At 38.5% G+C, this 57,671-nt stretch carries 29 protein-coding genes (2 of these 29 running past the window's edge); 9 read left to right on the top strand and 20 right to left on the bottom strand.

From position 1 onward, the window contains the following. A protein-coding gene (locus BMY21_RS10550) for a vitamin B12 dependent-methionine synthase activation domain-containing protein (RefSeq protein WP_083379833.1) crosses the window boundary here: on the top strand, nucleotides 1–360 show its 3' portion. Its footprint begins 276 nt before the window's first position; the window shows 360 of its 636 coding nt (coding positions 277–636); its start codon lies beyond the left edge, outside the window; it ends in the stop codon at nucleotides 358–360. On the opposite strand, the gene BMY21_RS10545 is transcribed toward BMY21_RS10550, so the two are convergent. The 6 genes from BMY21_RS10545 to BMY21_RS10520 form a co-directional block, all read right to left on the bottom strand. After that, nucleotides 352–1,854, bottom strand: a complete 1,503-nt coding sequence (locus BMY21_RS10545; RefSeq protein WP_074643908.1) for a phosphohexomutase domain-containing protein — start codon at nucleotides 1,852–1,854, stop codon at nucleotides 352–354. The genes BMY21_RS10550 and BMY21_RS10545 overlap by 9 nt on opposite strands. Nucleotides 1,855–1,916: 62 nt before the next feature. Beyond that, complete coding sequence (gene mnmE / locus BMY21_RS10540; protein WP_074643907.1) at nucleotides 1,917–3,359, bottom strand: tRNA uridine-5-carboxymethylaminomethyl(34) synthesis GTPase MnmE; 1,443 nt, start codon at nucleotides 3,357–3,359, stop codon at nucleotides 1,917–1,919. A 20-nt stretch (nucleotides 3,360–3,379) separates the two neighbouring features. Beyond that, nucleotides 3,380–5,719, bottom strand: a complete 2,340-nt coding sequence (locus tag BMY21_RS10535) for a putative glycoside hydrolase (RefSeq protein ID WP_074643904.1) — start codon at nucleotides 5,717–5,719, stop codon at nucleotides 3,380–3,382. Between the two features lie 35 nt (nucleotides 5,720–5,754). Beyond that, nucleotides 5,755–7,212 carry an HD-GYP domain-containing protein gene (locus BMY21_RS10530; RefSeq protein ID WP_074643902.1) on the bottom strand — a complete coding sequence of 486 codons (1,458 nt, stop codon included), beginning with the start codon at nucleotides 7,210–7,212 and terminating at the stop codon, nucleotides 5,755–5,757. Beyond that, on the bottom strand, nucleotides 7,199–8,326 hold the full coding sequence (locus BMY21_RS10525; protein WP_074643900.1) for a hypothetical protein: 1,128 nt from the start codon (nucleotides 8,324–8,326) through the stop codon (nucleotides 7,199–7,201). Before BMY21_RS10525 ends, BMY21_RS10530 begins: the two co-directional genes overlap by 14 nt. A 14-nt stretch (nucleotides 8,327–8,340) precedes the next feature. Beyond that, nucleotides 8,341–14,385 (bottom strand): Ig-like domain-containing protein, encoded by a 6,045-nt coding sequence (locus BMY21_RS10520; RefSeq protein ID WP_074643897.1) that lies wholly within the window; start codon nucleotides 14,383–14,385, stop codon nucleotides 8,341–8,343. A 137-nt stretch (nucleotides 14,386–14,522) separates the two neighbouring features. On the opposite strand from BMY21_RS10520, the gene BMY21_RS10515 reads away from it, so the two are divergent. After that, nucleotides 14,523–15,266: an NAD-dependent protein deacylase gene (locus BMY21_RS10515; protein WP_074643895.1), complete on the top strand. Its 744-nt coding sequence runs from the start codon at nucleotides 14,523–14,525 to the stop codon at nucleotides 15,264–15,266. Here BMY21_RS10515 and BMY21_RS10510 read toward each other — a convergent pair. Genes BMY21_RS10510 through BMY21_RS10500 form a run of 3 tightly spaced genes read right to left on the bottom strand, consistent with a single transcriptional unit; the run spans nucleotide 15,263 to nucleotide 20,849 of the window. Further along, a complete protein-coding gene (locus BMY21_RS10510) occupies nucleotides 15,263–18,391 on the bottom strand; it encodes a hypothetical protein (protein ID WP_074643893.1) in 3,129 nt (1,042 codons plus the stop codon). The two genes, BMY21_RS10515 and BMY21_RS10510, sit on opposite strands and share 4 nt — an antisense overlap. Next, nucleotides 18,363–20,096: a putative ABC transporter permease subunit gene (locus tag BMY21_RS10505; RefSeq protein ID WP_074643891.1), complete on the bottom strand. Its 1,734-nt coding sequence runs from the start codon at nucleotides 20,094–20,096 to the stop codon at nucleotides 18,363–18,365. The genes BMY21_RS10510 and BMY21_RS10505 overlap by 29 nt, the downstream gene beginning before the upstream one ends. 9 nt (nucleotides 20,097–20,105) lie before the next feature. Next, complete coding sequence (locus BMY21_RS10500) at nucleotides 20,106–20,849, bottom strand: ABC transporter ATP-binding protein (RefSeq protein WP_074643888.1); 744 nt, start codon at nucleotides 20,847–20,849, stop codon at nucleotides 20,106–20,108. A 180-nt stretch (nucleotides 20,850–21,029) separates the two neighbouring features. Between BMY21_RS10500 and BMY21_RS10495 the strand changes: the two genes are divergently transcribed. Further along, nucleotides 21,030–21,929: an RpnC/YadD family protein gene (locus tag BMY21_RS10495; protein WP_074643887.1), complete on the top strand. Its 900-nt coding sequence runs from the start codon at nucleotides 21,030–21,032 to the stop codon at nucleotides 21,927–21,929. A 155-nt stretch (nucleotides 21,930–22,084) separates the two neighbouring features. On the opposite strand, the gene BMY21_RS10490 is transcribed toward BMY21_RS10495, so the two are convergent. The 4 genes from BMY21_RS10490 to BMY21_RS10475 form a co-directional block, all read right to left on the bottom strand. Further along, the gene (locus BMY21_RS10490; protein ID WP_074643884.1) at nucleotides 22,085–36,313 is read right to left on the bottom strand and encodes a hypothetical protein; all 14,229 of its coding nucleotides are present in this window, start codon (nucleotides 36,311–36,313) and stop codon (nucleotides 22,085–22,087) included. A 242-nt stretch (nucleotides 36,314–36,555) separates the two neighbouring features. After that, nucleotides 36,556–38,385, bottom strand: coding sequence for a dihydroorotate dehydrogenase (locus BMY21_RS10485; protein WP_074643882.1), 1,830 nt, complete (start codon nucleotides 38,383–38,385; stop codon nucleotides 36,556–36,558). An 81-nt stretch (nucleotides 38,386–38,466) separates the two neighbouring features. After that, the gene (locus BMY21_RS10480; RefSeq protein ID WP_074643880.1) at nucleotides 38,467–38,937 is read right to left on the bottom strand and encodes a GNAT family N-acetyltransferase; all 471 of its coding nucleotides are present in this window, start codon (nucleotides 38,935–38,937) and stop codon (nucleotides 38,467–38,469) included. 405 nt (nucleotides 38,938–39,342) lie between these two features. Further along, a complete protein-coding gene (locus BMY21_RS10475) occupies nucleotides 39,343–39,645 on the bottom strand; it encodes a helix-turn-helix transcriptional regulator (RefSeq protein WP_074643877.1) in 303 nt (100 codons plus the stop codon). 260 nt (nucleotides 39,646–39,905) lie between these two features. Between BMY21_RS10475 and BMY21_RS10470 the strand changes: the two genes are divergently transcribed. Both BMY21_RS10470 and BMY21_RS10465 read left to right on the top strand, forming a co-directional pair. Further along, nucleotides 39,906–40,445 carry a hypothetical protein gene (locus tag BMY21_RS10470; protein ID WP_074643875.1) on the top strand — a complete coding sequence of 180 codons (540 nt, stop codon included), beginning with the start codon at nucleotides 39,906–39,908 and terminating at the stop codon, nucleotides 40,443–40,445. Continuing rightward, a complete protein-coding gene (locus tag BMY21_RS10465) occupies nucleotides 40,445–41,248 on the top strand; it encodes a helix-turn-helix transcriptional regulator (protein ID WP_074643873.1) in 804 nt (267 codons plus the stop codon). The genes BMY21_RS10470 and BMY21_RS10465 overlap by 1 nt, the downstream gene beginning before the upstream one ends. Here the strand turns inward: BMY21_RS10465 and pyrF are convergent. Further along, complete coding sequence (gene pyrF / locus BMY21_RS10460; RefSeq protein ID WP_074643871.1) at nucleotides 41,238–42,176, bottom strand: orotidine-5'-phosphate decarboxylase; 939 nt, start codon at nucleotides 42,174–42,176, stop codon at nucleotides 41,238–41,240. The genes BMY21_RS10465 and pyrF overlap by 11 nt on opposite strands. A gap of 100 nt (nucleotides 42,177–42,276) precedes the next feature. On the opposite strand from pyrF, the gene BMY21_RS10455 reads away from it, so the two are divergent. Next, nucleotides 42,277–43,419: a DUF4932 domain-containing protein gene (locus BMY21_RS10455; protein ID WP_074643868.1), complete on the top strand. Its 1,143-nt coding sequence runs from the start codon at nucleotides 42,277–42,279 to the stop codon at nucleotides 43,417–43,419. A gap of 17 nt (nucleotides 43,420–43,436) precedes the next feature. Then, on the top strand, nucleotides 43,437–45,077 hold the full coding sequence (locus BMY21_RS10450) for a S41 family peptidase (RefSeq protein WP_074643865.1): 1,641 nt from the start codon (nucleotides 43,437–43,439) through the stop codon (nucleotides 45,075–45,077). 47 nt (nucleotides 45,078–45,124) lie between these two features. Here BMY21_RS10450 and ppdK read toward each other — a convergent pair whose 3' ends face one another. From ppdK to BMY21_RS10435, 3 genes are all read right to left on the bottom strand, one after another. Continuing rightward, nucleotides 45,125–47,815 (bottom strand): pyruvate, phosphate dikinase, encoded by a 2,691-nt coding sequence (gene ppdK, locus BMY21_RS10445; RefSeq protein WP_074643863.1) that lies wholly within the window; start codon nucleotides 47,813–47,815, stop codon nucleotides 45,125–45,127. Nucleotides 47,816–47,977: 162 nt separating this feature from the next. After that, a complete protein-coding gene (locus BMY21_RS10440) occupies nucleotides 47,978–49,180 on the bottom strand; it encodes a BMP family ABC transporter substrate-binding protein (protein WP_074643860.1) in 1,203 nt (400 codons plus the stop codon). Between the two features lies 1 nt (nucleotide 49,181). Next, nucleotides 49,182–52,724: an HD domain-containing phosphohydrolase gene (locus BMY21_RS10435; RefSeq protein WP_074643858.1), complete on the bottom strand. Its 3,543-nt coding sequence runs from the start codon at nucleotides 52,722–52,724 to the stop codon at nucleotides 49,182–49,184. 95 nt (nucleotides 52,725–52,819) lie between these two features. Between BMY21_RS10435 and BMY21_RS10430 the strand changes: the two genes are divergently transcribed. Both BMY21_RS10430 and BMY21_RS10425 read left to right on the top strand, forming a co-directional pair. After that, the gene (locus tag BMY21_RS10430) at nucleotides 52,820–54,310 is read left to right on the top strand and encodes a hypothetical protein (RefSeq protein WP_074643856.1); all 1,491 of its coding nucleotides are present in this window, start codon (nucleotides 52,820–52,822) and stop codon (nucleotides 54,308–54,310) included. Nucleotides 54,311–54,318: 8 nt separating this feature from the next. Beyond that, nucleotides 54,319–55,401 (top strand): SGNH/GDSL hydrolase family protein, encoded by a 1,083-nt coding sequence (locus BMY21_RS10425; protein ID WP_074643853.1) that lies wholly within the window; start codon nucleotides 54,319–54,321, stop codon nucleotides 55,399–55,401. Here BMY21_RS10425 and argA read toward each other — a convergent pair. The 3 genes in view from argA to BMY21_RS10410 are tightly spaced (at most 1 nt apart) and all read right to left on the bottom strand, a layout consistent with a single transcriptional unit that may run on beyond the window. Then, the gene (gene argA, locus BMY21_RS10420) at nucleotides 55,376–56,689 is read right to left on the bottom strand and encodes an amino-acid N-acetyltransferase (RefSeq protein WP_074643850.1); all 1,314 of its coding nucleotides are present in this window, start codon (nucleotides 56,687–56,689) and stop codon (nucleotides 55,376–55,378) included. The two genes, BMY21_RS10425 and argA, sit on opposite strands and share 26 nt — an antisense overlap. Next, nucleotides 56,686–57,354, bottom strand: a complete 669-nt coding sequence (locus tag BMY21_RS10415; RefSeq protein WP_074643849.1) for an epoxyqueuosine reductase QueH — start codon at nucleotides 57,352–57,354, stop codon at nucleotides 56,686–56,688. The genes argA and BMY21_RS10415 overlap by 4 nt, the downstream gene beginning before the upstream one ends. 1 nt (nucleotide 57,355) lies before the next feature. Continuing rightward, nucleotides 57,356–57,671, bottom strand: partial view of an alpha/beta hydrolase family protein gene (locus BMY21_RS10410; protein ID WP_074643847.1) — the end only. Its footprint extends 1,325 nt past the window's final position; only the last 316 of its 1,641 coding nucleotides appear in the window; the start codon falls outside the window, past its right edge; it ends in the stop codon at nucleotides 57,356–57,358.

The following is a 57,671-nucleotide window of genomic DNA, read 5'->3' as shown; positions in this document are numbered from 1 at the left end:
ACAAATCTTAAAGACTGCTCAAAGGTTGCACTTGTGGCAGCAACTATCGGGCCACAGGTAGATGCATTGATTCGCCGTTACAGTTCTACAGACTCTGTTTATGCAAGCATTCTGCAGGCTACCGGTGCTATGTATATAGAAGAAGTTGTTGATTTATTAAATACAAAAATAAAAAAAATCGCCGAAACTCAAGGACTAAAAACTCGTCCACGTTATAGTCCTGGCTACGGCGATGTTCCTCTTGATGTGCAGAGAGATTTTTTCCGGCTTCTGCCATGTACAAGAATCGGGCTTACACTTATGGACACCCTGATTATGGCACCAGAGAAGTCGGTTACGGCATTTATCGGTTTATACTAAACAGCTTCTATCCAATCTATCGAAACCGTCTGTTAACTGTTTTGCAATTTCTACGAGTTTTGCTAAATCACCTTTACGTGCGCCTTCAATGTTAAGAGGCATAACAGGATCATGCAGACTCAAACGTAAAAGCATCCAGCCCTGAACGTCTTCTCCCTTAAAACTGATTCGAACACCTTCATAAGATTCCGGCATTTCATACTCAGCCTCAATGGCACGTCTCTTAAACTCAGCAAGAACACTCTGTCCATATTCCTTAAAGTTTTCTCCGGAAATCTTAAAGCGGTATTCACCTTCTTCAACAAGTGGAGGAAGCTTTTCAATAAGGCTGTCGAGCTTTTTACCCTGTGCATTTGACTGAGCCAATGCAATTACAAGCTTTACAGCAAGGAAGGCACCGTCATCAAGGAAGTAGTTATCTTTAAGAGCTCCGTGTCCAGATGTCTCCATAGCCAATGGCGCAACTGTTCCTGCAGCATTCAATTCCTTCTGCTTGTTGATTACGTTCTTATAACCACGCATATAGCAAAGATGCTTAAGACCAAGAACATCCTGAAGGAAGTATGTAAGACGATCCGAAGTAACACTGTCTGTAATAATTGTTGAACCAGGATACTCAGGAGCAAGAATTGCAGCAATCATCGCAATAATTGAGTCACGGTTGATTTCGCTTCCATCACTCAAAACTGCAGACATGCGGTCAACATCTGTATCAAAAATCAAACCAAGATCTGCCTTATTTGCGAGCACAGCACTTCGGATTGCTTCCATTGCCTGTTTATTTTCAGGGTTTGGAATATGGTTAGGGAACATTCCGTCCGGCTCAAGGAACTGGCTTCCAGTTGTATCAGCACCGAGCGGCTGAAGAATCTTATCAACAAAGAAACCAGAAGCACCGTTTCCACTGTCCACAACAATGTGAAGACCAGACAAAGGTTTATCACCTTTTCCAAGATCAGCCAGACCATCAGCAATCTTATTCTTAAGATATTCAGCATAGATTGAAAGAAGATCCAATTTTTCTACAGGTACATTGATTTTTGAAGGATTAAGGAAACCTGCAAGATTCAGGATTTCTGTAATATCTTCATGTTCAAGGCCACCATCATCATCAAAGAATTTAATACCATTTCTGTTAAACGGAAGATGGCTTGCGGTAATCATTGCAGAACCGTTGAAATTTGTCTCCGGGAAAACAATAGACATAAACATTGCCGGAGTTGTTGCCATTCCACAATCTGTGACAGTTGCACCAGCGCTCACCATACCGTCAATAAGAGCATCTGCAAGATCCGGACCTGTCACACGAGAATCGCGGCCAACTCCAAGATGAAGAGAAGTAGCATCTACATCAAGCTTCTTTGCAAGCCAGCTAACATAAGCACAACCAATCTGCTTTGCAATCTGTGGAGTAAGATTTACATTTTCTCCCTCAACTCCTTCAATTGCAACACCACGAATATCACTACCATTCTGCAGCTTCATCAAATCCATAATAATCCGTCCTTCGTAATCATTTTTTTCTTAATTATATTCTGATAACAATAAAAAGTCGATTATTTTCCAACACAGAAGTTAGCGAAAATGCTTCCGAGAACATCATCAGGAGTTACGTCGCCGGTTACTTCGCCAAGAGAGTCGAGAGCATCTTCAAGATCCTGAACTACAGCGTCGAGAGTGTAATTGTCGTCGGCACTTACAAGGGCATGTCGTACACTTTCGAGAGCCGCCGATACCGCTTCCTTCTGACGTGCCGAGCCCAAACCAGCCTGAGTACGCTCTGTTGAAAGGCCTGCTGTTAAAATGTCGGAAATTCTGGCAAAGAGCTCTGAAAGGCCGTCTCCAGTTTTTGAAGAGATTCGGCATACAGAAGGGGAAAGGCTTCCCCTCGCTCGCACTTCGTTGCTCGCTACCCCTTCCAGCGGGGACACCCCGCAACGCCCCGTATTATCCGGGCTACTCTTTTCAGGAGCTGCAGCCTTATCAATCTTAGTTTCAACCACAATAAGCGGTTCAGAACAGTTTTCTATGAATTCACAGTCCTCATCATTGAGCCCGCTCTGAGAATCTACAAGATACAAAACAACGTCCGCATCGTGAACAAGACTGCGGCTGATTTCTACACCCTGAGCCTCAATTACATCGCTTGTTTCGCGGAGGCCGGCGGTATCGAAAAGCCGAACCGGAATTCCGTTAATACTTGCCCAGCTTTCCAGCCAGTCGCGAGTAGTTCCTTCAATATCACTTACAATCGCGCGTTCTTCCTTTAAGATTGCGTTGAACAGTGAAGATTTACCGGCATTTGTACGGCCAGCAAGAACGACACGAGCTCCGTCCTGATACAGTTTTTCACCTCTCCAGGAATCAGCAAGCGCCTGGAGACGGCTCGCTGCAGCTTCTATGTCGCCGCGGTCAAAGGAGTCGGCGATGGTTTCTTCGTCCTCCGGGTATTCGATTTCAACTTCAATCGCGGCGAGCGTATCTATGATAAGCTTTTTAATAGAATCGATTTCGGAAAATAAAGAGCCCGCAAGCCGCCCTGCAGCATGAGAGCGCGACACATCTGTATGCGAATCGATAATTTCTTTTACAGCTTCTGCACGGGTAAGATCAGTTTTACCGTTAATAAAAGCACGGAAGGTATATTCACCGCGGTTCGCCTGTCGAAATCCAATCTTCAGCATAAGATTCTGAATTGCAGTAACAACGGCAGGTCCGCCATGGCAGAAAATTTCTACCATATCTTCACCGGTAAAACTTTTTGGTGCACGGTAAACGGCAAGCATGACTTCGTCTATTTTTTTATCAGCATCAAGAATCCACCCGTAAACCAGAGTGTTCCCCGGGGCCTCCAGCAATGCCTTAGATCTGCTGAATACCTTGCTTACCAGTTCAATACATCCCCTTCCCGAAACACGAACAATACCCAAAGCGGCTGGCGAAAGGGCTGTTGCAATTGATGAAATTGGTTCTTCTGGAGTGTATTGATTTGGTGTCATTTATTTTCCTTCTTTATGGTTTATGGCATTACCTTTAAGAATGGATTAAATCTTGTTGTTTCTTCTTCTCTGTACGGATACAAAATACTGTCCAGAATCGAAACATCAGAATCCACATAAAGCGGCTTCATCTTATCACCAATTGCCGGTTTACGGAATTCCCTGCTGGCTTCTGATGCAGTTCCAATAAAAGTTTCAGTTGCTTCAATATCAGGCGGAGTAGTCCCATATTCCCCGGAATTATTCCAGCACATATATCCGCGGTCCAGAGAATCTCGAACACCAAAGAACTGCTTCTTTATATAATCAGAATCATAATAAAGTCTGTCGTAGCTTACATTCAGATAGAATGACTGAACCCATGGACGAATAATTGCTCTGTTACGGCACAAAATTGTATTTCTGAACGAGCCGTAATAATAAATGCGATATGTACGGTCTGCAACAGGAGCATAGTTTAAGAATGTCTGCTCAAAATGACTTGGATAGAACATCGGACCAATTACATCAACATACTCAGCAAGCATTTCTGCGTCCTGACCAGTTCTTGTTCCACTACGATACCAGCCGTTTGCACCATAAATATCAATTCCAATCGGTGCTTTAATATTTGCACGTGCATAAGAAAGGAACGAAATCAAGGCAGATTCCTTATCCATTCCCTTATCCTGCCAGCGGTACTGTGCATTATAAAGATTCAAACCATCTGTCGGAAAGCGGATATAATCAAACTGAATTTCATCAAAACCACGTTCAATCAGTTCTTTTGCAATTGCTACGTTATATTCCCAAACCTCTTCGGAATACGGGTCTACCCACTGCTCATCATAATATGCAGTTTCTTTAGTGCCGGTAGGCTGCTCATTTTCATCAAGAACATCCTCGTAGCCTTTAATTCCCATCCACGGTTTGTTCAACTTTTTATCCCAGACAGCGTATTTTCCATTTTTGTATTTTGAGAGAGAGCGGTCTTTAAAAGTAACAATACGTGCTACCAGATAAACATTTTCGCTTTTGAATTCCTTAATAAATTTATCAAGGTCTTTTATTGCATAGCCAGAGGTAGAACATTTTTCCAGAACCAATGGATCTTTTGAATCATAACGAAGGAAGCCATAATCATCCTTCATATCAATTACCATTGAGTTCATATTGCGGTCTTTAATAATCTTCTTGAATTTCGCAACTCCTTCAGGGAAGCTGCACTGGTAAGCAGAGGCATAAATGCTCTTTCTACCGTTTGCAATTTCTGCATAAGGAGAGTTCACAGTTCCCGGATAAAGCAGCCAGAGTTCGTTCAATTGAAGTCCGCGTGCAAATCCGCTTCTAGACTGAGGAATCCAGGCAGTATTTATCATACCTGGTACAGAAGAAAATGCTTCATGCCAGTCTCGTTCCTGACTTGGAGTACCAGGACTTTGAAGACTATCCAAATCAATAGCGCCAAAACCTTCAAGCTTAGTATATAGAAGCACATTATCTATTGTAGTAAGCCCGTCTGTAACATCAGTTGGTTCAGAACCTGTATAAATCAGCTCACCCTTCTTTTCCTGCCAGTTGAGACGATAGATTCGCGGAATATAAGTCTGAGAAATATAGATTTCTGTATAAACTGAACCGTCTGCATTGGTTCGTACAACCGGAAGAATATCAGCAATTTCATCCGGAGATGTAAGGGAAGGCATTTTTTCAAAACCGGCATCAATATCTGTCCAGCCAGCCTTCTGTCTATCCGGGAAAATATAGGAAAGTCCAAAAATTGGATGCGCCATAAAGACTACAGTCTGATCATCGAGTGTGGCAACGGCAACAGCTTTCATTCCAGGAGAATTTTTACTCATAGAACCAAGGTCTTTCCAGGTAAGTCCGCCATCACGGCTGAAATAAACACTGTCCTTTGTAGCAGTTACAACCTCATTGTTATTAAGCGGATTTACAGAAAGGTCTTTGAGCTCCTGAATCTGAAGCGAAAGGGTTTTCTGTCCTTCTTTAAAGGTTTTTATAGTAAGGAAAGGAAGACCATTATCACGTTCTTCAAATTTCTTTAAATCCTGAGAATAAAAAACTCCTTTCTGAGTACGCATAAGCCAAGAAGGATGTGGAACTCCACTGCTATCTGCAATATTTACACGCAAAAGCTGATCTACACGAGCTTCTGTCCACAGAGGAATTGCGGAATTTCTGTTTGTTACGCGGAAAAGTCCGTTATCTGAACCTACGAGGAATACTTCTGTTTCCGAATCGTTATCCAGTGCACTTACAGGATTCTTTTCCGGAAGTCTATATAATGGTTTTACCTCGTCTGAAAAAGCAAGGACCGTTAAAAAAAACAAAGAGAGTACAAAAAGTGATTTTTTCATACTCTCTTTATCGGTAGATTTTGCTTAAATATTTACTACAGAATCTTATCAAGTGCTTCTACGACATCCTGATCGTACAAAGCAGACTGTTCTTTAAGTGTATTTATAGCAGATTCCTTATCCATAGCACCACGATAAGAACGCTTACTTGAAAGTGAAACGTAACTTTCTGCTACACGGATAAGACGTGCAATCTGTGGAATCTCGTCTCCAGAAAGCCCCTGTGGATATCCAGAACCATCGATATTCTCATGGTGCTTTGTTGCAGCATCTTCAAATACGCTCCAGTACTTCTTAGGAACAAACTCAAGATGTTTTTCTGCAAGATTAACGTGCTCGTTCAATGCATGCTTTTCTTCTTCTGTAAGCTGAGTTGCAACAAGAAGATCAGGATCAATTGCAAGGAATCCTGCATCGTAAATCATAGCAGCACAGAAGTTCAGCATTGCCATTCCCTGAGGAAGTCCAAGCTGAATAGAAAGCTTGTAAACCAGCTCGGAAACGTTCTTTGAATTATTCTTACGGCCTGTAACATTATCAATCTGCTGGCCAATTTCCTCACACTTAACAGCAAGCTGCTTAAGTTCTTCTTCATCCTCTTCAGAGAAAGTTACATCCGGAAGAGCCTGTGCCGGAGCCCATGTAGAAGAACCAGCAATTCTAAGTGAAGGGTTTCCACCATAGATATCTGTAATTCCACCAAGCATAAGGCGGTTTGTCTGGCTCTGATTCTGAGCAAGAAGCTTAAATGCCTGTGCGTACTGTTCCTGCTGCATGAGATTTGCCTTAGCAGCTCTTCTTATTATTACTATAATCAGCATTACAAGGAATGCGATTATGATTGCAATTCCAATAATTGAGAAAGCAATTACACGTGTAGAACGCTTTGTTTCTCTTGCAGTTTCAGAAAAGGCATTTCCCATATCCTTAAGACCAGATTCAAGGGCATTCTTAAAATCTTCCTGTCCTTGTTTTGTAGCTTCAGCCTGCTCCTTCATTGCTGCAGCCTGTTCTTTCATAGCCTTTGCCTGAGCTTCCATAGATTCCTGCTGAGCCTCAAAGCGTTCCTGCTCAACCTTGCGTTGTGCAGCAGTCTCAGCTTTTTGTGCAGCCTTTTCTTTATTAGCCTGATCGGTCTCTATCTGCTTAACAAGCTTTTTGATTTTAGAAGTCTCTACATTTGGATATTTCTCAAGATTCATCTTGATATCAATGAGAGCCATGTCATCATATTTCTTCTGAAGTGCCTGAAGCTTTGCAGCATAAACGGTCTGGGCAAAATAGAGAACATTTGCCTGAGAATCTTCATCCTTTGCAACTGCAAGGGCCTGATTTACATACTTGTAGGCATCCTCTACATTTCCATCCTCATAAGCTTCATTTGCTTTATCCAGAAAGCGAATAGCTAAATCGGTTGTTGCCGCAAAAGTTTGGGCAGTGAAGAAAACAACTAATAATGCAATTAAAATTCTTTTAAGCTTACCTAATAACATTTTCAACTCCAATAGCCAGAATTACACTCGCTCTATTTTCCATTCCATCATTCTTAAGGAAGAATTTATCCCTCAAACCAATATTGAAATTTAACTTTACTTTTTCCAATTCCGCAAATGGAATTGCCATATTCATAGCAAAACCTGCTGCCATTTTTATATTTTGATAAAATAAATGTCCTGCAAGCCAGTCAGCGCCAATATCCAACTTAAGCGAGCCAAGCGACAGATTTCCCATTTTTATTCCTATAAATGGAGAGAAGAAGTTACCAACGACAGTTTCTGTAAGTGGCGCAGTATCTGATTTTCCTGTAATTACAGCACCAAAACCAGCTCTTATAAACAGGTTCTTAGAAATATTAGCAAATGAATATTTTAATGCAGCTTCGAAATCACCAAGCAATGGAACCATCTTTTCTTCTTCCACTGGAATAGTGAGGAACTGAGCTCCTGCAAATGCATCTATACCAAGAACATTTTTATTCTCCATTGTATATTCATAATCAAAGTCTAAACAAATACCATAATGGAACGAATTTATTTCAGAACCCTTATCCATTAAATATGCAATATCTGCCATTCCAAGTTTTAACAGCCAGTTTGTACTTGTAAGCTTTGTTTCTTTTCCAGAAACATATACAGAACCTGTAGAAGTTTTTGTAGCTGCAACATATTCTTTTTCTACGTTACTGCGCTGTTTTTCCTTCTCCATTTCAATTCTTGCAAGTTCAAGTTGTCTCTGATGCTCACGCTCTGCTTCATGTTTACGCTGAATCTCATAAGCATCAGAAATTACACTGTACATTTCTACAGCTTCTTCGTTATCAAGATTATTCTCAATAAGAACAAGTGTAGCAGACATAGCAAAATCATAATCATTATTAACAATAAGACGTCTGATTTTCTTCTGAGTATAATTTTCCATTAAATAGTAATATCTGTCTTTTGTGTTTCTAGAAAGAATACTATTTAATTTACTATCATCTTTTGCAGAAAAGCAGGTATCAATCTGCTGATAAATGTCGCTTACATATTCCTCCAGAGCAAAGAGCTTGCCAGAAGAACACAGTAACAAAACTGCTAAAGATAATATTTTTATTTTCCTTCCAAACATTCTCACTCCTTTGCCTAGAAGATATTCGTTCTAAATCCAATTGCAATCTGAGGAATCAAATTATCAATTTTTGCTCCAGAAACGTCGGTAGGAATAAACCACAGAGCACCTTCAGTGTAAACTGAGAATGAACTAAAGGCCTTTACATTCTGCAATTTAATCTTAGGGAACTCAATCTGAGCCAGCAGAGATGAAAGAATCTGTGACTTTCCACTGTTCGTCTGTGTAAACATTGCAAATTCAGCACCTACACCAAAGCCTGCATACAACCAGTCCCAGTCGTGACCAAGGAAGAAGCTGAATGGAATAGAAGCAATACTTGCAATAATCTTAAGACTGTATACATTTCCACCGTAACGCATATCTGTAAGATCTTTCTTGAACAGATTAGAAACTGCATCACGCTGCTGCTGTGTAAACTGTCCGTAAGAAGCCTGTACCTTTACAACATCATCGAAGAAGGTAAGTCCGACACCTATAGAGAACAGTGTTGCACCCCACAGACGGAAGTCTAAGTACAAGCCCTGGATGAATGAAGGAACTTCGTAACTTGCTTTATCACCCTTACGTAAAGCAACAGTTACATCCTCAAGTTTTACATCATCATTTGAAAGACCTGAAGCATTAAGTACCTGGTTATAACGACCACCATTTATTGGAGCAATCAGGCGGATTGAAGGTGCAGTATTATCAACCTGAATGATTGTTCTTGTGATAGCTGTTTCACCGTTCTTCATCGTAGCGCGGATGAGGAAGAAGTGATATCCTTCTGCAATATCCTGATTTTCTATACGGTACATCCACTTTTCATTCTTAGAAAGCTCTGTGAATGTCTTACCGTTATCAAAACTCAATTCAATCTTAGCAACCTTCTTAGCGGCTGTTGCAGCCTTCTGCTCAGGAGTTGCTTCCTTAGTTCTAGAGAAGAGGAGTTCATCTTCACTGATAGAGTAACCTGCCTGACCTCTGATGTAAGGACGGTTGATTGCAAAGTCACCGTAAGTAAAGTTATCAATCTTAATCCATGGTCCAACAGGACTATAAGTAATAGTCTGTTCGCGAGATTTTACAATCTTTCCGTTAGCAAGAACAGAATCTACACGATAAGTGTGTACACCTTCTTCAATATCTTCTGGACCAAGATCAAACTTAAAGAAGCCGCAATCTGTAAGGGTTGTATCTGAAACCAGCTTATTATCAACATAGAGATTCAAGAGTGTAATTTCACTTTCAGAAGCAGCCTGTCCATAAACTGTGAACACACCGTTCTTATGTTCTCCGTTGAGTGGATACAAAATATCTACAGTTGCAGGAGCAATATTCTTTTCAAGGTGAATATTGCGGCTGACATTAGTTATGTTTCCAGCCTTATCTTTTCCAGTAAGTTCTACGTTATAGAAGCCGTCTGGAAGATCACGCATATCAATTGTTTCACCAATAATACGGTCAATCTTAATCTTACGGATACTTGGTGCACCACCTCTTTCAAGGTTTCTGATTGTAATGTAAAGGTCTGTAACCTCTACGTTATCATAAGTATTACCAGAGAAGAACAGCTGACCAGTTGTTGTAGAATCATCAAGCGGTAATTCAAGGTTCAGGTAAGGAGCATCGTTATCGATATTGATAAGGCTCGAGTAAAGTCCCTGAATACCATAGTTATCTGTTACCTTAAGGAAGACAACCTGAGTTCCACCAGGAATAGCGCGTGTATCTACTGTGTAGCTCCACTTTTCTGTTCCTACAGCCTCGTTATAACTGTTACCGTTATCAAGCGAAACCTTAACATTTGCAATTCCGTTCTTATCGCTTGCCCAACCAGAAATTGTAACAAGATTACGTACAGAAGTATCGATTGTAGGCTTTTCTACAGCACCCTTTGGTTCTTCAAGAGAAATACGATAAGTGCGTGAAACCTCAGGTCCCTTTACACCATTGATATCAACAGCATAAACAGTAACTGTATGCTCGTTATCTACCATTGTATCAAGAGGTACATCAATTGAGAAACTTGTATTAAGCTTGTACTCTGCGTCTGCATTAGTCTGCTTGAATACTTCTTTTGTTGATACCTGCTTGTATGAACCGTTATCAATCTTATAGAAGATTGAAGATTCACCATCATCATCGTAAACAACACCCGAAATTGTAAAGTCGCGGGTAATTACCTGCATATCTTCCGGCACATGAATTTCTGCACGGGGAAGGTCAGATTCATTATCAATACTGAACAGCCATGATTCTACCGGAGTTGCATTTCCTGCATCATCAGTGAAGACAAATGACATTGCATCGCTGATAGGTGCTTCTGGTGTACCAACATGAGTATAGATAAGAGGATTCAATTCAATTGGCTGACGAACCTGTGCCCTACCCTTTTCTGGAGGAGCCAGATATTCAGCCTTAGCAAGAAGTCCGTTATCTGATACTTCAAATACAATGAGGTTATCACCGTTTACAACATCAATTTCCTGAGGCTCAACTACTCGAACTTCTGGAGGAGTAACATCCTTATAAGCTGATGTGTAAATATAGGTTTCGTGACCCGAAGTATCGCGGGCACGCATATTGATTCTGATAAGGCCATCAGGCAATTCAGAAATATTTACATCTTTAGAGAAGGTTACACCAACTCTGTTATTGTTTCTTGAAAGATCAAAACTAGACCAGTTTTCACCGTTATCGAGAGAGTATTCTACGGCTCTGATTCCAAGAGGATGAGCTGCAGTTCCCGAAAGTCTAAAGGTATTTCCTACCCACTGGAAAAGCTCTGGAGTTACAAAGTTGATTTCAGGTGCACTTGTATTTGCAATGAAGTTCAACGGAGAAGAATTGTGTGCATCACCAAAGCGGTCTGTAACTCTTACAACCACATTCTTATATACTCCGTCTTTTTCTGCATAGAGAGTAATAAGATTTCCATCAGCCTCAGCAACAAGACCTGCAGTTGAAGAAACCAGTTCTACTCTAAGAGGAGCATTGTAATTTACATAATAGAGGAATTTTGAGCCATTGCTCAAAACATAGTTATTATCAACTTCATCATATACAGTGCCAGTAGCAGGCATTGGATAGATTCCTTCTTTATCATTGATAAGTTCAGCCTCTGCCTCACGTACAACTGTGAAAGAACCTGTAACAGTCTGCTCAAGAGCACCAGCCTTAATTACAGCACTGAGTTTATTAACACGTGAAGGAAGATTTGTTGCAGGAATTTCTGCAATCCAGCGCATTGGCTCTTCTAGAGTAGGCTTTATAAGCTTTGCAGCCCCCTTCTGTGTAACAGAACCACCGGCAATTTCTTCACCTGTAATTTCGAAGTTTACAGAATTAACAACCGCGCCAGTATCAATATAAAGACGGATTGTTGCAATATCTTTTGAGTTGTAGCCAAGAACAATCGGCATACCACTCATATAATCAGTATCATTGATCTGTACAATGTGTGCAGAAAGAGAAGGCTTTTTAACAGCTGTATACTTTCCAGCAACAGGCTTACCATCTGTAGTTGCAGTATTAAAGCTTACAGGATTATTTCCTTCTACCATTTCTTCGCGGAAATAAGTCTGATAATCTGCTTCGAGTTCACCCTGATAAACTGCTACAGCATAAACATCAAAGCCATCTGCCCAGAATACTGCAGGTGCTTTTGGAACAGGCATCTTTCCATTCTGCTCTTCTACATCTGGAATATTCTTAACTGCAAATGCCTTGGCTTTTTTGTTTCCGCCGGCACTTTCAGCAATCAATTCTACGATATGAACACCGTAACCATAGTCTTCTGCATTAAAGGTAAATTTGAATGAACCGTCTCTTGAAACATCAATTGACTTAAGATCATCATTTGTAGAAGGAGCTGTTGTAGTTGCAATAATTCCCTTCTGAATATCTACCTTAGCAGACATTACTCTGTATTTAAGACCACCAACACCAGTTTCACAGGTAACTTTACCACTTACAGCAAAAGAACCTTCAAGTCCATTAAGTGCATTTGATTCTGAGTAATCACTAATTGTAATTTCAGGAAGAGCAGTATCGGCACGGAATCTCAAAGGACGAGATTCGATAGTCTTTCCCTTGTCTGTTTTGATTCTTACAACAACAGGATCTGAACTTCCAATTGCATTCTGTGGAATAAGGCGGATTAAATTGCCTTCAAGTTCAACCTTTGCAAACTTTGTTGATGGAACCAGTTCTGCACTTGCAGCATTTGCTCCAATCAGATAACCGGTAACAGGGAAGTCTGGATTACTGATGATTGAACCGTCTTCGTCTACAGTGCTGTCATCAAACACAACAACAGGCTCTTCACTCTTAACAACTGTAGTATTAGTTACATAGTAAAGTGCTCTATAAGTTGAAACACGACCAATCATATCTTCAGCTTCAATTGTAAGGTTCATTACACCCTTAGCACTTTCCGGAAGAATTGGAAGTGTATATGTATAAGAAGTTGCATTCTTAAGTTCTGTAGAACTTTCTGCAAGACCTTCTTTACCCCATTTAAGAGATGAAGAAACCCTTACAAGACCTACTCCAGAAGTAATTCCCAAACTGAAGGTACGTCCACTTTCCGGATGGATTTCCATACCGTTTACAAATTCGTTTCCGTCTTTTCCACCATTAAGTTTCGCTTCACCAAACTGAGGAGCAATTCCGCGGGAAACAATATTAACTACTACAGGATTTCCAACAACATCATTTACATCAACTGCAGTAACAGTTACTTTATGATTACCTGTTGAAAGAGCTTCTGCATCACAAAGATGATAGTAGAATACACCCTTTGTTTCCTGAATAATCGGTTCATTATTATCAAGCTGAATTCGAACTTCCTTTACACCATCAGGATCTGTTGCAATACCGCGTACAAAAAGCGGATCTGCATCACCAAAGTTCTGACCTTCAGCAGGTTCAGAAACCGATGTTACAGGCTTGTCATTTTCCTGATTTAAAGGAATATTGCGGCTTACGTCTACAATATTGCCTGCACGGTCTTTAGCATGAATTGTGAATTTTGTTGCTTTATCTTTGATTGCAAGTGTGTCTACATTAACGGCCCAGTAAGGGTTACCAGGAATAAGATCAAAGGTGCCAGACTGAGAACCGAATGTCCATGAAAGTTCTGTTACACCAATTGTATCCTTTGCATAACCGGCAACTGAGAATTTACCGTCCATAACCTGACCTTCTGCCGGATAAACAATTCCAACATCAGGCTTAGTATTATCTATAAAGTACAAGAATGAATACATTCCCACAGAACCAGCCATATCTATAGCCTTAAACCAGAGAACAGCAGGTCCATCATTAAATTTCTTTGTATCAACTGAAACTGTGAAATCACATAGAGACTTATTCTTGTTTCCGCCGAACTTAAGAGGTGTGAAGTTTTCGCCGTTATCTACAGAATAATAAAGCTCTTTAATTCCGTTTCCATCCGAAACAATACCGTCAAATTTAACATTTCCAGAAACAAGAATACCCATTGTCTTGTCCTGAACTTCTGTTACAGGCTGTTTACGGTCAAGCTGCCAGGTAAGCACATAAGGGGTGCTTACTCTTGGCTCTTCATTTATATCGTAACCAATTACTTTGATTGTATGGTCACCTTCTTCAAGGTCATTTGTATCGAGGTAGTAAGACCAGAATTCCTTTCCATCTGCAGTAACTCGTTTTTCAGTCTCTTTTCCTTCATCAAGAATGAGTTCAACCCGTGATACACCATCATCATCAACACATGTACCTACAATATTAAGGTTACCAACGACACGCATGTGAGGATACGGGTTTGTAATACCACAGATTGGAAGGTCAGATTTTGGATCCAGATAAAGGTTATGAGGTCCTTCAATATGAACATTACCACCAAGGTCACGGGCTGTAATCATAATATTGTACTTGCCCGGCTTGCGGCTATCCAGATCAAACTGTTCCTGCCAGCTGTTCATGTTTTCAACTGAAATTTCTTCAACATCACCTTTTCCGTGTGCAAAAGATAATCCTGCAACGAACACTGAGAAAACAGTAATTAAGAATACTTTTTTCATCTTATCCATGTAGCACCTCTATATATTTTTTGCAAAATCCTTTTAATTTAAAATCCCTCATTTTATTATCGGTAGGAATATACTATTTAATTAGAAAAAGTTAAGTTATAATATATTTAAGACTTTTTGAATCAGGAGAACATACTATGAGTACAACAGACATTTTCATTTTACAACAGATTATTGATAAAAGCAAAAAAATTGTATTTTTTGGTGGAGCCGGGGTTTCAACCGAATCCGGCATCCCGGATTTCCGAAGTGTGGACGGTCTGTATAATCAGCAGTGGAAATACCCGCCGGAACAGATTATAAGCCGCTCTTTCTTTTACCAGAACACTCCTGAGTTTTATAGATTTTACCGTGCAAAACTTTTACCGCAGGGTATTAAACCAAATGCAGCTCATTATAAACTTGCTGAGCTCGAAGCAGCCGGAAAACTGCTTGCTGTAGTTACTCAGAATATTGATGGACTGCATCAGCTGGCTGGAAGTAAAACTGTTTACGAACTTCATGGCAGCACATTAAGAAATTACTGTCTGGACTGTCATGCTTTTTACGATGAAAAGATTATTATTGAAAGCGAAAATACTCCTGATAAATTGCCTCACTGCCCAAAATGCGGAGGACTTATAAAACCTGATGTAGTTTTATATGAAGAAGGTCTGGATCAGAGAGTTATTGAAGGTGCTGTAAAAGCTATAAAGGCTGCCGACACACTCATTATTGGCGGAACTTCACTTACAGTGTATCCGGCAGCAGGTCTGATTGATTATTTCCATGGAGATAACCTGATTCTGCTGAATAAATCAAGCACACCTCAGGACAGAATGGCAAATCTTGTAATTCACGAACCAATTGGAGAAGTACTTTCTCAGATTTCGGTAAATTAAAAACCATTCATACTGAAGCCAAGCAAAAGTCTTATTCTCTCCTGCGGATTCAATTCTTTATAGGAATGAATTGTATAACTATAAATTACATACAATTCCATTTGATAATTTGGACTCGCAAAAAGTCCGACGTTTGGAGTCAGTTCAAGGCCGGTTTTTATATAAGCAGAATCCAGATAATAACCTCTGCCATCTGAAATTGCTCCAAAATACTCTGGAAGATGAGCTGCCTGAAATCCGTTTTTAGAAGCTGAACCTGCCGTTCCTGTCGCAGAATATCCAAGATTTATATAAAAATCATTCAGATAAATAGCCGTAATTCCTGGAAGTGCCTTCTGAATATCCATAGAAAAAGCCACGACTTCTACAGATGCATCAAAAACGGGATGGCCTATAGTAATTGCTGGTAATCCCTCTACCGGAATAGAGTCCTGTTCGATATCTACATAGCCGTAATTCGAAGAAGAAGGAAGCAGCGTAAAACCGGCAGTAAGAGGCAGGTTATAAGTAGAACCATATTTTGATTCAAAAGGAAGAAGATGAGATATACAAATCTTTAAGCCCGCAGAAACTACAGAAAGATCGAGCAGACTTTTATCCGGTGAATCAAGTGGCGCAATATAACGTTTTCCAAACCCGACCGCAACACCAAATCCTCCTCGTTCAAAACGCCCTGGTCCTGTCTTTCTGATATTTGAATACTGAAGTTTTAAAGTATCTGATACAGAAAAATTACTCTGACTGTTAAAAAGAGCTGTTGCAGTATTAGTAATTATAATAGAAGAAATCCTTCCGATTTCAATAACACTTGAAATGTCGGAAACAATACCACCATGCTGCCAGCCGTTTTTATTGAACTCTGATTTTATTGCTGTCTGAGATTTAAAAAGCGAAGTTTCAGTTCCTTTGTTGATTGTAAGAGAAACTCCAGTAGCCAGTGATACAGGATTAAAACCTGCGGTGAGAGTATATAAATCGTCAGTTCCGCTAGTCCACGGATTTGCAGTTATATAGGTAGCTCCAATCATAAAATCATATATATTTGAAGCATAAGTTTCCTTTGTACCAAAGTATTCTGATTGATAAGTGCTCAGAGGCATAAAAATGCCATGAAGTAAATATGGGAATGGTTTGTACGGTGTTGTCTCAAAAATTAAACTACCGATACTAGCCTCCCCGACATCGCCACCATTTTCCGCACCAGCAATATCTTCAACCGTGGCGGCGGCCTCCCCGCTTATTGCACCGCCCACTTCCATAATCTCCGCAGAGCCGGTTCCGTCCCTCAAACACAAAACGCGGTTCTGGCGCAAAAACTTTCCTATATAAACAATTTTCCCGTTCCACAAAACCGACTCAAATATTCCGCCGGAAATGTCCTGAGAACTCAGAATTAACCGTGCGGACATTTCCAACTGGAGGTGACCGACATCTCCCAAAGCGCCGTCCACCTCCAGTTTTCCGAGTCGTGGCAAAGTGCCTTTCTGGGTGTAGGAAAAATAGAAAGTTGCAGTGTCAGGTGAGAGGGTGGAGTTTTCTGAGATCTCCGCATACGACAGCGATCTCACCGCCATTCCCTCAGGGAAAACAAACTCGCTTAACAGAGCTCCGTCCAGGGAAGTCACGCAAAGGCTGTATGTGAGACGGTTTTTCTTTATCCATGCAAAAGCTCCGTTGTTCAGAGCCGTAAACGCAAACGGATTTATTTCTGCATCAAGTTTTATTTCTTTATGCAGTTCAGTTCCTTTTACCCGGCGGCCAGAATCCTCAAGTAAAAGTTTGTAAATTACAATTGAATAATTCTGGTCAAAATACTTCTGCGCCACAAGATAAAAGCCGCCGGCACCGTCCTTTACAACAACGCCGTCCTTAAGGCCTTTTTCTTTTACAGAATAAAAAGACTTTCTGTCAAAATCATATAACTTAATGCGAGCAACAGGCCCCGGCGCATTTTCACTCATATAACTCACAGCCAGAAAGCGGCCGTCGTTCGAAAGCCGCACCCCGCTTATTCCCTGCTGAGAGAAAAGCTTATGAACAGCTGGCGCCGGTGATTTGGAAGAACTTCGACCATCACTATAACCATCAGCTTCGAATACTCGTGATCCATATTTATCCAGCCAGACAAGCCGCCCAGCTGCAGAACTCAAAGAACCATAAAGAAAACCTGCATCATTTAATCTTGAAAAACCTGACCTCTCCGGTTCAAAAAAATCATAAACCAAACCAGCCTTTACAGGATTTGCTGCGACTTCCGGAACCTCATAAGCTTCTTCAAACTGAGTCCATGCAGTCCGTAACTTTACACCAAAAGATTTTTTGAAAGCCTTTGCAACAGTAAGATTTTTTCCATTTACAATGCGATACCAGAATTCCGCATAAGGCTCCATTCCATATTTTTCCTGAAGCCACTGATGAAAAGCCCCGTTAAAGAAATAAGGTACCCCACTCGGAGCATTATCGGCAGAGCCCGAAACATCATGATATGAAGGAAAAGCTCCTTCAATTTTTGCCTGTTTTACATAATGCTTTGCGTATTCATCATTAAGGCGGCCCTCGCCTGCAGCACTTTCACTTGTAACAGTTGCTCCCTCGGCCATTCCGGTTGTTACTGTAAGCATGCCGGGCGCCACACCATCACCAAAAATCTTTCCAACACCGCGCCAGAAACCGCTTTTCATATTGTAAGTAACAGCGTGAGTTAATTCGTGACGGAAAGTAGAAAGGAGAGTTTCACTAAAAACTGCAAGCTCGCTGGAACCTGCAACGGAAGTATCATAAATAGCAATATGATTATAAGGAATTGCAGTCCAGAACGCATTGAACTGTTCAACTGCTGGAGTTATGACAACCGGCATTCTAAACGAAGGGGTCAGTCCATATTGACCGGCAACCTCTTCGTACACCGTGTCGGCTTTTTCGTAAAGAATTACAGCACTTTTTTCACAGCGCTCAGGGTAAATAATATCAAACCATTGAGTTTTTGCTACACGAAGTTTTTTTTCACCCCAAAACATTCCGCTGTGCGCAGAAAGTTGAGTACATAATAAAAATACGGCAAGCAGAGAAATAAACTGCCTGCCGGTATTCAGTTTTTTACATATCCTGAAGTCTTTTTTCTGCATATCTGAAATATCCCGCTCCTACAGGTGCAGAAATTATAACATATAAGATGCTTAAAATCACAATTGAAATCATCTTCTTTGGCAGAACAAAAATAATCAGCAGCAAAAGAATCACAATTGTAAGCATAGAAATCAGCATTGACCACAGAACATTAAAATTCTGTTTAGTTGCAGCAATCGGATTTTCCCAGTTCAATTTTGGATTTATTGTATCAATAAACATATCAATAAAAATCAAAAATATAGAAACCGAAACCGAAAAAATCACCATCATAAAGCAGATAGCAATAAAATCTGTCAGCGAGAATGGAATCTTAAGGATAGCATAAGCTGCAGCCATAATATTTATCATTACGACATTCGAAATTCCTATATAAAGCAGAGCATGCCAGAACTTCACTTTTACAATCATATCAAACTTAACAGGCATTGCTTTAAGATCATTCAAAGACTTTCCTTCCCGGGAAAAAGAAGTAGTAGCAAGATTTGCAAAAGTTCCGCAGAAAATTACCAAGGCAGCTCCAATAAGCGCTGTATAATATTTGATAGAGTTTAAGTCTTCTGGAGTAAGCTTAGCAATTTTTGTTCTAAAAGAAACTAAAAGTCCATCGATAGATTCTCCAGCAGCTATAAAACCTATTCCAAAAGAGAGAAGAAAAATTACCGGAAAGAGATAAACAAAAAGCGGACCGTTAGCAAAGAAAGCTGGTTCTCTGACAACGTTTCTGAAATCGCGGACAAAGAGCGCATGAAAAACAGAACCCGAACGAACATCTTTTTTAATAACCTCTTCGGCCTTTTCTGAAGAAATCTTTTTAGTCTTTTCATCAGAAAAACCATTAAGACTTTTTACATACATTTTTCCAACTAAAGGAACAAGCACAAAAAGTTCAACACAGCCCAGAGCTGCAAGAATCAGAATAGGAATGATTTTGCCATTCAAAGCACCGGAAATATACATAAACACCGGAACCTTAGAACTGAACTCAAAAATCATATCGATTGAAGAGCCAATCTTTTCGCTTACAAACTCCGGATTAGAAAACGAAATAGATACAGAAGAATTCATAAAGCCATAGCACATACAGAACAAAATAAGCAGAACTGTGGCAACTCCCGTAAGCAGCTTCTTTTTTCTAAGCGCCGGTACAAAATACAAAATCAAAATAAAAAACAGATAGATTACAAAAACGGCAGTAACCGAAAATGCAATTGCCGAAACTAAAAAGCCCAGGTAAAACAGCGGATTTACAAGCAGCCCTTCATTATAGCCATATACAATTGAACTGATTGTAAACATTCCAACACCGAATATGGCATCAGCTATAAATGAAACTGTAAACTTTGCACCAAAAAACTGGCCGGGAGTAAGCGGAAGACTCATCAAAAATTCTTCACCCTTACCTGTATAATAGGAAGATGCTACAGAAGTAAAGCCAAAGAACATAATCACGGCAACTGCAACCATCATAGAAACAAAAGGCATCATATGCTGATTTCCATTGCCAGCCAGATAATTGTAAGTACCAGACATATAAAGATAATACATTCCAATCATTACACAGAAAATGTAGATTGCAACCAGAATAAGAAAAATGCTTTTTATGATACCCTTTGGCCCTTTCTTAAAGTTTTCCCGAATCTGGGTAAACACATTCTCATTTGTAACCAGAATCTTATAAAGTTTTAAAATCATAGAAATCATGGCGGCCTCTTACTGTGCTTTTGCAGTGCTGCCAATCATTTCCAGGAAGATATCTTCAAGTGACTGGCCGTCTTTTCCATGCTGTTCTTTGAGTTCACTCATAGTTCCCTGGAAAATCAGCTTTCCCTGTTTAATAATTCCAATACGGTCGCAAAGCTTTTCTGCAACTTCCATTACGTGAGTAGAAAAGAAAACAGTTTTTCCTGCATTAGCACGCTCGCGCATAATTTCCTTTACGATAAAAGCAGCCTCAGGATCCAGACCAACCATCGGTTCATCAAGAATCCAGTTCTGCGGATCTGTAATAAGGCTGGCAATCAAAAACAGTTTCTGCTTCATACCATGGCTGAAAGAAGAAATCTTATTATTCAAAACTTCTTTAAGCCCAAACTTTGTGCAATAGTTTTCTATACGTTCCTTGCGGATATCTGCAGGAACCTTATAAACATCACCAATAAAATTCAGATATTCAATTGCCTTAAGACGAGAAACAGTTTCCGGATTATCAGGAACAAACGCAAACTGACGCTTAGCGGCTACCGGGCGATCCTTAATTGAAATACCATCCAGCTCAAGAGAACCTTCATCCGGCTGAATTATGCCAGTAAGCATTTTTATAGATGTAGTTTTACCGGCACCATTAGGCCCCAGAAAACCAAAAATCTCACCATTATTCACAGTAAGCGAAAGCGAATCCACCGCCTTCACCCCACCCTTGGTATATGCCTTTGAAACATTTTTAATTTCAAACATTTTTTTCCTCCATTTTTTTTACTATAAATGATTGATGCCGTTTTTTCAAATTTAATCAGGATTATTTCTCAAATATTGCACTTTTCGTTCTGGTTTTACTAATTATATAGAGAGGAATTTCTATCAGAATCTTTATTCGGCGGAGGGAACAATATCTAAATGATTTTAAGAGGTGAACAAATGGAAAGTCAAGAAACAACACAGTATAATCGAGAATACAAAGACAGACTTTTTAAGTATATCTTTGGTAAAGACACAGAAGACAGTAAAAAATGGCGACTCCAGCTTTATAATGCGCTCAACGGCACAAATATTACCGATCCCGATGCCCTTAAAATCAATACTATTGAAAATGTAATTTACATCAGCATGCATAACGACATTTCCTTTTTAGTTGATACAGAAATAAATCTTTACGAAGAACAGAGTTCATGGAATCCGAACATGCCGCTCAGAGGGTTCTTATACTTTTCAATCCTGTATCAGTTATATCTAAAAGATAACAATCTATCCATTCTCAGTCGACATAAGGTAATGATTCCTCGTCCCAGATTTTTTGTTTTTTATCATGGAAAGAAAACAGATCCTGATACATGGAAACTTAAATTATCAGATTCATTTCTTGGGAACCAGAAAGAACATGGTGATTTTGAATGGACCGCTACAATTATAAATCTTCGTCCAGATGAAAATGTTCCACTTAACAAAAACTGTACTCCGTTGTATCATTATGTAAAGTTTGTCTCTATGGTAAGTTCAAACATGGATGCAGGCATGGACAAAAATAAAGCTATCGAAGAAGCTGTTGATGAAGCCATAAAAGAAAAACTTCTTGATAACTTTTTCAAAATCAATAAAGCGGAGGTAATTGGTATGTGTTTAACTGAGTTTGATGAAGAACTTGCAAAGCGCACATGGCGCAATGATGGCTACATCGATGGCCGTTCCGAAAAAGCAAAGGAAGCTGCCATTAACCTCTTAAAGATGAATATTCTTTCTCCAGAACAAATTGCACAAGCCGCCGGCCTCTCGTTAGAGGAAGTCCTCGAACTTCAGAAAAGCATTCTGGTAAAAGCCTAAAAAATTGCCCCGCCACAAAAGCTCTAACCAACGTGACGGGGCATAGTCTGTAAAGACTAACAACTACGGAGACAAGACGCTTGATTGCGAATGTCTCTTTCTTTTGTAACTAAAACACACCTTGTCGGGATTGGCAGGTGTGTTTTTATAACCTGTTAGTCTGTTTCTGGCAGCTGTTTACCAAACTCAATGTTGGTTGCAAGGTAGCCAACTACTGGATCTCCATCTTCATCGAAGTCGAGACAAACATTCTGGAACTTCGGATCGCCTCCCTGTGGTGGAGTAATAGCAGGTACTGTCATGTATTCCCAAACTCCTGTTGTATAACCATTTGAATCAACACCCTGAATAGCTGGATCTTTTTCCGTAGCAGAAGCAATATCGGTTATTGCACCAGTAAAATATGCAAGTTTGATAGAATCACGACCACCAGTTTCTGTTGAATTATAGTAAGCAATTACAGGCTTATTATAATATTTACTAGTTGCATGATCTGGATTTGTATCTATGCGAACCTGTGTCCAGTGACCTACAGAACCATACTGATCTACACGCACCTTCTTGAGAGCTGTTTGTGGTTTATGCTCTGTGCTATTCCAACCTACGTACATATAATACAAGTCTGAATCATTTGCATCAAAACCTGTAATATGTATTCCATTATTAGAATCAAGACCAAGTGATACATAGTTACCGACATATTCTGGGAAAGAAACGCCTGAATCATCAAAGTTTATCTGTTCTGTCGGATTACTACCAGTAACTTCAGATGTTGAATACATCAGCTTCAAAGCAGATGCAACCTCATCGTAATATACAATTACAATTCGATTGTCAGAAGTAACTTTCATGTCAAAATACTTTGACGGCTTAGTATCATCTGTTGTTTCAACAGCTTGTATACGACCTGTATTATATTGTAACTGCTCATTATAATTAGCTGTTGATGTCATATTATTTTCACTAAAGTTGACTGCTTGAGAATAAGTTTCCCCTGAAGAATCTTTGTGACTACTATCAAGTTTCATAGATTTTACAGAAGATCCAGATAAAGTCGCAATCGAATAAGTATTCATAGCATTTGTTCCAATATTTGGACTATTATTTATTCTGTAATATCCATAGGTATCATCACTACCATAATATGTAAGCAGATAATAATTATTATTATATTTAACATAATGCCCTGTTAAATTCTTTGTAGTAGAATAATAATAATAGATTTTGTTTTCATCGTCATAGATTCGTGTAAATTTAACAGAATTTCCATCCGAAACATAAGTGCCATCTGATTTACCAACCATAAAATTACGAACTAGTATCTCATGAGTGTTATCATCATAGTATGCAACATAAACAGATGCAGTTCCTGTTTTTGAATTACCACTTGCAACCATTTTTGGATACATATACCTACCAGTCATTAAAGAAGAATAATTAACTGTCTCTAATGCTAATCCATTATTTTCTGGAGATCCTAAATAATTCCAATTTGTAGCTCCATCCTCTTTAGTTATTCCAACACCTGGTGCCCAACCACTTCCTGTACCATATAACTCTGCATATCTATCATATACATACCACATAGCACACTTATCACGGTCAAATACAGAAATATGATGGAACCGACCACTAGCATCGCGGGCCATTCCAAATTGATTTCCTACAGAGTTCTTTGCAAGATATTCGATGTAAACTTCATCACCATTTTCATCAAATTTAGCACGTTGAGCCATTGCATATGATGCATAGTTTTTACCTGCACCAGTTCCCGCTGCTGTTCCGACATCTGAATTACGTCCACCACTCTGATTCAAATAACCAAATACAGGTTTATCTCCTTCCATTATTAAAGTAGGATAGTAACCATTACGGGTCTGATTACCAGTATCATGCATACTCCATACCATCAAATATCTGTCATCTGTAAGCATAACATTCTTTGTTGTATTAAAGTCTGCCTCGCGGTTATATGAATATTTATAATCATTTACCGTTGCTGTTGGTTTTCCGTTTGAATCTTTCTTGCCTGTAAGTGTGTATGAACCATAAGCATCTGTTGTATTAATGTTATTCAATGCACGAATACCATTTGTAAATACTTCAAGATAGCCACTATTTGACAAATCATTGCTTACAGTGAATCTAGTATAACCATCAGATGCTTCAGCTGAACGAGTTACTGTAACACCACTATCTTTTGTTACATCAGCATCATCTACAACATCAGAAGTTACGATACATATTTCATCTTCATCTGGATTTAGATTAAATCCTTCAATAAGTATAAAGGCATCTGTTGTATCCTTGATAATACTGTAGTTTCCACTCGCAGAGCGAATATTTGCATCTTTTAATCCGCTCTTCCTTCTATTTGGTGTAGAAATTTTACGGATATATGGCACAACATCCATTGAGTAAACCGGCTTGCTATACTTAGCATCGCTTGTTGCTGAAACATTTGAAGCACTAGCACTGTCTGAAGAAATCTTACCGGCGTGGTCTTTTGTTCTTATGCTCAAGGCTTTATCAATACCTACCTGACTTGTAATCAGAGCGGTATTAATACTCAGATACCAGTCTACCTTATGTCCTGTCTGGTCAAAGTAGATATCTGAAACATTCATTTCCCAGCCATCTGAAGCCATACTTGCAGATGCAGATTCCCACTTTGCAGTTTCTGGATTATACCAAGCTGCCTGAGCATAACCTGTCATTCCGGTAGCAGCATCATGGCCGGTTGCAGCAAGTGAGTTGGAAGCTGTAAAGTCGTCAAACTTGAACCAGATTGAGCTTAATCTTGTATCATCATAAGCAGTTCCGTGGAAGGTAATTTTTCCAGAAACTTTTGCATCTTCTCCAAGTGTATCAGTATCACCAACCTTAGTTTGTTTTATGAGATTATTATTTGCAACATCTGCTTCTAGCTCTATATGACCGTTTTCTTTAATTGTAGCATAAAGGCTGTTCTTTGGTGTAATAGTAACCTTAGTTGTTGTAATCTTTCCGTTTTCTATAACTGTTGTTTCTGTTGTACCCAGCTTCTGTCCGCTAGAAAGACTTTCCATTACATCTGTGACATCGCTCTTTTCGACCTCATCTTCGGTAACAATTGTACGAATTGTATAACCTGTACCAGTCCATTCGAATGGTTTGATTACACTTACCGGGTTGTTTCCATCAGTGAGATCCTGCTTTACTTTTGCATTAAGGATTGTCCAACCGGTGTCTGTTCCTGGTGTTGAATCTTCTGTTGAATCCCAGAAGGTAAAGCTATAGTAAACAACCTGATCTTCATAAGTTGCTGCATTAGTTGTTAAAAGAGCATCTGTTGCTTCAATTGCAAGTGAACCACCATAGTTCTGTACAGTTTCTCCGTCTACTTTATTTGAACTATATGACCAGGTTGCATTTTCATAAGACTCTCCTGATTCTGTAGTAACTTTGCGTACAATTAAGTCATTTGCACCAGAAGCTAACATTTCTCTTCCAGCATAAGAATCACTTGGAATAGTACCTGCTGAAGTAATCTTGTCTGATTCTCTGGACATCTGCCAGTAGAATGGGCCAACACCACCTACAAATTCTGGAATTACGGCAATACCAGATTTTACTTTCCAGTAAACAGGATTTCCATCTTCATCATCTGAGAATTCTTTTGATGTATCAAGATCCCAGTTCTGTACACCAGTCTTTGTAAGAGGTTTTCCATCATCATCTGTATCTTGGTAGAAAGTCTTAAATTCGCCAGTTCCATAATCAAACTTACCGTTTCCATTCAAGTCAGTTCCAAGCATTACCTTTGTAATTCTTGGAGCATTATTACTTGCACGAGTCTTAATATATCCATGTCCAACATTACCTGCCTTATCGAATGCAACTACATGAATCTCTATTGGACCATCTGGAATATTGGCAGAATTAAACTTAGCTGTCCAGTTATAACCGCTGCTCTTATTACCATCATAGGTTTCGTACATTTTATCGCCATCATCACTGCTGCTATTCAAAGAGCCATCTGAGTCTTCTCGTTCACCTTCGTGGTCTACTACCATTGCATAAACGAATTCTGCCGACATATCATCACCTGTATACTCTGGAGTAATTGTGATTTCTCCAGAAGTTCCGTCTATTGCAGTAATAGTTCTATAAAGGCCTCCAAGTTTTACAAGTCCACCAACACGAATATTTGGATTCATTGGCTGAGTAACTTCTTCTTCTCCTACAGTTACAGTTTTATCCTTGAGTTCGTTATTTGTAAACTTATCGTTATGATCAGTTACCTTGGAAAGCGTAAGAGTTCGAACAGGTAAGTTATCGCCATTTATTTTTACTGTAGTAATAGATGTACTTGATGATGCAATTGCAATTTTATTTGCCTGATTATCGGTGCCATGTGCTTCCATTACATTGTAAATTCTGGCATTTGCACCTATACCACGTTTGAAATAGAAGACAGCCTTATCAAATCCACTTCCTGCTTCTGTAATTTTTCCGGCAAGAATAAACTTAGAACCATTAGAATTCTGTAAAAGCTGGCTTGTATCATTTAACAATGTACTTGCCTTACCGTATTCATCGCGGTAGAGTTTGATTCCTAAGTCTTCTGTATCAGCTGGATCAGCCTTGTACATATCTGGGAACGATGGATTTGTATCATCTACAGAAACCTTAAATGATTCTGTAGACTGACCTCCAGTTCCAGAAGTGTTATCTTTTACTCTGACAGTAATATCCAGATTTTCACTAGAAACCGGAATCTTATATTTAAGAGTTTGCTGACCACTATAAGTTACAGTTGTTCCTGTTATAGTAGCAGGATTTGAATTTCCAGATGGAGGTGTTATACTTGTTTTATTTCCAGTCCAGAGATATGTTTCATTATTAAGTGTAATTTCAAATTCCTTCATGAAATTATCATCAACTGGTGTAGAAACTTCACCTTCCAGATACCAGGTATAACCATTTTCATTCTTTACGTAAATATCTGAATTATATTCACGACTAGGAACTGCAGTTGTACTTCCTGTCGCATAGCGATTAACATGATTACTTCCAAAGAATGGAATTGTATTATTTACCTTTATTTTGGTTACTGTTGACCAGGTACTTACCAGAGTAGCTTCCTCATCATTATCAACAGCTATAGCACGTACAAGCAATATTTCATCTGTATCAAAACTGCTGATATTTAATGAAAGTTTCCAGTTCTTTGTACCTGTAGCAAGCAAGCCTTTCCAGGTTTTGGTTGGAATAGTTTGTAATTTGTCACCACCTACAAGATTATTTTCTGCAAAAGTATTGTCTCCATTCTTTGCAATCTGTACATAAACAGCCTTTACGCCTTCATCATCTGTTGCAGTTCCAGAAATGGTTACATTACCACTCTTTAATACTCCTTCGTCCGTAGATTCAGGGTCTGTTATAACTACAGATGGTCTGTCTGTATTTGGGTTGAATCTGATTTTTATTTCTTTATCTTCAGCATTTTCACCCTTATCATACTTTCCTTTCCAGATATAACCTACATTACCTACTTCATCTGTTACCTTGAAACATACAGGAATATCATATACACCTGTGTCTAAACCATCCTGCTTAATATTATAGGCTTCATATTTCGAATCAATATGAGATTCATTATTACTTTCAATTGTATAATTTAACTGGTCAATTGCAAAATTAACAAAATCAACACGCCAAGTAGTTGAAACATCTTCTATTGAAGTCCAATCGTCACTTCCAGTCAATCCAGTCATGTATGATTTCTTCTGAGCATCTGTTTTACCATTCCAGCTTGAATAAGGCGGAATATGGTATGCCATTGCCTGGATAGATGACATAGAATCTTCTACTTCACCAGAGAATGTAAATTCACCTGTCTGCTCGTTTGCCAGCTTTGGACTTACGTTTTTGATTGTAATTTCAGCATTATTGTCTATAGTAACAGGTTTTTCTTTTGTGCCTGTTTTTGAAGCCATATCAGTTGCAACAAAGTTGAGTGTATAATTAGTTGTAAGTGCTGAACCCGATATTTTCTTGCTCAAATCATAAGGACCAAGTATATAAGTATAAATATTCGTATTTTCAGTATTAGCTATATAAACTTCAGATTGTCCCGATCCTACATCTTTGAATTGAGCAAGATAATTATCTTTCTCCTTCATAGGAGTTGTTGAATCCATTCCTGTTTCTTCAGTTACCTGGACTTTTACATACATAAGAGCCTTATCTTTACCAAATGAAATGTTATTCTCTGAACTCCACTGCAATTTTGGTGTTTGCTTATTCATGTATGCTTCAATTTCACTTGCTGAATAACGGACATTTGCTGTAGCAGCATCTTCATTATACAAATCTGTTTCAAATCTTATGAGTTGTACACTATTAATTTCTGGAGACTTTGTATCATATTTGAATGCTATTCCACTAGTATTGTCTTCTTTTTCTGTAGAATCTTTATAAGAAATATACGGTCGTTTAAGTTCAGATGCGGCACCTGTCCAGAATACATCATCATCACTAGCGGCATTTGCATCTGCAACTGCCCAATACCATGTTGTCTCACCTTCTCCTTCTGAAGAGTCTATCTGCCAGTTATTATTTTCTATAGTGCTCTTTGTTTCATCTGCACCAAATTCTACCCAACCTGTATTTTCACCATTTAATGATGGAGCAGAAGAAGGAGCTGTATTATTATTCTTCTTTGACCAGACCCAAAGCCTGCTAATCTGGTTATCATCATCTTTTATAGAACCGTAGACTGTTGTTGAAGTTATATATCCAGTTCCATCGCGTTTTACCTGATTCATCTTGATTTCAGGGCGGTCGCTATTCTGATTGATTTCTAATCCACCCGCAGGAGCTGTATATGGTAAGTTATATATATTACCAAAATTATCTTCTGCTGAAACAGAGAGTGTCAGTGCTTGTGCATCTGTTCCATTATAGAGATAAGTTGTATCCAGTTCTGCTGACCAGTTCTTATTATCAAAGAAAGTCAAAGCCTTTTGTGTTTGAGTAATTGAACCTGGTGTCGGATATTTGAACACTACCTCTTTCTCAGTATCTCCTGTTCCAGCTTTTGCAGTAAGTGTAATTTTGCTTATATTATTCTCATCTGTTGCTGTTCCAGAAATTATAGTCTTCTTTCCATTTACTTGAATTCCTGTAGCACTGTCTTTGTCATCTGGATTTGAAATTGTAAGTACAGGAAGTCCAAAATCAACCTTGATTGTCTTACTTTCAGATGCTGTTTTTCCAACCGCATCTTTAACAGTAAATGATAAACTTGGAGTACCTGTATCTTTACCACTCAAATCAAATGGTCCAACAATATATGTATATTGATTATTTGATGGAGTAACATTTCCTGCTGATATTGTTCCAAGATAACTGCAAGTAAGAGGTGTTGTTGCATCCATTGCAGTTTTTTCTGTTACAATAACCTTTGCATAAAGATATTTATAAGTTCCTCCGAATTCCAGATTATTTGTTGTTTCTGTCCAACCCTCAGTTGAAGCAGTAACAGTAGCAGTATTTACATTTGTTCGTAATAATGCTATTGAACTAATAACTGGAGCATTTGTATCTACCTTAAATTTAACAGGAGAACTGTTATCTTCTTTGCTAGCCTGATTATAATATTTAATATATGGTCTTAAATCAGCAGAAGTGACAAATACGCCCTTAGCTGCATCGCCAACGGCAAAATACCAGTTCTTCTGACCATCAACATTATCACCAGATAAGCTGCAAGTCCAAGAGGTTCCGTTTATAGGAATTTCGGTCCAGCCTGTTGCAACCCAATCAGTTCCTACATAAGATGGGGCTGCCGGTGCTGAGCCATCAGAATACCATAACTTCAATCCTGTTGTTCCATCATCATCTGAAATTGAGCCAAGAACATCTGTTGAAAGCAGAGTAGTTGAATTACTCTTTTCTATCTGCATAAGTGTAATCTGAGGACGATCTGTATCCTGATTTACAATAACTGCCTGAGGAGTTGAATAACCAATATTGCCAGATTTATCTTCGGTTGCAACCATAAAGTAAATTGGTGTATTGTCTGCTATAGCTGTAGAAGTTCCAGTTCCTTCAAGGTTTGCTGTATTAAGATTCGTAAATTCCCATGAAGCAGTATTTTCTGTAGTTCTTAAAAGTTTAAATTTTGATGCAGCAGTTTCTCCAATATCAGAAGTTGTAATTGCAGACGCTGCTTTTCCTCCAAGTGTTGAATCTTTTGTGTAATACAATTTAAGTGTCTTACTACCAGCTTCATCTACCTTGAGTCCGCTACCTCCAGATACATCTTCTGCAGTTCCTTTTAATGAGATTATTCCGTTAGCTTGAATTCCTGTTACAGTTGCATCTGCATCATTTATAGAATTTGTGTCTATAGTTACAGATGGAGCGGTAGTATCCTTAAAGATGTTTGCAACAACCTTATCCGATGATGTTTTCGCAATATCTGTTGCTGTCGCAGAAATTGTTACTGAATCATTATCTTTTAGAAGTGGCGCTACATCTGCAAACCAGATATCAGTTTCACCTGCAGCTGTAGATTTTGTACATGTTACAGTTTCATCATTACAAGACAATATTACAGACTTTATTCCAGAAGATGAATTTGTAATATTATCAACCTGTGGATCTGTAACTTTTATCCTTACAACATAAGAATCCTTTGCATATTTAATTGCTGTATCAGCTGGCGTATTCAATTCAATTTTTGGAGGTGTTGTATCCAGATTCATTGAGTAGTTAACGTATACGCGAGAGTCTGTAGCTGGATTATTATCATGGTCTATTGGATCTGAAGTATCCAGATAGTAATTTCCAACATTATCTTCAGCTACAATAACAAGATAGTTACAACCTTCTTCCAACTGTGGAATTGTAAAGGAATATGTTGATTTTATAAGTTTCCAGTATTTATAGAATTCTATAACATTTGTATCACCATCGCTGGCATCAATGAAAACTCCATTTTCAAGTTTCTTCTTCTCAACTACTGCAACTCCATTCTTCTTAAGCTGATTTCCTTCATATGGATCAGTATCGCCTTTCTTCACATTATAGAAAACACGCTTATATTCTTCTGTTGAAGAAGGAGCAAAATATTGATTTTTTCTGACAACATCTTCCACAAGCGCCGTTTTTTCATCGTCGTCCAAATTGTATTTCTCTTCGCCATTTTCAAAAATCAATGGATTATCTCGAGAATACAGTTTATAGAATACCTGCTTTAGTCCACTTCCTTTATCTTCAAAATCTCCGCGAACCTTTATAGTAGAAGTATTAGTAAATGAACCACCTGCATATTTTCCACCAGCAGCAGTATCTATATCAGTATAAGTTACATCATCATTAGTGTTTGTAGTTCCTTGTGTATCCGTATAAGAATTCCAGGTCAAAGAATAATCTGAAGCATTTGTTTCCTTAATATCTGTATTTTCTCCATCTCCAACACGGAATACTAAATCTTTTCCTGTTGAATCAACTTCATGAACACTTTCAGGTCCTGCATTATCAAATTTGATATCTGGCAAAGAATATTCTCTATAATTACCAGCGTAATCGTAAACTGTAATTTTTGCTGTCGCAGAAGTTACAAAATTACTCAAATCAATATTTGTAAAATATGCAGTATTAGATACTTTCGTAATTGTGTGAGGTGTAGGAGTAACAGAATCTTTTAATTCAAGTCTTATAAAGTCTACTCCAGAAGCAGGGCCTTCTGTAGAAGGAGCATTATCTGGTCTTGCATCATCAGCCTGACCCGTAATTATAAACGTACCCTGTTTGTTATTGATATAATATTCTTCTACCGTAGTATTATCAGCTGCCTTCTTGGCATATACAGAGTAATGTTCAGAATCTGTCGTGAAATTCAATTTATCAAAAGTAGGTAGTGTTGTATCACGGCTGATTGCAAACAGATTTTTATCTGATTGAAGTCCGTCTGCTCCAGCAGCGTTATAACCATATACTTTTAATGTATCTGTACCAAGCATATCATTTGTAAACTCTGCTTTCCATGATTTTATAGATAATCTGTTAGCATCTGTAAGCGTTTCAATAGAGTATGAATTATTTGTATCGCTGGCTTCTCCGGTTGAGTATTTTACTGTTGGCTGCTTTGGTTTATTATCAGTTCCGTTAGTAGTACCTTCAAAAACAAGAGGTCTTACACCACTCTGATCATCAGAATAATTTCCATAAACAATAAGTTTTGATGTATTATTTATGTAAACAGTTCCGCTTGCGGTCTTTAATGTACCATCGTCTCCAATCTTATACTTATAGACTTCAAGAGTTGGTGCTGATGTATCTACCTTTATAGTCTTAGTTACAGACTCAGCAATGTTTCCTGCTGCATCTTTTGCATTAAGCGTAATCGTTAATGAAGCTCCATCAGAAGCAAGTTGTGCAGAACCTGTCCAGTTATTATCTTCAGTTAGAGATAAAGGAGATACTCTATCTCCACCATCCTTGTTTAAGGTAATACACTGAACTGTTGAAACACCAGAAACACTATCTTTTACTACAACATCGAGTTTTAATGATTTTGATTCATACCATTTATTTTCATCATAAACTACATCGTTCAATTTTAATGTAGTAGTAATAGTATCATTATTATCAATATAATCAATAATTGGTGCTGTATAGTCTATTGTAATCTGTTTCTTTTCTGAACTTTGAGTTTTTCCGACTTTATCTGTAGCAACTACCCAAACTTCATATTTCCCTTCAGTAAGATAGTTAGCTGCGTTTGTATTTTCACTTGGACCAAATACAAATAGTTGTGTCCATACTCCATTATTTCCCGCAACACCATTTGTTATAGCAATATCAAATGATTTTGCATTCTCAGATTCTTTTTGCACATAAACCTTTAGAGATGCAAGACCTTGTGAATCTGTAGCCTTTCCATTTACAATAACCTGTCCCTTTCCACTCGTAAGGTTAGTTGAATTATAAACTGTCTTCGAAATTTCGAAATTTTCTATACTTGGAGCAGCAAAATCTATATCAAATGCTAGAGTTGCTACATCAGAAATATTTCCTCGTTCATTGTTAATCACATTTTCATTTTCATCATAATTTCCTGTTTCATCCTCTGCATAGACATGGAGATACCAGCTGCCTTCCTCAAGTTTACCGATCTTCTCACTCGCTGAGGCAGAAGCTTTTACAAATTCCTTATCAATTGTAAATGGTCCGTTAAAGGCTTCTGTTTTTTCAAAACCACCAGCTTCATAAAGTTCTCCAGGAGCAGAATCATGAGTAAACTTATACCAGATCCATGAAACTCCAGCCTTTTTATCATTTGTTTTTCCACTAAACTGTGTTGTTTCTGTAAGAGCATTTATTCCTGTTTTTCCTGCTATTGGTGATTTAATTTCTATTGTTGGAGGCTCATTATCTACCTTTAATACAACCGACTTCTGTACACTTGAATTTCCAATTTTATCTACAACCTTGTAATATACAGTTACATCTTTTGCTTCTTCACCTGGATAATAAGGGTCGATTTTAATTTTATCATCATATGTAAGTTGGGTATCGGAAATCTCTGCAACTTTCATGTACTGAGAATCATCCGTAGTTGAAGTAGAATCAATTGTATCATTATATGTTCCCCATTTATCATCTGTTCCTTTTTTTACAACCTGTCTATAAAGTTCATAAGGTCCTTCAGAAGGAGAAACTGTTATTGTATTTGTAAAATCATAACTGCTTTTTCCGTATTCTTTATCGCAAGTTACAGAAATTGATGCTTTGTCCTGTGTTATACGTACTAGGAATGGCCCTTTTATTGTCTTTTTAGAAGTATCAACAGTATCTGCTGCAATGATTGCATATTCATAGAAACCACAATCCTCATCATTTGGAGGGAAAGAATATGAACTGATTGTAACCAGTTTATTAGGAGTATCCTGTGTTACTTCAAAAGCAACATTATTTAATTTAGTTGCATCAGCTTCCCAATTTGTTATTGTATGGGTATTTCCGCTGGTTACAATGTCAAGTTCTTTATTTACAATCGAAAGTTTTGCAGCACCATCATCATCATAAAGTTTAAATTTTAAGACAGCACCTTTTTCTACATTACCAAGTTTAGCTCCTTGCTGCTGATAATATGCATTTATATCATCCATAGCAAAATCAAGCTTTGTATAGGTCACATCTTCACCGATATAAGGCAAATCAGTTGATTGATCAATTATAAATGTGTAGTTTGCATCTTTATCTTGTGTAGAGGTTTTATTTCCGGCAACATCGTATGCAGTAACTCTGAACACAATTGTTTTATTATTATATTTTTCTTCGGTAGTATTAATTGTTATTGTTTGACCTGTAATTTCTGTTATTATTCCTTCCTCAATAACACTTGAATCTGCTGCATTTATAATTTCATATTTTGGTGCAAAATACTTTGGCTCTTTTCCAGCTTCAGTTTCTTCATCTTCCGAAGCTAAACCTGAGCCTCCTTTATCATTCAGCATTACAGTAAACTCAACTTCACCGTTCAAATAAGCGCCACTTTCTTCTGTACCAAAATTATCTACATATTTTTTTGCTGTTGCTGGTTTTGTAATACTGATACTTGGAGCATCAACATCATATACTATTGTCTTTTCAATTCTCTGTGAAAGCTGCCCACTAAGATCAGCCTTAAAAATAAACTTATGAATACTATTTGTATTTCCAAATGAATCATAAAGATATGAGAAATCGTAACGTAAAGCACCATTAACTTTAGTAGCATCAGATTCTTCAAAGGTTATTGTCGTAATAAGATTAGCATCTTCATCGGTTCCCTTATAAATCAGAATTGTTGAAACCCCCATTTCAACTTCAACATAACCAGTAAAAGTCTGATTTGAATCTTTCTTAAGATAAGTAGTTACATCTTCTGGTGTCTCAATTACAAGATTTGGTCCACTTCCATTCGATGCAAGGCGGAATCCGAATGGTTTTCCACCATCTACTTCGACCTTATTATTTGACTGGTCTTTACCGTCTACGCCAAAGATATAGGTTTTACCAATTTTAAGACCATCAACACCTTCTTCACTTCGGGAAAGTCGTACATTAAATCTGTATGAGGAGCCATTTGGTTCCTTCGTAGCTTCCGGATAAATCTTCTCATCCTTTATTGTAATGGACTTATCGTTATTTGTAATAATTTCCTGAACATAAACCTTAAGGCTGTTTTCATCAAGAGGAATATCATCAAGACCTGGCGAGACTTCAACCATTACTGTCAGACCTGTAATAATATCATTTACAGTTCCATTAAAGTCATTACCATCAAGAGCAAGTGGGCTGCGTCCTGCGACAATATAAGTTGGATTGTTTTTTGGATTAAGAATGAAGGAACTTACTCTCTGCTGATAATCTTCAGAAAGCAAATACTCTTCTTTTACTGTATCAGGAGATACGGCTCTTGAAGCTGAATCATCAATATAAGTTCCGTTTAAAATTGAGTATAACTCTGTAATTTTATAATACTGTAAAAATGGTGTATAAATATTTTTATACAGGTAGAAATACTCCGCACAGTTTCCTTTTTCATCATCTTCTGTAGCTGTTTCATCTTCATCTGCATAACGGGCTGCGCCATCATATGCATAAATTTTACAATAAAGTTGTTTTCCAGTTCCATCTTTTGGAACATTTATCGAAAATTCTTCTGTTTCTCCTTTATTGTATATATAATTCTCATCTTTCGAATCATAATCTGCCGCATCCATTGAAATAGATAGCGGTACATTTCTAAGAACAACAGGTTCATCATTAACCGGCTGTGTACATTCTTTGTCAGTAAAAAGCTTCAGTTCTATTCGGCTGATATTGTTTGTATCTGCGGCCTGTCCTTCGAGGGTAAACTTCTGACCATATTTGTCTGGGCTTGATAAATCTTTTGCAGTTGAAGGACGGGTAAGTACTATAATTGGAGGGGTGTTATCAATAGTAAAGGTTCGCGTTACAACTGTTTTTCGGTTTGTAGAGTCTGCAATTGTGATGGTTGCCTGATATGAACCATCTATTACTTCTTCTGCAACTGGATCAATTACATATTTCCAGGTACCCTTTCCAACTTTTAATTCCTTAAAGTCGGCATCAAAGGTATGTGATTTGCTGTTTGCCAGCCCGTCAGTTCGTTCAAGCTTTACTTTGACGGAGGCGATTGTACCGTCATCGGTCCAGTTACCGGCTATGGCAAATTTATCACGGATTACTGCATCTACTGGAGGAGTTGAAATATCCAGTGTTGGTGGGTCTGTATCTACAGCGGCACCAAGACCTATTTCACATGAAATGGCAAAGACTGAAACAATAAATAATAAAGCAATCGCAAATTTCTTCATATCAACACCTCTTATGAGTCAAAACTTTTCAAATTTTTTAAATGTTGATACTTTTTAAAATGTTACTACTTATCTTTATTTATCGGCAGAATACCCCTATTTTCTCCATAAAAAAGGGTTTCCAAGATGATAGCTCTTAGAAACCCCTCTGAGGTTAAATATATTACAGTTTAGTAAAATAAGCAAATTTTTTTCTATAATATAAGCAAAATCTTATTTTGACTTAAAATTCGCTGATTTGCCTATTTCTGAATAATTCCTCGCATTTCTTCTATATTATGATATCCTTTGCGCTTCATAAATGCAGCAAGACCATCTATCATTTCAATCATCGCATTTGAATTTGCAAAAGTAGCTGTTCCAACCTGAATGGCAGAAGCACCAGCCATTATGAATTCTACAGCGTCTTCCCAGGTAGCAGCACCACCAATAGCGATTACCGGAACGCGTTTCTCTGCCGGCAATTTGTTGATTGCTTCGACAATTTCATAAACAAGACGCACTGCAATCGGGCGAACTGCTGGGCCACCAAAGCCTGCTTTAAGTTTGTCGAATACAGGAACTCCACGCTCAATATCAATTGCAATTCCCTGGAAGCTGTTACACAAACTGATTGCATCTGCTCCGGCTTCAATACATGAAAGGGCAACCGGAACAAGCTCCTGAGATTGTGGTGTAAGTTTTACGATGAGAGGCTTTTTGGTTACAGCCCTTACAGCGCGGACGGCACTTTCTGCTCCTACGCAGGTCATTCCAAAGGCAGCACCACCGGCACTTACATTAGGACAGGAAATATTAAGTTCGATTACAGGAACATCTGTTGAATCCAGCAGTTTTGCACCTTCAACATAAGTTTCAAGTGATGAACCGGAAAGGTTTGCAATCGCTACCGGTTTAAGAGCCATCATCTCTGGTAACTCGTGTTCTATAAAATGAGGGATACCAGGATTCTGAAGACCGATACTGTTCATAAGTCCAGCCGGAGTTTCATGAAGACGGATTCCATCATTTCCCTGACGAGGTTCAAGTGTAAGTCCTTTTGAAGAAATTCCTCCGAGTCTGTTTACATCAAAGAGTGTTTTATATTCAACTCCAAAACCAAAAGTTCCAGAACTTCCAATTACAGGATTAGGGAACTTCACGCCTTTGAGCGTAAAACTGAGGTCCGGTTCCTGATCAGCAGCAAGAGGTTCGCGGCGAGGCTGAACTTTGATGCCTGCTACTTCTGTTACACTATTAAATAGAAGAATATCACCATCAAATACAGGTCCTTCTTTACAACATCGTTTTTTTCCTTCTGTTGTATCGATTACACAACCGAGACATACTCCAACTCCGCAGGCCATATGAGCTTCCATACTGAGCCAGCTTTTTACCCCAGCTGCTTTACAGATTTTCTGAATATACGCAAGCATTGGAGTTGGACCGCAGGCATAAACAGCTTCGTAATTTCCTGCCTTCAGAGTATCCTCTGTAAGAGCGGCTGGAAGCATTCCATGAACGCCTACACTACCATCATCTGTAGTGATTACAATTTTTTCTGCTTTTAGATTTTCGAGACCATAACTGCCGCTTTTGAATGAAGCATAAAAGTCGTAAGAACCGGCAGGAAGAGTTTCTGCAAAACCAGCAACTGGTGCAACACCAATACCACCACCGATAATAAGAACCTTTCGATGGCTGCCTTTGTCGAAACTATCATTAAAACTCGGCATCGGGAATCTGTTTCCACATGGACCAATCAGATTGATAAGGTCTCCAAAATCCAGAGAACAAAGTTCCTTAGTTCCCTTTCCTTTCAGCAAAATCAGAAATGTAAGTTCAACACGATTTTCTTCTTCAACAAGAACCTGTGAATGATAAACACTGATTGGCCGTCCCAGCAGAACATCTGAACGAACGGCATGAAGCATATAAAACTGGCCTGCAGCCGGTTCCTGTGAACCTGCCTCCAGCAGAACTTTCAATGAATAAACGCTACCAAAAGGAACTGCCCCAACAACAGGAGCACACTCACTTACAACACCTTTCGCAAAAACAGGGTACGGAATTCCCTGACAATTCTTGAACATTATAAACCTCGCTTTCTTCGGTTTATTACAATACTGGCAAAAGGGGAATTTTTCAATTAGTGTTATTTAGATTTTCTTTAATTATAGAAAAGCTGTTTTTTCCATATTGATTGTTTTTTCTGCAAAACCAAATCTATCATAGAGATTTCTGGCTGCATCGTTACTGGCACAAACCTGAAGTTCTACTTTCTTATACTTTTCTTTCTTTGCATATTCAAAGGAATAATTAAGTAATTCAGTTGCAACACCACGATGCTTATATTTTTCTTTTACAGAAAGAACATCTATATTTAATGATTTATAAAACTTAAAATAATTCTGTGAACTTTTTCTCGTACGATGACAGATAACCAAGCCCATTATTTCTTTATCACGAGCAACCCAGATCATGTTTGACTTAATAAGTTTTTTGTATTCTCTTTTTTTCAGCTGCTCACTACTTTTTATGATCTTATATAAATCAGGTCTCAAACTACAGTGATAGTCCTGACATTCCTGCATAATACTTAGAAGCTCTTCATAGTCATTTTTTCTGGCACTTTCAATTACCATAAAAGCCCTCGATATTTTTACTTGAATTTGTGTAAAAATCAAGTTGGAAATGGTAGTAACCATTACTACCATCCAACTTTTTACAATCCTTATACAGGTGTTTTTAAATAATTGTTTTTAACTCTTTTTTAAATACTTTTTATTTTGTAATTATTATTAAATGATTTTTAAATTATTATTAAATAAACTTTTTTTATTACCTATACTTTACCCTATTTTTTATTATAATCAACCCTCTAGAAGCGGGTTTATGACAGAAGTCACACCTCTTTTTGAACATATATGACAAATGTCACATGATTAACCATGGTTATAGTAATAAAAAATCTTGTATTCACTAAAACTATAATGCTTAGATATGACTTTTCACATTTTTACTCCAGTTTGATTTATTTAAATATTTATTTACATATATTTTGTAAACACTTTTAAGATTTCATTTTTTAAAACAGTAATATTCTTATTATATGTTTTAACTTCTTTTACATTACTACAAGGTTCTTCAAGAAATAACTGATAAGGAAAAATATTATTTACATTACAAATTCTATCAATTACTTCAACCGAAGGAAAATACTTTCCATTTTCAATTGCATTATAATAGTTTGTTGAAACATCTATTAATTCAGCAAACTGCGACTGGGTTAAATGTAACTGACATCGATAGTAACGTAGATTACTGATTAGAACTTTTTGAGTATGTAACATTTTTACTTACCTCATTATTTATTCACTTTTTTCTCTTACTTATTTTTTTAATCATGAAATAATTATTTTTTCAATTCTAAGAACCTTCAAAATCAATCTTTTATGACACATGTCATCACATTTTCTATTATTACATGACAAATGTCATTGACTATCTTTTATTGATTACAAATGTCATAAAAAATATTTAAAATTTCTCTTTAAAAATGACAAATGTCATAGTATAATTAATGAAAACTAAAAAAGTTAGGAGCAGAAAAATGACAAACTTGGCAATCAAATGTGAGGAACTTGAAGTTCCAGAATGGGATTATTTTGTATCTGAGATTCAGAAAATTTATCGTCTTTCTGATGAAGAAACAGTTAAGTTTTCTAATAACACTACAGCAAAAATTATTGCTGCAATTCCATTTGTAGCTGGCTGTTATCGTCCTGAGGTTACAGCTATTGCCCACCTTTCTTTGTACATGAATGAATTAAAAGGGTTCCAAAAATATTGTGCTTGTACAATGCTTGACGACAATGATTTATTTGAACGACTGGAACCAATTTCTCACTTTAGGGGTGGTGATCAAAAAATTATTCAATGTGGTATGAATACACTTGCATACATTATGGTCGAAGGTTACCATCTATCTGCAAAAACAGATTTGGAAGAAGGAATTTATAATCCTTTCAACACTGGAAATTGGAACTATAAAAGCCTAAAAAAAATGCTTACACAAAAAGTATTTGTAGACTTCAATCCTTTCATTCCCTTTACTGATGGTGGTCTTATTGCCAATTACGGTTGGGGTTAATGAAACAAAGATCCGTTTATTCAAAAGAAGTTCTTTTAGTTGTACGGTATATTTCATTAGCTACATTAATTCTTTTGTCGTATACAACAATAAAGAAGCTTTATATTTGTATAAATAGTAATTTTTATGCCTCATTTGATTTTCAAGAAAAAATCACTGAAATTTTTGGATTTATTAATAATATTATTGTAATAATTTTTGCAGGTATTTTAATAAAACATCCTCAGCGATTTTTCTTAATAGGCATTGGAAGTTTATCATATTCAATTCCTTTATCTATAATAAATTCAGAACCATATATGAGTTTATTAATGCTTTTTGTAGCTTTTTCTACAGGCTTTTTACGTCTTAATACAAATAAACAAAAATTGCAGTATGTTGTTTTATTTATATTAATATATATTTTTGAGTTCTTCTTTCCTCTAACCCAAGGATTTGATTGTTTCCGTGAATATGCTCTGGTTAAAATTGCTATTACACTTCTTCTTTTTATTATAATTTTCTTTTTCTTTGAATTTGCAAAACAACAAGGAGTTAAGGAAGGTGTAAAAGATAAAGTATTAAACTTGGCAAAATATAAAGGACTTGATCGTAGCGATATGTATCTTTTACAACAAATTTTAGACAACAAAAAATATAAGGAAATTGCTCAGAAACTTCATGGCAGTGAGGGCGCCCTCCGCAATAAGCTTAGTAAAATCTACAAGATTCTTGAAGTCGGCGATCGCACTGGATTTCTGTCTATTTATTCCGGCTACGAATTAATTTATGAGCCGGAATTGATAGACACCCCTACAAACTAGCCTTAGCCCCAAGCAAATCATTCTTGCTGAAAAGACTTGCACGTGCGGCAGCCGCGGCGATGTCTTCCAGTTTTAGAGTTCCGCTGTCGCGTGCGCCAGCAAGCTCGGAGTCTTTTTTCCAGGCACAGAGGATTCCGCGGCTTGAATTAACAGCACCGCCGGCATTGTCCAGAAGTGTAGCTGCGATTCTTGCAGCACCGCCCTGTGCACCGTAACCAGGAATTAAAAAGAAAGTTTCTTTATATTTATCGCGAAGCCAGCGGGCATCTGCTTCCTGAGTAGCACCTACAACAGCTCCAAAAATTCCACAGGTCTGATTATTATAATCTGCACATGAATAACGCCATTCTTCGCCGATACGTGCAATTTCATCACCTACACGCTCAAGTAAAAGTCCACCCTCTTCAAGTTTCTGATGTTCAATATCTGTCATTCCAGGGTTACTTGTACAAAGCAGGACAAAAGCTCCCTTACCCCCCTGTTCTGGCAGACTATATTTTGTAAATGGCTGAAGAGTATCAAATCCCATATAAGGATTTATTGTAATGATATCTGTTTCAAAATCACCGGTAAAATGAGCACGAGCATAAGCATCTGAAGTTGCTCCTATATCGCCGCGCTTAATGTCAGAGATTGCGATAAGTCCGCTTTTACGAACATATTTCAAGGTTTCTGAATAAACCTTCATACCCTCAAGTCCCATTGCCTCATAATAAGCAATCTGAACCTTAAAACAGCAGGCAGATTTATCAGCAACTATGCGGTCAATAATAGCCTTGTTGTAGGCAAGAACTGCTGCAGGGGCACTCTCATACTGAGCACGAATATTTTCTGGAATATAAGAAGGATCTGTATCCAGACCAACACAAAGCGGTCCATTTTTCAAAGAAAGCTCCTGAAGGAGCTGCATGTTATGTTTGTTACTCATGAGAAAAATATATCATAATTTTTTGTTTCTGACGACCAATAAATTTGGTAATTTTGCGACTACTATAGTAGAATTAAAGAAAAAAATAGGAGAATAAATTATGAAAAATTTATTACATGCAGCCTTTACCAGCCTTGCTGTACTTGCTGTAGTTACTGCACTTACCTTGTTTACATCCTGTTCGAAAAAAACTGAACTATCTCCTGTAAACATTAATCCTGTCGTATATCAAAATGATAACGTTACAATCAAAGTAGATCCCAAACTGGAACTGCTTATGATAGCCCTTCGACTTGCAGAAATTGAACCTTTTTCATTCAACTATTACGGTCAGGACTATTCTCAATTTGTAGATGGTGTAGATAAATTATTTGCAAAACAAAAAGATCATCCTTTAGTAAAAGACATAAAAAACAGAAACAAGAATTATAAAAACAGCATTCGTGATATTTTAGCAATTTCGCAGTATATATCTGATAACATGACGCAAATGACAATCAAGCAGAAAGAAATGCCAAAAGAACTAAAAACATTTTGGAAAGGCGTTAATCTTAAAACTTTTATAGCCCAGTTCAATGATTTTGCTAATGTTTCAAACTTTGCCAGAATCTGGATTTTATATGAGCCACACATTAAACGACAGGCCATTGCCGAACAGGAATTTATGACTTATAACAAATCAATTACAGACTGGATTTCTGAATACTTCTTTGCTCCAGATTCTAAACCTGAATACGAAATATTCAGTACAACTCTAACTGCTTCGTATAATTTTTCTTTAGCCCCAGCAAGTAAAGATGGTAAAACAAAAATTAAAGAAATCCGCGGCGCATATTGGACAAAAGAATTAGAATGGAATAATTTCCAGATTGTTTTGCATATTAGTGGAGGTTATATTTATTCCTTACTCGAAAAACACTGGGATATTCTTTCAGAAGATATTATCAGAATCACCAAAAGGATTTATGAAGACAATCAGATTACAGAAAAAGTAACAGACTATATTTCTTTAAGTACTGCCGTAAATCTTTTATCAATAGTATTTTCTTTAGATTATGATATAGCAAAAAATAACGAAGAAATAAGTACCGCATTTAGAAATGGTATAACTACAAATTTCTTTTTTACAGATGTTGATAAACTTCTTTCAATTTCAGAAGCTTACAAATCAAACCGAGAAGTTTATCCTGATTTCGAAACTTTTGTTGTCGAATATCTTCCAGGAGCACTCAAAGAACTGTAATAAAAGGAAATAGCAACATGAAAAAACGACACTTATTCTGGATTATTCCCTGCGGAATTATTCTACTCGCTTTTCTGGTAGCTTTAATTGGACATATTGCAAGCCCAGTACCATCAAAAAAGTATGTAGCAAAATATAAAGAACGAAAAACTATAACAGAAAAAGAGTTTGAAGAAGACCTTGAATATCTAAAGTATTATTTCACCTACTCTTACTGCGGTTATGCAGAACTAGTAGAAGCAGGTTTTGATATTGATGCTTTAATTGCTGATATTAAAAAAGACTGCGATAAAAATAAGCACGGTTCTACCTATGATGCAAGTGATGTCCGCGCAAATATTGCAAAACGCGTTCTGCAGCATCACTGTATTGATGATAATCATTTTGCTGTATGCGGCGAATCAAAGCTTCCAAACTCGCTGTATTTTACAGATATTTACGTTAAGCCGCTTGAGACCGGAGATGAGAAAAAATATATTGTTGTCAAAAATGAGCGTGACCCGTTCCCGGAAAAGGTTCTGAAAAGAATGAATAAATATGTTCCAGCTGATATTCAACCCGGGCAGTTCTACACAGGACCTGAATCTATGCTCTATGAATGGTTTGATGGAAAAGAAAAGATTTATAGAGTTGGTACTCTCTCTCGTCAGAATGTAAAAAACATTCAAATTATGATAGACGGAAAACGTGTCACTGCTCCTGTAGTTTCAAATAACAGCCTGGAGCGAGCAGGTAAAATGCAGGGTATGAGAGAAACAAAAGATACTCTGTATATTTCTCTTGTAGACTTTATGTTCGGGCAAAGTTCAAAAGTAATAAATGAAGAAGAATTTGATATTCTCTGTAAAAATGCACGCATAAAAAGTCGTGGTAAAAAGCAGATTATAATTGACCTGCGAAGTAATCCTGGTGGATACAGTTACAGAGCAGCTATGCTTTATTCATATCTGTTTTATAATCAGCAGGACGAGATTCCTCATAATTTGATTGAATACATTTGCCAGATTACAGATGATGGTGAATATATCTCAATGTGTCCAACTTATGGAAAAAAATTTCTTTATTGGAAAATAAAGGATTTTCCAAACAAAATAAAGGCTCTTAAATTTCATAAAAAAGCAAAGCAAGCTAAAACTTATTTCGAACGTTATAATGAAAAAACTGAAAAAAGATTCAACCGGCAGTTTTTCAAAGCTTCTATTAAAGAATTATTTATTCCATACAGCAAACCAATAAAACTTTATATGCCTGATCCAAAACTTTCAGAATTACCTGCTCCAGATTTCTCTGGTGATATTTATGTTCTGACTGATAAATATTCAGCATCATGCTCTGAATATTCAATTGCTACATTACGCAATCTTGCAGCAAATTCAAAAGTTACAATTCATCATATTGGAGAAAATACGAGAGGTGCAGTATTTTTTATTGATGTAAACTCTTTTATTATGCCAAATTCAGGCGCATGGATATCTCTTCCAACAGGCCGCGTTTATTCCGATGCCTTTGACCATCCAACCTTCCACGGCGAGGGCTACGGCTGGTTCCCGGAATACTGGGTAACTCATTACAATCTGCTGAATACACTTTGTAATCTGATTGATGACCCGGAACTTGAAACCGCACTCCAGGGTCTGGAAAAGTGGCAATTACAATAAAAAAAGGCTGCTCTTACGAGCAGCCTTTTTTAGTTTTGTATCAAAACTTATTTCTTAGCCTTGATAACAGCCTGTGCACCAGCAAGACGAGCGAGTGGTACGCGGAATGGTGAACAAGATACATAGTTCAAACCAAGCTTGTAGCAGAGTGCGATAGAAGCTGGGTCTCCACCATGCTCACCACAGATACCAAGGTGGAGGTTCTTCTTAACTGAACGTCCCTTAGCTTCTGCGATTTCCATAAGAGCACCTGGACCATCTGGATCAAGTGTAGCAAATGGATCGTCTTCGAGGATTCTCTGATCGAGGTAAGATTCGATGAACTTACCATAGTCATCACGGCTGAAACCGAATGTTGTCTGAGAAAGGTCGTTTGTACCGAATGAGAAGAAGTCAGCGAACTGAGCAACCTTGTCAGCGATAAGAGCAGTTCTTGGGAACTCAACCATAGAACCGATAGCAAACTTGAGGTTTGTACCACATTCTTTGTTTACGTTAGCAATTACAGCTTCTGCCTGACCGCGGATCTGTTCAACTTCACGGTAAGAAACAACGTTAGGAATCATGATCTGTACTTCGTGAGCAACGCCTTCTTTGTCGAGCTTAGCTGTAGCGCGAGCGATTGCTTCAACCTGCATTTCATAGATTTCTGGATATGTAATAGCAAGACGACATCCGCGGTGTCCGAGCATTGGGTTGTGTTCGTCGAGAGCAGCAACTTTTGCAGCAAGAACAGCTGGCTTAATGTCGAGTTTTTCAGCGAGAGCCTTGAGCTGATCCTTAGATTCAGCCTGGATGAACTCGTTGAGAGGTGGGTCAAGGAGACGAATAGTTACTGGGTAACCCTTCATAGCCTTGATGATTTCGTAGAAGTCTTTCTGCTGATATGGAAGGATCTTAGCAAGGTTAGCCTTGCGAGCTTCTGTATCTTCAGAAACGATCATCTTCTGGAATGCAGTAAGTTTTGGTTCGTCAAAGAACATGTGTTCTGTACGGCAGAGACCAATACCCTTTGCACCGAAGCGGAATGCATCTTCAGCATTCTTTGGTGTATCACCGTTAGCGAATACATCGAATCCCTTAACCTTCTGTCCAGAAGCAGTTGTGCGTGAAGACTTAGCGCGAACTTCGTCTGCCCAACCAAGGAATGTTTCGAGGTCGCCAGAGATAGTAGCAGGTTTTACAGCAACCTGTCCTTCATATACTTTACCTGTAGCACCGTCGATTGTGAGGAAGTCACCCTTCTTGTATGACTTGCCCTTTACAACGATTGTATTTGCATCTTTGAATGTAACGTCTGCACAACCACAAACACAAGGAGTTCCCATACCACGAGCAACTACGGCAGCGTGTGATGTACGTCCACCAGTTGATGTAAGGATACCCTGTGCAACAGCCATACCGGCGATATCATCAGGAGATGTTTCTTTACGTACGAGAAGTACTTTCTTTCCTTCTTTTGCCCAAGCTTCTGCTTCGTCAGCTGTGAATACAATCTGACCACATCCAGCTCCAGGTGATGCGTTAAGACCAGCAGCGATTTCTGTAGCCTTCTTTACAGCTTCCTTGTCCAACTGTGGGAGGAGGAGCTGGTTGAGCTGTTCTGGTTCTACGCGGAGAAGAGCCTGCTCTTTTGTGATGAGCTTTTCAGCTACCATGTCTACAGCCATCTTTACAGCAGCTGCACCAGTTCTCTTACCATTGCGGCACTGGAGCATATAGAGTTTACCTTCTTCAACTGTGAACTCCATATCCTGCATATCGTGATAGTGCTTTTCGAGACGAGCACGGATCTTGCAGAGCTGGTCATAAACTTTTGGATTTTCTTTTTCGAGCTGTGAAAGCTTCTGTGGAGTACGGATACCTGCAACAACGTCTTCACCCTGAGCGTTCATAAGGTATTCACCCATGAATACGTTCTCACCAGTTGAAGGGTCGCGAGAGAAACATACACCAGTTCCAGAAGTGTTACCCTTGTTACCGAATACCATTGCCATTACAGAAACGGCTGTACCCTTAAGAGCACCTTCCTTAATGTTGTTGAGCTTGCGGTACTTAATAGCACGTGGGTTCATCCAAGAACCGAATACAGCTCCGATAGCTCCCCACATCTGTACTTTAGCATCCTGAGGGAAGTCTTCTCCCTTTTCCTTTTTGTACATTTTCTTGTACTTTTCAACGATCAATTTGAGTTCATCAACGTTCAACTCTGGGTCATCTTTAATACCACGGATAGCTTTTACTTCGTCAATGATAGCTTCGAATTTATCATGATCTACGCCCATAGCAACGTCACCGTACATCTGAATAAAGCGGCGGTAAGCGTCCCAAGCGAATCTTTCGTTTCCTGTTTTTGCAGCAAGACCAAGAACAGCCTTGTCGTTAAGACCGAGGTTAAGGATTGTATCCATCATACCTGGCATAGAAATAGCAGCACCTGAACGTACTGATACGAGAAGAGGATCCTTCTCATCACCAAGCTTTTTGCCCATAGCAGCTTCAAGCTTTGCAAGATAAACATCAACTTCTTTTGCCAATCCAGCTGGGTACTTGCGACCGAGCTTGTAGAATTCCTGACAAACATCTGTTGTGATTGTGAATCCAGGTGGAACTGGAAGACTTAAAGGTTTCTTTGCCATCTGAGCAAGGTTTGCACCTTTACCACCGAGTTCAGCGCGCATTGACTCATCGCCGTCAGCGTCGCCGTTACCAAAAAAGTAAACATACTTTGTTGCCATTGATTTTACTCCATATCAATAAAAAGATTTTCAATGTTAATGTAAACATTTTATAGATAAAAATGATTACAGTCAATGATGTAGACTACTATGTCAAGAGGTTTAACAAAAAAAATCCGAACCGAGTTCAGTATGACAATGGTTTCAATACGATGCATCGAATCACTCAACCACCGTAATAACATCTTTCAAAATATAGTTGAATGCTGGAGCAGACTGACATGCATTTTCTATGTAAGGATTATTAAGATTATAAGTATCTGATTCATCAAAAGGATTTACTCCGACATAATCTCCCTGGAAAACTAAAATTCCTTTTGTCTTAAATTGTTTGATTTTTGCATCGATTTCTTCTTTAGTTCCGTCTGCTGCAATCAGCTTGTTCAAGCCAATCATTTCGCACCAGCCGTTTTCAAATCCTGCTGCAGCATCATTTCCAAAGACATCAGCCTTTACCATCGATTCAATTTTCTTTCCTTTAATTACAGCTTCTGTTGCAGAAATAAAATAAGGAGTCCAGTTAATTCTTGTAGAAATAAGAGAAGTAGTTGGGGCAACATCTGTCATTGTCTGATTATATCCTACATGATAAACAAGTTTTCCATCACGGGTACTTGCCGTCTCACAAGCTATAGCCGATCCTGTAGTATCAGAATGCTGAGCAATAATTACACAGCCTTCATTTATCAGTCTTTCAGCTAACTTCCGTTCGGTAGTTGTATTTCCCCAGGTATTTGTATAACTCACAGACATTACAGCTTCCTTCACAACGCTGCGAACACCAAGGAAAAATGCCGTATAACCAGAAATTACTTCGGCAAAAGGAAAGGCTGCAACATAACCGATTTTCGCCTGATCAGGAGTGATTCTTCCCTGCTCAATCAAGTTCTTTAATTTCATTCCTGTCACAATTCCAGAGATATATCGCCCCTGATAAATTGTTCCCATAAAGTTATGATAATTCTGAAGCACAGGTTCTTCATTTGCATTTGAGCAGGTTGCCTGGCAAAACTGTACCTTTGGGAATTCTCCGGCAAGTTTTTTCATTACATCGCCATAACCATAACTTGTTCCAAAAATTAAATCACAACCATTTGAAATAAGATCGCGGATAGCCGGCTCACAATTTTCTTCTGGAATATTATATTTTGAAATTGTTGTAATGTTTTGCGGGAACGTTTCTTCGAGCTCAAGCTGAGAACGCACAAAATTATTTGTGTAAGGAGTACTACTGTCTCCAATATAAACAAAACCGACCTTTATATTTTTCTGTGTGTAATCTGTGTACAGAAAACGCATTCCCATTCTAAGAATGCATACAGTAATAACAGCAGTAATTGCAGTAATCAGATATTTCTTTTTCATACTAATCCTCCGCCTCGACACTCAACTGATTGATTCCAGAAACATCTATACGACCTGCAGCAATCAGTTCAAGAAGAATATCTACAAGATGAGGATCAAACTGTGTTCCTTTTCCATTTTTTAATTCTTCAATAACAAGGTCCATTGGCATTGCATTTCTGTAAACACGATGCGAAGTCATTGCATCAAAAGCATCTGCAAGTCCAATAATACGGGCAGTAAGAGGAATCTCTTCTCCCTTCAGGCCACTGTTATAACCGGTTCCATCATATCGTTCATGATGATATTTAGCTCCGTCGGCCACATTTTTGATATGAGTAAAATCCTTAAGAATTTCACCGCCAATATCAACATGAGTTTTCATTGTGTCGTACTCATCTGCCGTTAGTTTTGCAGGCTTATTCAGAATAGAATCCGGTACACCAATTTTTCCGATATCATGAAGCAAACCTATCTGACGGATATTTTCAAGTTCCTCTCCATCAAAACCAAGTTCAGCTGCAATAAGCATTGAATAAACTGCAACTCTAAGAGAATGTCGGCCAGTTCTCTTATCGCGGGCTTCTACAGCATTCGCAATAGAAAGAATTGTTTCATTACTCATGCGGATCTGTTCACGTACATGAGCAAGTTCTTTTTCCTGCTTTTCATAACGAAGATTCTGAATAGTTGCCGTTACGTACCAGGTTAACCAGGCAATTGCCATTATCAGAACAAAGAATGCATAAAACTTAAACCACCAGTTATCATAAATATGGAAAGGTTTTTCAATTTCATAAACAATCTCCTCTACAACATTAAGGCCCTTACTGTCGAGAAGAGAAATATGGAAGTTATATTTACCTGCCGAAATGTTTGAATAAATCACACTTGCAAGTTCATTCTGCGTCATCACATTTGGCAGCTCATCTATTCCTTCCATGTAGAGGCTGATGTACGGATTATTTATAGAATAATTCAGGATTTCTGGAATTACTTCTATGCTGTCACTGTCACCAGGAATTACAAACGGAATATCCTTCTGCACCATATAGCGTTTTCCATTTACGAGAACTGATTTGAGCTGCATTCTGTAAGAGCGATCATTTTTGTCGTAGGCATCCAGATTCAGACAGCTAGCACCTGTATCACACGAAAGATAAAGATTTCCTTCGTCATCTATATAATTCCATGAGTTTGCAGTAAGTGAGCCTATAAGTCCACGCTTTAAATCCAGAAGGATATAATCAACCTTGTTTCCAGAAAGCAGAGCCTCTCTTGTTACAACAAAGATTCCTGCACTTCCGAGCACAAAAATATTTCCGTCGTCGCGGACTATCATGTCGTAGTTATTTGAATATGGGAAATTTGAAAGAACTCTGATATTAAAATCCTTATCAATATAACAAAGTCCATTACTTGTGATTGCATAAAAGGCACCGGTCTGCACTGTACCTTCATGATCATTTACGGTTCGCAGTATTACATTAGAACTAAGGCCGTCCTGACGGCGCAGCAGTTTTTCAATTTTCTGATTTTTAATAATTGCAATTCCGCCGCCATCGGTGCCGGCTATGAGAGTTCCGTCTGGGAGCTCTGAGAGTGAGAGGACTACCTGGTTTTCAAAGCCGTCTGCTTTTGTGAGACGTTTTGTTACTGTGCCGTCTTTTAAGAAAGTAATTCCTTTTTTACCGGCGGCGGCTATTGTACCGTCGGAGAGTTCCAGGAGAACTCGGAACTGCTGCGCTGTATAGGTTTCATAAGCTTCGATTCTGCCGTTCTTATCTAAACAGTAAAGTCCTTTAGTGTAAGTACAAACCCACATGCGTTCCTTACTGTCCTGCATAAGACAACGTATGCGCAGTCCTTCCATCATTTTTGTAAGCTGATTTTCACACGGCTTTCCTTCTTCTGCATCAATCATAGAAAGCCCATCATCTGTTCCAAAATAAATCTTACCATTAAACTTTGTAACTGAATTGACTACTGCCTCATCAAAACCTGCTGAAAGATAGATTTCTGCAAAGGCTGTTTCACACATTTTAAGAAGTCCAAGACGCGAAGAAGAAAACCACAGGTTGCCTTGATAATCTTCAATCATATTATCAATTGAATTATTGAAGATTCCGGTTTCTACCATATGAAAACTGTTATCTTTTTTGTAATCAATATAACCTACACCAGCATCTGAACACAGGAACAGAACATTCTCTTTAAAGACCAGAGAATTGATATGATTCATTGAACCACAGTTAATGCGTTCAAGCAGTTTTAGACTGTCCTTATGAACAGCACCGGTTATAGACTCTTCAAGCTCAAACACAAAAAGCTGATTTCCTTCTGTGGCTGTATAAAGTCTGCCGTCCTCCGCAAAAGCCGCCGAAATAAATTTCTCATTAACCGCAGCGGTCGTCATCACCTTCATATCCTGAAGTACGAAAAGCTTACCGCCAGCAGTGACTGCCGCTACATGCCCGCGCCCGTCCGCAGTAACACGAAGAGCCGAGTGGACCTCAGGTACAATTGACTTAATACGAATACCGTCATTTATCTCTACAACCGCAAGCTCTGCCGAAGTTCCGACATAATACATTCCATCCGCAGCTGATGTAATGCAGCGAACAGAATCTGCAGGAAGCCCATTTTTTTCAGTAAGCACGTTTGTAATTTCTTCATTGATGATAATTGAAAGTCCGTTATCATTTGTACCGACAAACATTCTTCCCTCATCATCAACAAAAAGACAGCGGACTGTTTTTATTGAATCATACTCATTCATAAGACGGAACTCTTTTCCGTTATGACGGTAAAGTCCGGCATAAGTTCCTATCCACAAAATTCCATCTGAAGTACTGGCAATATCATTTGCTTCTCCACCAGGAAGTCCGTTTGTATTGTTGTAAACCGTCCGAATATATGAATCAAACTTTTTCGAAGAAGCATAAGAACGGGACGGTACAAACACTCCCAATAAAAACACAAATAACAGAGCGACCATAGGCTTTGCAGGTTTATCCAGTTTTACTTTTAAATATCTGTAGATTTTTATTCCAAAATAAAGCGCGCCAAGAGTGATAACCTTATCAACAAAATCAACATAAAATTCACCCAGTACAATCTGAATTGGCCGTGCAACGCCCCAATGCTGAAGCATGGCAATTATTCCATCGCCCCAGTAATTACCTGTCATTCCATCATAAAAAATTACATTCAAAATACAGGAAATAACAACGCAGACTCCGGTTACCATTACGCTGAGTGACATTGTTCTAAAAAGATTTTTCATCCAGCCATACTTAGCAAAATAACCTACAACAAGAGCGATACAAATACTGGTAATAGAATAAGCATAGGAAACAGGATTTATAAAACCATAAAGAATATTTCCTGCGGCTCCTACAATTGCTCCACAGAACGGACCGAGTACATAAGCCATAAGAAAGGTACCAAAGGCATCGAGCCATAACGGGAGCTGAAATTTTTCAGCAATCACCTTTCCGATAAAATTTAACAGTATGCAAAAGATTGTTAGTATGATTATCTGAGAATTTCTATACTTTTTCATTCACGGTCCCTAAATTTTGATTATATAACAGTTTTTTTGAATTCTCAAAATATTTCCCTATGTTTTTCACTTGCATTACGTGTATAATAGAAAACATGAACAAGGTTATATTAACTCCGGCAACCTGTGCCCTCGACATGGGAGACGGCAGCGAACGCGGTCTTTATGTAAATCAGGATTATATTCTTCAGAAGCTCAAAAAGGTTCATCGTGGGATCAGTTTGATGTATAGCTATTATCCAAATGATAAGGAATGGCCTACACGTGCCTGTGAAATTGATACTGGTCGTGAATCTACCGGTGCATGGGATTCTCCATATGAAAACTATTTCCCGTATCGAGGTGGACGCGAAGGCTTAAGAGATAACGAGCCTTTTAATTTTATGAAAGAAATCCGCCGTCATGGAATGGATGTTGTTTTAACACTTACTATTGATCCCCACTTAAAAGAAGAAGATATCATTCCAATTGCTAAGGATCTCCGCCCTTATGGCCGTGTGCTCTTACGCATTAATCATGAATGTACTGGTGACTGGTTCTGCTATACAAAACGGGCAACTTACCAGGAAATTGCAGACTTTTTTGTAATGACCTGCAAGGTAATGCATAAATATGCTCCAAACGTAAAGATGATTTTGTGTGCCGGAATGTATATGTCTGACGGAAAACTTGAAATGGAAGACATTTTCCTTGAAGCTCATAAGGCTGCAGATATCTGGTCTGGCGACAATTACCTTTCTCTTCACTGGGGCTGGCCAAATGATATTGTAAGTAAAGATACAATAAATTATGCCCGCTACAGCGTAAAAGAAGTATATGAAAAGTGTAAGCTCACTTACAAGCGTCTCAAAAAAATCACAGGACAGGATAAGCCTATGGTTCTTTCTGAGCTTAATGCTGATGGCGATGTTGCAGGTCCATTTGCTCAGTCAAATATGATGAAAGAATTTATGGAACTGCTACAGGCAGATAAAGAAAAATGGCTGAGTGCCTTTACTTTCTATCAGTTCCGTGATGACGGCCGACTTGGTCTTGAAATTACCGATCCGAATAACAGCGAAATTGGAATTGAACAGCCTATTATGGCAATGTATCGAGAACAGCTGCACAGACCTTTCTTTAGTCAGAAGATTAAAAAAGGCGAAGATGCCGGCGAATTCCCTGTAAAGCTCCGCTGGGGTGGCGCAGAAGATGCAGAAGGAATTGAAGTTCCTGTTAAACTTTCAAAAACTCCTGTTCAGTTTGAACTTCATTTTAATGACAAGCTGATTCCTCTCAACATGATGATTGAATTTAACGGCTGGTGGTTCTACAAAGCTCCAGGTACAAAATATGTTGATTTAATGCCTTACTTCTTTGAAAGCAAGAATGCAGTTAAAAAGCCGGGCACTTTCAAACTGCACTATTTCCTGCCTCCTGCAGACGGAATGAACTGTCCTCAAAAAGGCTGCAAACCTGCAGGCGACCCGTATGAAGTAAAGGACGGCGACTGGCTGTACAATTACTATGCTGAATTACCAGAACTTCCTGAAATCTCTCTTCTGGAAAAAGCAGTGTGCATTAAGACTACTAAGTGTATTAAATAGAGGACCCTATGAAACTTTCTTTTGACAATCTTATCTGGAGCGGTCGCTATCTCGACAACGAAGGTATCCGTTATTTTGATTATTCTGCCAGTGGTTTTTGCTTTGTGATGAAAGGTAAAAAAGCACAGGCAACATTTGTAAGCGATCCGGATGGTTGGTCAGAAGAAAATAAGGCTGTACTAGGTGTTTTTATAACTGAAGGAACTGATACAAGTATTGGTGCAATTCCTGAGGAACCTGATTTCCGTTTAACCTTACGCGAGGCTGAGACTCGCTGCACACTGTTTGAATCTGATGTAGAGAAGACTGTAACCGTTCGTGTTATGAAATTCAGTGAAGCAGCTTTCGGGTATGCAGGACTGAAGAATATTGAGATTGACGGAAAATTGCAGACTTCTACACTGATTTCAACCGAACAGCCATTAAAACTTGAGTTCATCGGCGACAGCATTACCTGTGGTTATGGCGTTGAAGGAATCTGGGAAAAAGATACCTTTACAACACAACAGGAACGCCCGGACAAAGCTTATGCTTTTCTTACAGCTAAAGCACTTGGTGCAGAGATTCAACTCTGCAGCTGGAGTGGAATCGGACTCACCTCAAATTATGTAGATCCAGAAACTGTAAACCTTCCTGAAACTCACTGGCTGATGCAGGCTACCTGGCCGTACACAGACAAGTCGCTTTCACTCAGACTGGAACTTGAACCAGAAGTGTGGAAACCTGAAGGCCGCTTTGAACCGGACATTGTTGTAATCAACTTGGGAACAAATGATATAAGCTGGGTGCGCGGAATTGAAGACCGTCGTCTTAATTATGTAGCACAGCTTCGCCATCTTATGGAAGCTGTTCATCGCCGCAGCCCGCGTGCAAAAATTGTATGCTGTCTTGGAATAATGGGAGAAGCCCTAAATGCCTCTGTAGCAGAAGCAGTTGCTCTTTTCAAAAAAGATTTTCCAAAGGTAACGGCTGAGTTCCTGTCTTTTACTGAACAAAAACCAGAAGACGGAATTGGCGCCGACTGGCATCCGTCTCCTGTAACTCATAAAAAAGCAGCAGAACTGCTTACCGCTTTAATCGGTAAACTTTAGAATTTCGCTGAGGAGTCCAGAGCTTCTGTCTCTCCTCTGGCAGTGAATCAATAGTATCTTCTACAAAACCAAGCTGTTCAAACCAGTCTGCTGTTTGAGTTGTCATGATAAAGATTGATGTTGAATCAGCCTGTGTTGCCTGTTCAATCAGATTGTCCATAAGCTTTGGACCAATTCCCATATGAGCATAATTTTCATCAACAGCAACAGCGGCAATTTCTGCCTGTCCATCCTGATAAAAATGAAGTGCTGCACAGGCATGCACACCGCCATCTAATTCAAAAACAATATAATCTGCCAGATCTGCAGAAAGCTGAGCTTCTGTTCTTGGCAGGAGTTTTCCGGCATCCATAAACGGCCGCATGATAGAAAGTACAGAAGGAATATCTGTCTGAACCATAGGACGAACCTTTCCATAGCCGCCGGTATAAATCATTGTACCGGAACCAAGTCCACTGAAGATTTCACATGGAAGAACTCCATCCTTATTTCCATTCAGAATATGTACACGAGTTACGCCTGCACGGCAAGCTTCCTGAGAAGCTTTCATAAGATTTCTGATTTCTCCACTTATTGAAGGGTTTGCATCAAGAAATCTGTCTACTTCTTCCAAATCCATTGCAGGTATATTTCCAGTTTCTGAAAGTGCCAGACCTTCTGGAATTGCATAATTCTGAGCTTTAATTTCCTCATTGAACATCATAAAGAAAAGCTTATCTGCCTTGAGGTTCATTGCAACCTGCTTTGCAAGCAGCATTGAAGAAATATTATAAGGATGCCCTGCAGCATTCCAGCCGATACATGGGAAAATCGGAATAAAACCGTCATTCAAAACAGTGCAGATTGCATCTGTTTCGAGTTTATCAATTTCTCCGGCAGTTCCATAATCAAAACCGTTGAGCACACCTTTTCCACGTGCGCGTACCCAGTTTCCGATTACGGCTGTAATATTATTTGCAGCAAGACTTGTCATTACTGTATTTGAAACATCAAAGGCTGCCATTTTAATCAAAGGCATTGCATCTGGAGTTGTAACGCGCATATTCTCGTTATAAGTCCATTTGATTTTTGCATTGTCCAGAACTTCATCAATACGACGTCGTGCTCCAGGAATCAGAACAACCTTTAAACCGGCCTGATGGAGCATAGCTATATCTCTTATATGAGAAGAAAAAAGTGGTGAACTGATTGTTTTATCATCAAGATAAATAACCAGAAGTGCATTCTTAAATTTCTGAAGATAGCGGATTACGTCGCGTACATTTTCTGCAGTTTTTGATGTTGTCATGATTCTATTATAACAGAATTCTTATTGTTTTTGGAATAAACACAGCCACAATAATCCTGGCGGTACATTCCATATTCTTCGCTGATTTCAAGACTTCTCTTAAAGCCGCCTTTTTTCTTGAAATCTGATGGAAGCCAGTGCGGTCCGCCTTCCTTTTCCAGTTGTTCACCAATCACATTTAATTTTTCTGCATCCTTAAACGGACTGATTGAAAGGGTTGTACAGAAATAATCGAACTTGCCGGCGCAGGCATATTCATAGGCTCGGCGCAGACGGAACTCGTAGCAGCGGCGGCAGCGTTCTCCTTTTTCAGGTTCTTTTGCGAGTTCGGGATTTTCCTGGGTTCCTACTGCTTCGTAAAATTCCTCTGGATCATAGTTCTGTTCAACAACTTTCACCTTCCCTTCCAGAGCCGGCGGAAAACTTTCATAGAGTTTCTTGAGCTCTGAAAAACGGCGTTCATATTCTTCCTGAGGATATATATTCGGATTGTAATACAAAACAGTTATATCAAAATACTTATATAAATACTCAAGGACATATGAAGAACATGGACCGCAGCAGGCATGAAGCAGCAAAGATGGCTTTGATAAACTATCGCCATTTACCAAATCCATCTTTTCAAGAATCTTATCCAACTGTTTCTGATAATTCACCTTCTGCATATTACTGTCTGGTAAACTGGCTCATGAACTGCCATGCGTGTTCACAGGTATGTTCGCGACAGTCATGTCCCTGTCCGCTGATACTTGCAAACACACTGAGAATACGTCCATCTGTACTACGGAATTTCTGCATTGTGAGGGTAGCATCCCGACTTTCGTCATAAGACTGTTCTACCTCATCACCATTGATTCCCCAGATTTTATTTTCCCAAGTATCTTTATTTTCCAGTGTTACTTCCTGCTCATAACGTTCAGCAAGTTCTGCATTATTTAACAGTAAAACATATGCCATTCTGTCCAGACATTTCTGTTCCTGG

Origin of the sequence: Treponema bryantii, assembly GCF_900111035.1 — a bacterium.
GTDB classification, from domain to species: Bacteria; Spirochaetota; Spirochaetia; order Treponematales; family Treponemataceae; genus Treponema_D; species Treponema_D bryantii_C.
The sequence above is the reverse complement of the archived record's forward strand: the minus strand, read 5'-3'. Positions and strand labels throughout refer to the sequence as shown.

Bases quoted from the DNA above. Each gene is read 5' to 3' on its own strand.
- BMY21_RS10415 (WP_074643849.1), bottom strand. From the start codon at position 57,354: ATGCAGAAGGTGAATTATCAGAAACAGTTGGATAAGATTCTTGAAAAG.
- ppdK (WP_074643863.1), bottom strand. From the start codon at position 47,815: ATGGCAACAAAGTATGTTTACTTTTTTGGTAACGGCGACGCTGACGGC.
- BMY21_RS10520 (WP_074643897.1), bottom strand. From the start codon at position 14,385: ATGGATAAGATGAAAAAAGTATTCTTAATTACTGTTTTCTCAGTGTTC.
- BMY21_RS10430 (WP_074643856.1), top strand. From the start codon at position 52,820: ATGAACAAGGTTATATTAACTCCGGCAACCTGTGCCCTCGACATGGGA.
- BMY21_RS10475 (WP_074643877.1), bottom strand. From the start codon at position 39,645: ATGTTACATACTCAAAAAGTTCTAATCAGTAATCTACGTTACTATCGA.
- pyrF (WP_074643871.1), bottom strand. From the start codon at position 42,176: ATGAGTAACAAACATAACATGCAGCTCCTTCAGGAGCTTTCTTTGAAA.
- BMY21_RS10450 (WP_074643865.1), top strand. From the start codon at position 43,437: ATGAAAAAACGACACTTATTCTGGATTATTCCCTGCGGAATTATTCTA.
- BMY21_RS10485 (WP_074643882.1), bottom strand. From the start codon at position 38,385: ATGTTCAAGAATTGTCAGGGAATTCCGTACCCTGTTTTTGCGAAAGGT.
- BMY21_RS10440 (WP_074643860.1), bottom strand. From the start codon at position 49,180: ATGAAAAAGAAATATCTGATTACTGCAATTACTGCTGTTATTACTGTA.
- argA (WP_074643850.1), bottom strand. From the start codon at position 56,689: ATGACAACATCAAAAACTGCAGAAAATGTACGCGACGTAATCCGCTAT.
- BMY21_RS10515 (WP_074643895.1), top strand. From the start codon at position 14,523: ATGAGTACAACAGACATTTTCATTTTACAACAGATTATTGATAAAAGC.
- BMY21_RS10535 (WP_074643904.1), bottom strand. From the start codon at position 5,719: ATGAAAAAATCACTTTTTGTACTCTCTTTGTTTTTTTTAACGGTCCTT.
- BMY21_RS10530 (WP_074643902.1), bottom strand. From the start codon at position 7,212: ATGTTATTAGGTAAGCTTAAAAGAATTTTAATTGCATTATTAGTTGTT.
- BMY21_RS10545 (WP_074643908.1), bottom strand. From the start codon at position 1,854: ATGGATTTGATGAAGCTGCAGAATGGTAGTGATATTCGTGGTGTTGCA.
- BMY21_RS10525 (WP_074643900.1), bottom strand. From the start codon at position 8,326: ATGTTTGGAAGGAAAATAAAAATATTATCTTTAGCAGTTTTGTTACTG.
- BMY21_RS10480 (WP_074643880.1), bottom strand. From the start codon at position 38,937: ATGGTAATTGAAAGTGCCAGAAAAAATGACTATGAAGAGCTTCTAAGT.
- BMY21_RS10500 (WP_074643888.1), bottom strand. From the start codon at position 20,849: ATGTTTGAAATTAAAAATGTTTCAAAGGCATATACCAAGGGTGGGGTG.
- BMY21_RS10455 (WP_074643868.1), top strand. From the start codon at position 42,277: ATGAAAAATTTATTACATGCAGCCTTTACCAGCCTTGCTGTACTTGCT.
- BMY21_RS10470 (WP_074643875.1), top strand. From the start codon at position 39,906: ATGACAAACTTGGCAATCAAATGTGAGGAACTTGAAGTTCCAGAATGG.
- BMY21_RS10425 (WP_074643853.1), top strand. From the start codon at position 54,319: ATGAAACTTTCTTTTGACAATCTTATCTGGAGCGGTCGCTATCTCGAC.
- BMY21_RS10465 (WP_074643873.1), top strand. From the start codon at position 40,445: ATGAAACAAAGATCCGTTTATTCAAAAGAAGTTCTTTTAGTTGTACGG.
- BMY21_RS10435 (WP_074643858.1), bottom strand. From the start codon at position 52,724: ATGAAAAAGTATAGAAATTCTCAGATAATCATACTAACAATCTTTTGC.
- BMY21_RS10505 (WP_074643891.1), bottom strand. From the start codon at position 20,096: ATGATTTCTATGATTTTAAAACTTTATAAGATTCTGGTTACAAATGAG.
- BMY21_RS10490 (WP_074643884.1), bottom strand. From the start codon at position 36,313: ATGAAGAAATTTGCGATTGCTTTATTATTTATTGTTTCAGTCTTTGCC.
- mnmE (WP_074643907.1), bottom strand. From the start codon at position 3,359: ATGACACCAAATCAATACACTCCAGAAGAACCAATTTCATCAATTGCA.
- BMY21_RS10510 (WP_074643893.1), bottom strand. From the start codon at position 18,391: ATGCAGAAAAAAGACTTCAGGATATGTAAAAAACTGAATACCGGCAGG.
- BMY21_RS10495 (WP_074643887.1), top strand. From the start codon at position 21,030: ATGGAAAGTCAAGAAACAACACAGTATAATCGAGAATACAAAGACAGA.